Genomic DNA, 57671 nt, shown 5'->3' with positions numbered 1-57671 from the left:
CTTATTTTGCCCGCCATGCGCGTACTCATCGTCCATAACCAGCTTTGGGCACATTATAAGTCCAAATTGTTCAGCGAATTACACCGACTTTCTCCGCAGTACGGTGTTGAAATTCACGTCGTTCAAATTGCCCTTTCCGAAAAAAGCCGCGCCAACATGGGCGATGCCGAAGCCTTTCGGTACGACTACAACTACGAGGTACTTTTTAATACGTCGCTCGACAAAGTCAAACTGTGGCCGCGAACCAAAGCACTGTTGAAAAAAATCCGCAGTTATCGTCCCGATGTGTTGAATCTGACGGGCTGGTATGACCCTGCGCAGTGGGTTTTACTGTTTTATGCTAAACTGACGGGTATTAAAGTCATCATTTCTAATGAGTCCAACGTGCGCGACCACGTGCGGATGGGAGCCAAGGAGCGTTTTAAGCAATTTTTGTTGAAGCAGGCAAACGGTTTTTTCTGTTTCGGACAATCATCGGCGGCGTATTTGGAAAAATTGGGGGTAAAGCCTTCCCAAATTCTGACCCGAAAAGCGGCCGTGGTCGATAATGACGTGATTTTGGAACATTATCAAAAAGCAACTCCCGAACGTGAAAAACAAAAACACCGAAGAGGCTGGGCCACTTATAATTTCATTTTTGTAGGTCGGCTGATTCCACCCAAAAATTTAACGATGCTGCTGGAAGCATTTGCCGAAATCAGTGCCGAAACCACCGATTGGGGCTTAGTTTTGTTGGGGGAAGGAGACCAAAAATCAATGCTACAACAGCAAGCTCAAAAGATAAAAAATATTCGCTTTGAAGCTGGGGTTCCTTGGTACGAAGTGGCCGAATATTTGGCTTTAGCGGATGTGTTGGTGTTACCCAGCGATTCGGAGCCGTGGGGATTGGTGGTCAACGAAGCCATGATTTGTGGCTTGCCGGTATTGGTCTCAGCGCCTTCTGGCTGCGTGGAAGATTTGGTTCGTACGGGGCAGAACGGCTTTACCTTCGACCCGCGTCAAAAACAGGATTTAGTAGCCAAAATGCGTTATTTTGTTCAGAATGCGGCATTATTATCACGTATGGGCGACGCTTCCCGACAGATTGTAGCACCTTTTGCCCCCGAAAAAGTAGCCCATGAAATGCTTCAAGGCATTGTCAATCTTCAAAAGTAAAGCTATTTGTTGATTCGTTGATTCCAATAAATCAGCACATTGAGGGTGGCGCGGCCCGCGGCAATGATGTCTAAATCGCCGTCGCCATCCAAATCGGTGGCCAAAAGGTCTTCGCAGGCCATCATGACGCTTTCGTCCAATACAAATTCTTCCCAGTTTTCGCCGGTGGCATCTTTTGGGACAAACAACCGTACGCCTACCTTTTTGTCAGGGTTGGGATTGCGCCAGCCCACCGCTATTTGTGAGTAGCCCAATCCCAGAAAATCTCCGCAAGCCAGCGCGTGGCCTTGACTCAGGCGGTCGGTCAGGACTTTTTTATCATTGGTTTTGGGGTTCAAAACTACTAATTGGTTGCCGTGCCAAGGAGCTACCGCCGCTACAAAAGGGTCTTTGTTGGATAAATATCCTCGGCGTACTTCGCCCACTCCCAAACCTTCGCCAATCCATTGTCCAGTGGGTTTCCATTGATTTTTTTGGTACGAAACCACTTTGCCGCCTTCTTTGCTGCCAATCAGTACCTTGGTGGCGTCGGTATCTTCCCAAATTTCAAAATTATGCGTGATGTGTAAGGTTGAATCCATTAACTGATACGGCCAAGGTTGTCTTGGGTTTTTGGGGACGTCATACGCCAGTACCTTTACGCCTTTGCCTTCTCCGTTGGTATTGCCTAAACCGTGCAATGGGACCACAATCAACTGGTATTTGTTTTTACTTACCTGTGCCCAGCGCATCCGGTGCGTCGTGATTTCGTGGTGAAGCGGCACGGGTTCCCAGCGCTGGGTAGGGTCTTGCGGTCGAATCAGGTAAAAAACCGCGCCTGATTTTGTTATATCGTTCGTCTCGGCGGGGTTCCACATGGCACCAATCGCTACTTCTACCTTTCCATCGCCGTCGATGTCGCGTGCTGCGATGCATACGTTGTCTTTGGGAGTTACGTTCGAAACCATCACGTGTCGCTTCCAGGATGCTCCGTTTTTAGTGCCTTCATTTTTATACCAAACGATGTCTTTTTGGTCGGCCAATAAAATATCCAGTCGTTTGTCGCCGTCCACATCGCCAATGGCTAGCCCATAGCCAATATTGATTTGATTATCAACTACTTGTATCTTAAAGTTGGGCGTGGTTGTTTGGGCAAAAACCGAAAAGGAAGTTAATCCGCAAAGGAATAAAAAAGACTTTTTCATCATTGTTTGGATTTAGTGAAAGTGACTGGCCTAATGGTACAATCGTCTAATATTTTAAAAGGAACAGAAAAGCAGAATCTTTCCTGTAAATTTTGAAAATTTACAATACTTTTGAATCAAACCAATAATTTAACTTAATCCTTTATCAAAATGAAAAACCTGTTTGTCCTGTTGATTACGTTGGCTTGCTTCGGTATTGCTGTTGATACCGTTGCCCAAGACGATACAAAACCTAAAAAAGAGAAAAAGGCCAAGAAAGAAACTGGCGACGATAAGAAGGAGACCAAGTCAAGCAAAGGAAAAAAATCGGAGCCGAAAGACAAAGCCGACAAAAAAGAAACTGGCGACGATAAGAAGGAAGGTAAGTCGAGCAAGGGTAAAAAATCTGACCCAAAAGACAAAGCTGAAAAGAAAGAGGACAAAAAAGCCGATAAGGCCGACAAGAAAGTAGATAAAAAAGAGAAAAAAGAAACTGAAGTTGCAGACCGCAAGGCGGATAAAAAAGAAGATAAAGCCGACAAAAAAACGACTTCTACCAAAACCAAAGTAACGCCAAAAGACGACGACGGTAAAGAAGCCGACAACGGAACTCGTAAAAAAGTAGCGGGTGCTGACAAAACCATTGGTAAAGATGACAAAGGCCGTACCATCTATCAGGGACCCAAAGGCGGTCAGTATTACATCAATTCAAACGGTAATAAAACGTATTTGAAGGCCGATAATAAGTTGTAATGCGCGCTTATTTAGGCTTGTTTTAAGAATCCTGCCGAACGTCGGCGGGATTTTTTTGTCAATGAAAATTCGGTATCTTTAACAAACAATATGAATGAATGAGGATAGAAACCCAAAAAATACCGACAACACTCGCCGAATTGGAAGCTCTTGGGGAAGACGTAATATTGCGCATTCCTGCCTCATTTGAGGAATACCTCGAATGGGTCGAAAAGTGTCAGTTTACGATTGAGTACTTCAACAATGAGATTGTTATTATGGGAAATGCGAGTTATTACCACGAAAAATTAGTGATACGTATCGGTTACTTATTGACGATACTTTTGGAAAACTTAAAGGGATTTTCAGTAATAGGCAGCAATATCAAAATTCACATTGCCGATGTGCTCTCCCCAACGGATTTTAACGCCGATGTTTCAGTAGTACAGGGGAATCCTGAATTTGTGACATTGCCTTCTGGTAAAAAGTCGACTAGTACCATTACGAATCCTGTGTTGGTGGTAGAAGTAACTTCAAAAAGCACCATTTCTCACGATTTTGGGGATAAATTGTTGGCTTACAAGAAAATAGAATCTTTACAATACGCCATTTTTGTAAGTCAATATCAGCCGTTTGTGACGGTCTATGAGCGCAAAGGTATTCATCATTGGGAACTTCGCGATTATACGCGCTTAGAGGATTCGTTCTCCATCATGGGGCAGCCACTTACCTTGGCAGAGATTTATAAAGATATTCAGTTTGAGAACTAATAAAAACGCCCCGCTGAAATGTCAACGGGGCGTTTTTATTATTCAATCAAGTGCAACTTATAGTTCTATTTTCGCTTCTGTTATATTCTCAAAAACGACTTCTCCGTTTTCGCCGAGTTCCATCATAATGACAGAATCTTTGGTGATTTTACCGCTCAGAATCTGTTTCGACAACTCGTTCAGAATACGGCGCTGGAGTACTCGTTTCAGCGGTCGGGCACCAAAGGCGGGCTCGTAGCCTTCTTCCGAGAGTTTGAGCAGCGCGTCGTCGGTGGCATCGAGGGTGATACCCTGCTCGGCGAGCAAACCTTTGATATGGTTGAACTGAATCCGTACAATCTGCTTGAGGTTGTCGTGGCTCAGTGGGTCAAAGAGTACGATTTCGTCGATACGGTTCAAAAACTCGGGCCGAACGGTTTGTTTCAACAGGCTCAACACATCGTTTTTGGCTTCTTCTTTGAAGTACAGTTTCCAGCCTTTGTCGGTTTTGTTGCCTGCTTCTCTGAATTTCTCCATAATGATGTCGCTGCCGATGTTGGAGGTCATGATGATGATGGTGTTCTTGAAGTTAGCCATCCGTCCTTTGTTATCGGTCAGGCGGCCGTCGTCCAATACCTGCAACATGATGTTCCATACATCAGGGTGCGCTTTTTCGATTTCATCCAATAAAATCACGCTGTACGGCTTGCGTCTGACGGCCTCGGTCAACTGACCGCCTTCGTCGTAGCCCACGTAGCCGGGAGGCGCTCCCACCAAACGGCTGACCGAGTGGCGCTCTTGGTACTCGCTCATGTCGATACGTACCATGGCGTTGTCGTCGTTAAACAGGTAATTGGCGAGGGTTTTGGCCAACTCGGTTTTTCCTACGCCTGTTGGGCCGAGGAATAAAAAGCTACCAATGGGGCGTTTGGGGTCTTGCAATCCCGCCCGTGAGCGGCGAACAGCATCAGCAACGGCTTCGATGGCTTCTTCTTGCCCAGCTACCCGTTTTTGAAGTTCTGTTTCTAAATTAAGCAGTTTGTCGCGCTCGCTTTGCAGCATTTTGCTGACTGGAATACCCGTCCATTTGGCGACTACTTCTGCAATGTGCTCGGGCGTTACTTCTTCATTGAGCAATTGGTGGTTGGAATGGTTGTCGTCAATATCCCCTGCCAATTTTTTCTCAATTTCAGGAATTTTGCCATAGCGAAGTTCGGCTACTTTTCCGTAATCGCCAGTGCGCTCGGCCTGTTCGGCTTCCAGACGAAGTTGGTCTAGTTGCTCTTTAAGCGTACGTACTTCGCTGATTTTGCCTTTTTCCAGTTCCCACTGTGCTTTGAGGGCGTTTCGGTCTTCACTCAAATCGGCAATTTCTTTGTTGAGGCGGGTTTCTTTGTCCTTGTCGTTTTCGCGACGAATGGCTTCTCGCTCAATCTCCAACTGCATGATGCGGCGGTTGAGGTCGTCGAGTTCTTCGGGGACCGAATCCATCTCCAAACGTAGCTTGGCGGCAGCTTCGTCCATGAGGTCGATGGCTTTGTCGGGCAGAAAACGGTCAGAAATATAGCGGCTCGACAGCTCTACGGCCGCAATGACGGCATCATCCTGAATCCGTACTCCGTGGTGAAGTTCGTATTTGTCTTTGATACCGCGCAAAATACTGATAGCGTCGGCTTCGTCGGGCTCGTCGACGGTTACGACCTGAAAACGGCGTTCGAGGGCCTTATCTTTCTCGATGTACTTTTGGTACTCTTTGATGGTGGTAGCCCCAATGGTATGAAGTTCGCCCCGCGCGAGGGCTGGTTTGAGTAGATTGGCCGCATCCATGGCGCCCTCACCTCCAGCCCCCGCCCCGATGAGCGTGTGGATTTCATCAATGAACAAAATTACTTCACCTTCCGAATCGGTTACTTCTTTAATCACCGCTTTCAGGCGCTCTTCAAACTCACCTTTGTACTTGGCCCCTGCTATGAGCAGACCCATGTCAAGGGACACAATTTCTTTGGTCTTCAACTGTTCGGGCACGTCGCCTTGCACAATACGTTGGGCGAGGCCCTCCACAATGGCGGTTTTACCCACCCCGGGCTCACCGAGCAGCATGGGGTTGTTTTTGGTACGACGCGCCAAAATTTGTAATACCCGACGAATTTCGTCGTCGCGGCCAATGACGGGGTCAATTTTTCCAGCACGGGCCAATTCATTCAAATTTTTGCTATACCGCTCCAGAGAGCGATATTTAGCTTCGGCATTTTGGTCTTTCACAGGGTTATTTTTTCCTCTTAGTTCTTTAATCGCGGCCAACAGACCTTTTTCTTTAAAGCCAACCTCCTGCATGAGCCGGGCGGTGGCGTCTTTGCCAGTAGCCAACCCAAGAAAAAGCATTTCAACGCTGACAAATTCATCCTGAAATTCTTTCAGATAGGTTTGGGCTTTTTGAAAAGCGGCATTTAAGTCATTGCTTATGTATTCAGTAGCGGCCGTTCCCGCCACTTTTGGGTAGGCGTTTACGGTGGCTTGGATTTTGGTTTGCAGTAGCTGAGGGGATACGTTCAGTTTTTTCATCAAAAACTGTGAAGTGTTGGGGTCATCTTCTAAAATGGCCTGCAAAACGTGTCCTGTTTCTACCGCTTGCTGTTGGTTTCCTTGGGCAATCTGTACCGCACGCTGGATTACCTCCTGCGCTTTGATGGTATATTGATTAAAATTCATGGCGGCTTTTCTGTTAATATTTTAGTGATTGTGATTTAGATAACACCTTCTGTACAAGGAGTATGCCTGTTCTGAAAAGCGGTAATTTTGGCATATTTTTTTTGTTTTTTGGGTGGAAACGTAGACAAAATGACGTTGTTTTTGCTATTTTTGACGCTATGTCAATACCTTTAATTATTCAGACCCAAGAGGCGTTTGAAAAAGTGGTTGAGCATCTAAGCGGTTTGGAGGCGTTTGCTATTGATACCGAGTTTGATCACAACCATTATGCCTACGGTTTTACGCTTTGTCTTATTCAAATTGCTACTCCTGATACTTGCTATTTGATTGACCCATTTGCCGTCGCTGATTTAACCCCCCTCTGGCGGGTTTTGGAGAGCGAAACGTCCGAAAAGATTTTTCATGATTGCGGTGAAGATTTACGTTTGCTTCATTTGCACGGCTGTTCGCCCCGCAATATCTTCGATACCAGTGTGGCCGCCAAAATGCTGAGTTTGGAGAAAATCGGGCTTAGTAGTGTGCTATATGAGCTGCTAGGGGTCGAATCGAGCAAAACAAAACAGCAAAGTAACTGGCTTAAACGCCCGCTGTTGCCGATGCAACTAGAATACGCTGCTAACGATGTCATCCATTTGCCAGCCTTGCGCAAATTGACTGCCGAGCGTTTGCAAGCGCAAAATCGCTGGGAATGGTTTGAGCAAATGATGCGAGTAGTGGAGCAAAAAGACTATTCGCCCAAATCTAAAGAAACCTTTTTGAGTCCCAAAGAGCAGCGTGATTTTGCGCCCTTTCAGCAATACATTCTGAATGAACTCTATCGGTTTCGGGATGAACAAGCAAAACGCATCAATAAGCCTCATTACCAAGTCTTTTCCGAAAAAATAGTCTATCAGGTCATGGAGCATCCGGTTGTCTTGAATGACTGGATGAACTTGAAAGGCATTCATTACCGCATTCAGAACGAAGCCGTGGCTGAGCAATTTAGAGCAGTTTTGGCGCAAGCCGAAGCTGCCGCAAAAGCACAGTTATTATCTACCCAAAAACGGGTACCCACTGGACAGGAAATTGCGGAATGGCAACGCAAATCGACCCGCTACAATCGCCTGCGTGAACACGTATTTTTGCCCATCAAACGCTGGATTGAAGAAAGCTACGGGGCGCATTTTGCACCGTATATATTGAGCAATGAAACTATTGGTATTTTGATTGGGGGAGAAATGAAGCTTTCAGAAATAAATCCCGTATTTCAACAAAGCATTATCAGAGAAGCGGCACAGACGTTGAATATAGATATTTCGGCGTTTGAGTAGCTGATTTTGACTGGAGAAACTGGTATATTTGGCTGTAATAAGTAGCCGCCTCTCTGGCAAAAATGAACGTAGAATTGGACTAATGCCCTTGCGTCGCCTTTTTTTGTGGATTTTGATGGGAAGTGTTGCCTTCGTCGTGAGTTACTTCGTCCTGTTTCCGCATGTATTTCGTTGTTTTGCCGTTCAATATTCGGATTTTAGCCTTTCTGCCGAGCGGCTGTACGTCAGTCCAGAGCTCTCGCCCCGGGTTCAAGGTCATGCCAATGCCCTTATTCAAGAAGCTCAGAAGCGTATTGAGACTTTTTGGGGGAGTCGGGTAGGGAATCCAACGATTATTCTTTGCCAACGCGCCGACCAATACCGTCGGTATTGCAACAGCGGCGAAGGGGCGGGGTGCAGCATTGGCACTCCTTGGGGAACTTCCTACATTGTACTCAACATGGATGGTCTCAATGCCGATGTGATAGCCCATGAAATGTGCCATGATGAGCTTTTTAGTCGCTTAGGTTGGTGGAAAACTACCCGGCAGATTCCGCAGTGGTTTAATGAAGGTCTGGCGCTGATGGTCGATTATCGGTTTGTGCCCAAAACCGACAGCCTCCAACGGTACGTTGACTACAAAGACGAATATTTGTATCTTTCTCGGGGTGGGCAAGTAGCCCTTGATTTAGACGAAATTGCTTCTATGCGGGGTTTTTTCAACGGCCATGAAGGGCACGTAATGCTGGCTTATATGACATCTGGAATGGAAGTGGCGCGGTGGCTGGCAGGGGTGGGAGAAAAAAAAATTCCCACTTTGGTTCAACAAGTAGCCGAAGGCCGAGAGTTTGAGGAAGTATATGCTCAGTTAGAGCAAAGCCATGCCCCAAAATAGAGTACTATTTACTGCATTTACACTAAACACTCATTCTATCATGGATAAATTTCAACGCATTTTTGAGAACAATGAACATTGGGTTGCCGAAAAACTCAAAAAAGACCCCGAATATTTCGAAAAACTTTCGAAAGGTCAAAGCCCCGATTTTCTGTACATAGGATGTTCAGACAGTCGAGTGACCGCCGAAGATTTAATGGGCGTGCAGCCGGGAGAAGTTTTTATTCATCGAAATATTGCCAATATGGTGGTAAGCATTGATTTGAACGTGATGAGCGTGATAAATTATGCGGTCAGGCACCTCAAAGTCAAACACATCATTGTGTGTGGTCATTACTCATGTGGGGGTATTAAAGCCGCCATGCAACATGCCGATTTAGGGATTTTGAATCCTTGGTTGCGCAATGTTCGGGATGTGTACCGGACGCACAAAGAGGTACTGAATGCGATTGAAGATGAGCAGACTCGCTATGACCGATTGGTGGAGTTGAATGTGCAAGAACAGTGTATCAACGTCATTAAACTAGCGGCCGTGCAGGAAGCCTATCGCGAGCGGGGAATCACGGTCCATGGTTGGGTTTTTGATATTCATTCGGGTAAATTAATAGACCTAAAAATTGATTTTCCCACCATATTGAAAGATATTATGGAGATTTATCGGTTAGACTAAGTACCGAAAGTGACTGTTTCCTAAAATGGGGGATTCTGGTCATCACTAACTTCGCTGCTTTTTACGAAATTCGACGGGCGATAAACCTGTGTATTTTTTGAACAGTTTGGCAAAGTAGTTTGGATACTCAAACTTCAATAAATACGCAATTTCCGAAATCGAATAAGAGGTGTGCGTAAGGTATTTTTGGGCTTCGCCGATGAGGTAGCGATGAACCAACTGAATGGCCGAATGGCCTGAAACCGAACGACAGATTCGGTTAAGGTGAATGGGGGTGATGTTAAGCTCAGCGGCAAATTCAGGGATACTTTTTGGGTAGTTTGCCTCTTTGATTTTCTTCTGGAATCTCCGAAAGTGACTCATCGTCACGTTGTCTTTTTTTTGTTCTTCTCCTTGCCGAACCATGCGGTGCAGTTTTACGAATAACTGGGCAAAATAGGCATTAAGCATAGCCCTCCTTTCTGATTGCTCTTCAAACAACTCTGTCTCAATGGCACCAATCAATTCTGTGACGGCTTGAAACGATTCTTTTTCGTCAAAATGATGGATGATATGAACCTTATGGAATGATTGCCAAATGGTCGAGGATGTTTGAAAAATATCTTCTATGATGGTTTCTGAAATCGTCAGAATATGTCCAGATACATCTGGTGTATAGGCTAAGCCATGCAGGGCCGTGGGAGGAATGAGAAAAATACAAGGGGCAGTGTAGGTGTTAATTCTGGTGCTTTCCTGAAATGTAACCTGCCCGCTGTTAACGATAAATAACTGAAACAGATGGGCATGAATGTGAGGCTGAATTACCCAGTTGAAAGTTTGGCTGCGGGTGGAAATCAGTTCGAGAAAAATGTATTCTGCTGGATTGCGGCTGTTTAGGTCTCCATACAGTCCTTCGAAATTGAGAATGGGTTTATCGTTTCCCATAAAAATGTTTGATTTTTATCTGCAATATTAAAAATAATATCCAAAAACATTGGCCCTCACTGCCTAACATTGCAAACTGAAAAATCACTTTGTTTCTGTTCTCAAAATCAATGAAAAAGCACCTTTGGGATGTGGCCCATATTGCGCACGTAGAGCTGTTTACGCCCAAATTGGAGCCTAGTACACGCTTTTTTACCGACATTATGGGCATGTCTATTTCGGCCGTCAAAGGCGATTCGGTTTATCTGAGGGCGTACGACGATTATGAACATCATACCCTGAAACTGACTGCCCACAAACACGCTGGTATGAAGCACTTTGCGTGGCGGGCCAAAAGCCCCGAGGCGCTCGAACGTCGCGTGGCGTCCCTTCAAAAAAGCGGTTATGGCATGGGTTGGAACGACGGGGATATTGGCCACGGGCCTGCGTATGAATATCATTCGCCAAGTGGGCATTTGACAGAAATCTATTTTGAAACAGAAAAATATAAATCGGGCGCCGCTGATACTTCGGCCTTGAAAAATACGGCCAGTAAGTTTCCCGCTAGAGGCATCAACGTCAGACGAATAGACCATCTGAATTTGTTTGCCAAAGATGTTAGGGCTTTCCGGGATTTTCAACTGGAAAATTTAGGAGGAATTTTGACCGAGACCATCGTCGATAATCTGGAGGATTTAAACCCCAAAGCGGTTTGGTTTATGGTCAATTCTAAATCCTACGATTTGGCAGTGACCGAAGATTATTTAGGAATGAATGACCGTTTTCATCACGTTACTTATGCCGTCAACAGTCGCGAAGAGGTCTTGATTGCCGCCGATATTTGCCTTGAAAACGGCATTTTTATCGAGACAGGCCCTCACAAGCACACCATTCAGCAAACATTTTTTTTGTACGTGTATGAACCCGGCGGCAACCGGATAGAAATTGCCAATACCACCGCCCGATTGATTGTTGACCCTGATTACGAAACCGTCGTCTGGACGTTGGAAGAGCGAAAAAAAGGGCAGGCGTGGGGCTTGGCTACTGTGCCGAGTTTTCATACCAAAGGTACCCCCATGCCAGAGGAATTGGATTGATTTTTTATGACCCATTTAGTATTATGAAGAAGAAATTGTTAGTAATCGGAGCGCATTCGGGCGATTTTGTGTGGCGAGCCGCTGGCACCATCGCCAAAGCCATTGAAGAAGGGGCTGACACTTTGGTCATTGCCATGTCGTACGGAGAACGCGGCGAATCAGGCGAATTGTGGAAAGAAAATCCCAACCGCACCGAAGAAAGCGTCAAAATCATTCGGCACGAGCAAGCACAAAAAGCTGCCGATATTCTCGCAACGTCCATTCAATTTCTAGATTGGGGCGATTATCCGATGTTGATTTCTGACGAACGTATTACGCAACTGACTAAAATAATCGGCGATTTTGAGCCTACGGTGATTCTGACCCATTCCGAAAAAGACCCCTTCAATCCCGACCATCCGTTGGCTTTTCAGGCCACCCAACGAGCAAGATTGTTGTCGTCGGGAGCGGGTGTGCCGAGTGCTTTCAAAAATATTGACCCGCCCGTTTGGTATTCGTTCGAGCCACATCAGCCCGAACTTTGTGGTTTTGTGCCCGATACTTTCGTTGATATTTCGTCGGTTATGGACAAAAAATTGGCGGCTATGAGCTGTATGGGTGCGCAAACTTATTTGAGAGACTACTATGCAGAATTGGCCTCCCGTCGGGCCAATCATGCCCGCCGCATTTCGGGAAAGAAGGACATCAAATTTGCCGAAGCTCACCAGAGCCAGGTACCGAGGGTGGTTTCTTCCATTTTTTAAAAGCCGAATGTCGACTATTTTGAACTATTGATAGATTAAAAAGACTGATTCAAGGATTTTGAGAAAAAAGCCCCCTAAAGGCGCTCTATTTTAAGGTATTATTGTCCTGTCTATTTTTTTCTTTAACCTATTAATATCAGTTAAATTATGAAATCATCAAGACGTAATTTCATTCAGTCTTTGGGGGTTGGGGCCGCTAGTTTGGGGGTTGCGCATCAATCAACGGCTCATACCTACGAGCCGCCCAAATCATCAAAGCCCAACGCAGATGACCAAGTTTTGTTTGTGGGCGACAACATCGCGGTTGCCAATACCGAGTATGGCAAAGTGAGAGGCTTCATCCTTCGCGGCATCCATACTTTTTTGGGAGTACCCTATGGCGCCGATACGTCGGGCAAAAATCGTTTTATGCCGCCTCAAAAACCTGCCCCTTGGACAGAAATTCGGCCCGCTATTTGGTGGGGAAACTCGGCCCCGCAAATCATGGAAAAACGATATGCAAACACCTATGCGTCGTTTGTGGATCACTGGAACTACGACGACGTATCGGAAGATTGCTTGAAAATCAACGTCTGGACACCTGCCCTAGATGCCCAAAAACGCCCGGTAGTTGTTTGGCTACACGGCGGTGGATTTGTCAATGGAAATGGCATTGAGCAAGACGGCTATCACGGCGAAAATATCTCTCGCCTTGGCAATATCGTATTTTGTTCGCTAAATCACCGACTCGGGTCATTGGGGTATAGCTACCTAAAAGCAGCGGGTGGACATCCTGCCTCGGGTAATGTGGGTAATTTGGACATGGTAGCTGCGCTCGAATGGGTCAAAAATAACATTGCCAATTTTGGGGGCGATGCAAGCAATGTGACCATCATCGGTCAGTCGGGGGGAGGCTCTAAAGTTACAACCTTGATGAATATGCCAGCGGCTAAAGGATTATTCCATAAGGCGGTGGTGTTGAGCGGCGGTTCATTGGCGGGTGTTAATAAAGAATATGCCGAAAAATTAGGGCTGAAAATAATGGAGGAAGCGGGTCTGAAAGCTGGGGAGATAGAAAAGTTACAACAAATTCCGTGGCGCGAATACATAGACATCGCCGACAGAGCCGTTGTCAAAATGGCTGACGAAGCCAAACGTCTCAACGTGCAAAGGGGAGGTTACTCACCCGTAGCCGACGGAGAATACCTGAACGATAGCCCGTTTTTCAGCGATGCAACGCATTTCTCAAGTGATATTCCACTGATTATTTGCTCGACATTTAATGAGCAAAGCCCAAGTCGAACAGATGCGACGTTGGAGAAACTGACACTGGCGGATGTAAAAGAAAGAATCAAGCCTCGATTTGGAGAAAAATCTGGCGAAATAGCCGATGCTTATGCCCGGAGTTTTCCCAAAGCCCGTCCCATTGAGATTTGGTCTTTGATACTTTCAAACCGAAAAAATGCCGTTGCCATCGCCGACGCTAAGACGTCGCAACGGAAAGCACCGGTCTATTTGGCGTGGTTTGGCTGGCAACCACCTCTTTTTGACGGCAGAATGCGGGCTTTTCACTGCGACGATATTTGTTTTTGGTTTTATAACACCGATTTGATGCTTACCCATACGGGTGGCGGAAAACGGCCTCGGGCTTTATCGGAAAAAATGGCAAAATCATTTCTCAATTTTGTCAAAACAGGAAATCCAAACGGTGGCGGCTTGCCCCCTTGGAAATCATATACCACTCAAAATGGTGAAACGATGATTTTGGACGATACCTCTGCGTTGGTAAACGACCCCGACCGCGATGCCCGAAAATCATTGGCGTAATTTTTTGAATTCTAGGAGGTTTTCGCATCAGAAAACCTCCTAGAATTACCACTGATAAGCCATTGTAAAATATGGAGTTACTAAAAGAGCTTTCGAAATTTTCAGCCGCTACGATTTGTGAGGCCCTTGGAAACAAAGGTAATTTACCTTCGGCCATCAAGCCAATCGCCGCAAGCATGAAAGTCTGCGGCCCTGCTTATACGGTTCAGACCATGCCTCGTGACAATGTTTTGCTGCATCGGGCGTATGCATATGCTAAATCGGGAGATGTCTTAATTGCCAATTGTTCAGGTTTTTATGAAGCTGGTTACTGGGGTGATTTGATGAGTTTGGGGGCAAAAACCAAAGGAATCAACGGCCTAGTTATTGATGCCTGCGTGCGTGATGCCGACGACATTGAGGCGTTGGGCTTCCCTGTTTTTTCAAGAGGGTTATGCATTCGTGGTACGTCAAACCACGGTGAGGGAACCCTCAATGAACCCATTACAATCGGAGATGTACTGATCCATCCAGGCGATATTGTGGTGGGTGACCGTGATGGAGTCGTAGTCGTTCCGTTCAATAAACTGGAAGAAACAATCGAAAAAGCTGCCGCAAGAGAAGCCAAAGAAGAAAGAACCAGAGTCGAACTTAGAAAAGGAAGAACTTCTCTTCAGATATATGGCTGGGATGAGAAGTTTGGGTACTAGTCTGCTATTGACTGAATTAGTGCAAATTAAGTCAATGTGCTGACTGAATTAATGTAAAAATCGTCAATAAGTGGTATTTTCTTTATATTTGAGAAAAACCACGACCAAAATGATTATTCAAAGATATCTTTTAACCACGATTAAAAACGCCCTTAAACCAGGAAAAGTAAATGTTTTGATTGGAGCAAGAAGAACAGGAAAGACCTTTTTGCTTAAACAATTAATGCAAGAACTTTCCATACCGCATCTGTGGCTTAATGGTGAAGATATAAATGCTCAAAAGGTGCTTGCTGAACGAAGTGCGGCAAATTATCGAAGGCTCACGTCAGGAGTTGAATTATTAGTGATTGATGAAGCACAGGTGCTACCAGAAATCGGTAAAGTGCTCAAATTGATGGTTGATGAAATTCCAACCTTGAAAATTATTGCAAGTGGCTCATCTGCTTTTGATTTAAATGCGCAGATAGGCGAACCATTAGTTGGACGGGCGTATTGGCATGAGTTGTTTCCAATCGCGCAAACTGAACTTAAACACCATGAAAATTTATTTCAGACCATCGGAAACTTGGAAGAAAGGTTGATTTATGGCAGTTATCCAGAGCTATTTCAGTTAGAAACCATTGTTGAAAAAGAAAGATACGTCAACAGTCTGATAAATAGTTTCTTGTTGAAAGATATATTGAGCTTTGAAGGAATTAGAAACGCTAGTAAAGTCCGCGATTTACTCCAACTGATTGCTTTCCAACTGGGAAAAGAAGTCTCCTACGATGAGTTAGGCCGACAGTTGAGCATGAGCAAAAATACAGTTGAAAAGTACTTGGATTTGCTTGAAAAAACCTTTATTCTCAAAAAAGTCAGGGGGTTTAGTAGAAATCTAAGAAAAGAAATATCGAAAAATTCGAGGTGGTATTTTTGGGATAACGGTGTGCGTAATGCCTTAATTACCGACTTTAAGCCATTGAGTTTACGACAGGATGTAGGAGAACTTTGGGAAAACTATCTCATTACAGAACGTCTTAAGCGCCTCAGTTACGGGGAAGAAAATAAAGAATATCACTTTTGGCGAACCTACGATCAGCAAGAAATCGACTGGATTGAGGTTAGAAATGGGGAAATAGAAGCCTATGAATTCAAATGGCAAAAAAATACTTCTAAAATCCCAGAAGCCTTTGCCAAAGGCTATCCCGAAGCTAAGTTTCAGGTTATTTCAAAAGCCAATTATTTAGATTTCATAGAATAAATAATGAACGAGCCATTAAAAATTGCTATTTTGGGTTTGGGCGAAGCGGGTGCTCGTTTTGCCAATGATTTGGCCGAAATGGGCGTGACCGTGACGGGCTACGACCCCAATCCCGTTCGAGAATTACACCCTTCTGTGACGCTTGCTTCAAGCAATGCCGACGCCGCTAAAGACGCCGATGTGATTTTCAGCGTCAACCTATCGTCGGTATCAGAAGAAGTGGCACAGGATATTTTTCCAGTCCTTAAAAACACGCAGTTTTATCTGGAAATGAATACTTCTTCGCCCGACAAGAAAAAGAAAATTGATATGATTTTGAAGCCAACGGGTGTCCAATTCATTGATTTGGCCATCATGGCCCCTGTGCCGCCCAAAGGTATCAAAACCCCATTTTTGGCGGCGGGAGAGGAGGTTATTGCTTTTTTGGAAAAAATGAAACCGTTGAAGTTGGATTTGTCGTTCGTCGAAAATGGCAACGTAGGCGATGCCGCTACCATGAAACTGCTGCGCTCGATTGTCTACAAAGGCGTGGCGGCGGTTATCTGTGAGGCCGTAGAAGCGGGGGATGTGTTCGGAATGCCTGAGTATATCCGAAAACAAATTAGTTCAATTATTGGCGGAAACGACGACTTGATTGACCGTTTTGTAGAAGGAAGCAAAACCCACGCCTTGCGCCGAATGCACGAAATGGAAGCCGTGATTGAAATGCTGGAAGAACGAAATCTGGACCCGATTGTCACCCGTGCTACGAGAGATAACTTGGTAAAACTGATGAACTAAATGCAAACGGCCATTCCATTCATGCAGCTTCGGGGCGGAAGCTCCAAAGGACTTTTCTTCAAAGCCGAAGACCTGCCTACCGATGAAAACGAGCGAAACCGTTGTCTTCTACTCGCGATGGAAGGAACTACCGAGGGCGACCCTCGTCAGATTGACGGCTTAGGTGGAGCTACTTCTTTGACCAGCAAAGTAGCCATTGTCAGCAAATCAATAACGCCCGAAGCGGGATGCCGCCTAGCCGATTTAGACTATCTGTTTGTACAGGTAGTAGTGGGCAAAGGCAAAGTGTCGACTGCCCAAACTTGCGGAAACATTTTGGCGGGTATTGTGCCTTTTGCTATTGAATCGGGCATGATTGAGGCTACTGCCCCAGTCACTGTGGCTCGCATTAATATCGTCAATACAGGCGGAATTTGTGAAGTGGTGGTACAAACCCCCAATGGTCAAATCGAAACTCAAGGTAATGCCAAAGTAGATGGCGTACCGGGCACAGCCGCCCCTATTATTTGTAATTATTTAGAAACCGTAGGCTCAACCTGTGGGGCTTTGTTGCCCACGGGCCACGCAAAGGATTTAATTGACGGAGTAGAAACTACTTGCATAGACAATGGTATGCCCATTGTGATAATGCGAGCGAGAGATTTTGGTTTGTTGGGCAATGAAACCAAAGAAGTTCTAGAAGCCAATGAACCTCTCCGCCAACAAATTGAAGCAATCCGCTTGAAAGCGGGGCATTTGATGAATTTGGGTGATGTCAAAGACCAAACCATCCCCAAAATGTGTTTGGTGTCGCCCCCTGAAAAGGGCGGAGTTGTTAATACCCGAATGTTCATTCCCCACGTAGTTCACGAAGCTATCGGTGTTTTGGCGGCGGTTTCGGTCGCTACTGCTTGCGTGGTTCCTGATACAGTGATAAATGATAAACGAGGGGTGATGAGTTATAAATTGAATACGCCAAATGATAGACACTCTTCCCTAAGTATTGAGCATCCTTCGGGTGAATTTACGGTAAATCTTGAGTATGAACTTGTTGATAGTCAGATTGTTATTTATAAATCAGGCGTCATTCGCACGGCCCGGTTGTTGAGTAAAGGGGAATTGTTTGTGCCTTAAAAGATTTTGAAAAGCAAGTTACTTCGTCAATTATATAGAGTGACGCCACCTTTTCGGAGGTAAATATTTCCGTTTTACTTTGATTTCTGTGGGCTAAGTAGTGCAAACTGGTACATTTGAAATGTTTTTGCAAAATGTACCCAATGGCTAAAAATACAGCTTTGAAACGATTCGTGTGGGGTGTATCGCTGTTTGTGGCGGTGTTTGTCAATTTTCCCATTATTGTTCTGAACTTACCTCGACTGTCTAAGCCTATTGTACAGTTGGATGTTGTTCTTCAAGTGGTTATAAGTTTTATCTACGCCTTGGTTTTTATCCGATGGATTTACCAAGCTACTAAACGAAACGACTCTCTTACAAAACAATGGGTTGGGGCGATATTGATGCTAATTGTCTACTGTGTGGTACTAACGTCGGCAAATACATTTATCATAGGGCTACCTCTCAAAACCGCGTCAACGGTAGTGACACGGGGGGGATTGATGGCGATGATTACGTATTTTTTTAGCCGTTTTATGACCGAAACGGAGAAGAAAAATGAAATATTAGTTGAGAACGAACAACTCAAGCACGAGAGTCTGCTGGTGCAACTCACTTCGCTTAAAAACCAACTCAATCCTCATTTTTTATTCAACTCGCTCAATACCCTCAGTTGGTTGATTAATGAAGACAAAGCCAAAAGCCAACTTTATCTCCAAAAACTTTCGCAGGTGTTACGTTATTCGTTGAGTATGCAGGAGCAATCGTTGGTATCCATAAAAGAAGAACTAGCGCTGGTAGAAAGCTATATTTTTCTGCTCCAAATGCGTTTTGGGGAAAATCTGAACGTCAGCAAAAAGGTGAAAACGTTGGAAGGATTCCAAATTCCTCCCCTTTCGCTTCAGTTATTAATCGAAAATGCCATTAAGCACAACATCATCTCCACAGCCAATCCGTTGGAGGTTAGTATTGAGTTACAACTTGCTGACAAAACGATTTTGGTCCGTAACTCGCTCAATATCAAGGCTAATTCGGCAGGGACAGGCATTGGCTTGGCTAACCTTAATCAGCGTTTTAAGCTGTTGACCAATCGTGAAATTGAGATTAAACAAAATGATACCTCGTTCTGGGTGGTGTTGCCATTAATAGCCTAAGAATTTGGAGATTTTCAACCCGAAGTAAATGATAAAAATAGTGATAGTTGAAGATGAGCCCGCCGCCGCAAGCCAACTAAAATTTCTGTTGCAGGAACTTGGGATAGAGCACCAAATCAGTGCAATTATTGAAACCGTTGAGGAGGGTATAAAATGGTTTACGTCCCACGAAAGTCCTGACCTGATTTTCTCGGACATTCAACTCGCAGATGGGATTTCGTTTGAGATTTATGAGCAGATTCAACTACAAACACTTATTATTTTCACTACCGCTTTTGACGAATACGCCATTCGGGCCTTTAAGCTCAACAGTATTGACTATCTACTCAAACCGATTGATGAAGATTCGCTTCGTTTTGCACTAGAAAAACACCAAAACCAGCAGTTAGTAAAGCAAGAAATCCTCAAAGAACTCCTCAAACAACAGGCTTTTGTACCCAAAAATTACCGTAAAAGCTTTTTGATAAAATACCGAGATAAATTATTGCCCATCAAAACCAACGAATTTGCCTTTTTTTTCATTGATAATGGCTTGGTTTTTGGCCAACTCCACGACGGTAAAAAATACATTATGGATTTTAAACTCGAAGACCTCGAAAATCAACTCGACCCCATTGATTTTATAAGAGCAAATCGTCAGTATATTCTTTCAAGGAAATGTATTGTTGAAATCGAATCGCATTTCAATAGTCGGGTCAATGTAAAGGTGCAGCCTGTGGCTTCGTTTCCAGTTATTATAAGCAAAGAAAAGGTAACGCTTTTTAAAAAGTGGTTTGAAGAACACTAAAAACGACGATTCACCTCCTATTTTTTCCGATTCACTTCCAAAACATCTCATTGCCTCAACACCTAAGCACTTTTGAGCGTCATAAGTGTTGTAAGTAACCATTAAAACTACCTTATTATGAAAGTAAATAACTTTCTTTCAAGTGTTGTGCTCAGTACAACCTTTCTCATTATTGCCTGCAACAAAACTGACGACACGGGCGTTACGCCAACCACCACTGCCGCAGTTAGTGCATTGAGTTGTTCGTCGGCTACGTTTTCGGCTACCGCTACTGCAAGCGCCGCCTATACAGGTACGGCTACCATACCCTATACGGGTGGGAACGGTGCCGCCTACTCCACGGGAACCGCCATTGCGTCTACGGGCGTAACGGGCCTAACGGCGACCTTAGCCGCGGGTACTTTGGCTTCGGGGGCGGGTTCAGCTACTTTTGCCATCACGGGTACACCGTCGGCCGCAGGTACGGCGTCGTTTGCGATTTCATTAGGCGGCCAGTCGTGTACATTAGCGCTGACGGTCAATGCTGCAAGTACTTCAACGGGTGGAACAGCTTGGTCGGTAGATACCGACATTGCGAAAATTGTAGCGGCTGCCGAAGCTTTCAAAGCAACACTTTCGTCGAGTCAGGTATCTTCGGCTCAATATAGCTATACCGTGGCTCAGGCAAAACTCTGGAGCAATTTGCCTCAATCGTTGTACAAAGGACGCGTAGGTTTGGCCTCAAGCACGTTTTCTGCGGCTCAATGGACGGCATTTTATAATCTTTTGAAAGCCGCAACGGGTACGGGAGCCAATGAGGGCAACGAAGAATATGCTGGGATTGTGGACGCCGACGATTATCTCAGAGCCAATGGTGGCGACAGCGGTTATGGTTCGGGCAATTATTATATCGGCTTCCTTGGCACGCCAAGCACAACAGGACTATGGTGTTTGCAAATCGGAGGTCACCACGGTACCATCATTTATACCTACAATGGTGGCAAAATGACGGGCGGAACGCCTTCTTTCCGTTCGACCGAACCTTATCCAACTTGGGTTTCGACCAATACCAGCAAAACTGTACAGCCTTTGGTACAGGAAACGGCTGCCTTTGCCAATTTCTTGAAAAGCCTTAGTGCATCGGAATTAACGACGGCCAAACGGGCGGCAGCTCAAAATGACATCATTGTAGGGCCTCAAAAAGATGGAAGTTTCCCCACTACTAAATCAGGCGTAAAAGCAGGAAACCTCACCACTACTCAAAAAGACCTGTTATTAGCAGCCATCAAAACTTACGTGGACGATTTGGACGACAAAGCGGCGGCCGCGGTTTTGGCAAAGTATAAGTCTGAATTGGATGAAACCTACGTATCTTACTACGGCGGAACAACCATGGCCGCAAAAGGCGATTATATCTTGATTGATGGCCCAAGCGTATGGATTGAATGGTCAATGCAAGGCGGCATTATCATCAGAAACGGAGTACACCCTCACTCAGTTTGGAGAGATAGAAAGTCAGATTATGGTGGCAATTAAAATCAGATTTTGGATAGTAATAACGTTGGCAGCGTTCCAAACGCTGCCAACGTTGGCCCATCCCATGCCCAACTCTATGGTGGTACTGAATATCCACGAAAAACATATTTCGGGGGAAATAATGCTTCCACTGAGCGAGTTGCAATCTGCCATTGGAATGGGAGTCAATGATAATTCATCTCGTTTGGTGGAGCGCTTAGGCGATTCGCTTCGGATTTATCTGACACAACACATTCGCCCTAAGAGTTTTGAAGGGAAGCCCTGGGCATTAAAACTGGGCGAAATGAAGGTCATCGAGAGTACAGACCAACTCGTAGGCCAATACAAAGAATTGGTGGTAGCATTTGAAATGACCCCGCCTCTGAATTATGACCTTCGGAATTTTTATTTCGATTATGACGTGATTTTGCACCAAGTAGCCAGTCACCGTGCTTTAATTCATGTCAAACAAGACTGGGCGCAGGGACTGGTTAGAGAAGATACCACTACCCAACAAGTGGGGGTTATTGAATGGGATATTGTAAACGGGAAACTATCACCTTTCCAAGTTAGTTTGCAACAGGGAAGCCTCTGGAAAGGCTTCCAAAACATGGTGAAACTAGGCATAGAGCACATTGCTGAAGGTACCGACCATATACTTTTTGTACTTACCTTACTGTTGCCAGCTATGCTCGCCGCCGATGGGCGCCGATGGGGGAAGTTTAGTGGATTGAAGCCGAGTTTGGGTCATCTCCTCAAGATTATTACCGCCTTTACCATTGGGCATTCGCTCACATTGCTGCTGGGCTCGGTACAATGGCTCCATTTTCCGAGTAAGCCCATTGAAGTGTTGATTGCCTTTACGATTTTGGTTTCGGCTTTTCATGCTTTGCGGCCTATCTACCCAAAATGGGAGGTTCTGATTGCAGGGGGTTTTGGGTTAATTCACGGTTTGGCTTTTGCCCAAACATTGACAAATCTAGAACTGTCTGTCAAACAAATGATTTTGAGTGTTTTTGGGTTTAATGTAGGCATTGAGTTCATGCAGTTATTTATCATTTTGCTTGTTTTTCCTGTTTTGCTCTTCCTTTCTAAAACCCGTTATTATGCGATTTTTAGGCAAGTGGGTGCCGTATTGATGCTACTCATGGCGTTGGCTTGGATGATAGAACGAATACAGGAAAAGCCTAATTTTATCACAGCGTGGATTGCTGGATAAATTTGGTAAGGTTATAACACTTTAAATTTTTCGCGCTTTTTTAAGTACTTTTACTTTAGTGATAACTTTTTATAATAAGTGGTTTCAAGGGCCGTATCATTATTGTAAAAATGGAAAAAAGAGCTTTCTATCATTGGAGTTTCGGGATTGTAATAATGGCGTTGGTAGGCGCTTGTGGTGGCAATATTGAAATACCGCAGGACGTCGAAAAAGCGGCGGCGAGCTTGCCCGAAAAATTGGACTATAACTTACATGTCAAGCCCATTCTGTCAGACCGCTGTTTTGCGTGTCATGGTCCTGATAAGAATAAACAAAAAGCGGATTTGCGTTTGGATATTGCCGACGCTGCCTACGACAAAGAATGCGAAAGCGGCCTAAAAGCCATCGTGGCGGGCAATCCTTCCAAAAGCGACGTAGTGCATCGTATTTTGTCAGAAGACCCTGAATATGTGATGCCTGAGCCCGCTTCTCACCTGACGCTCTCGGTAGAAGAGAAAGCCATTCTTATCAAATGGATTGAGCAAGGGGCGGAGTATAAACCGCATTGGTCATTTGTGGCTCCTGTTAAGCCAGCGTTGCCAAAGGTTAAAAATGAAGGTTGGGTCAAAAATGATATTGACCGATTTATCCTTAAAAAATTAGAAGATAAAAAGCTGACTGGCAACGCCGAAGCACCAAAAACCACCCTGCTTCGACGCGTATATCTGGATTTAATCGGGTTGCCCCCAACGCCCGAACAAGTCGAAGCCTTTGTAAAAGATACGTCTCCCAATGCTTACGAAAAAGTCGTTAATGAATTATTGAAAAACCCACATTTTGGTGAACATCACGCCGTCGATTGGCTCGATGTGGCGCGCTATGCCGATACTCACGGTTATCAAGACGATGGTCTGCGTACTATGTGGCCTTACCGCGATTGGGTCATTAAGGCCTTCAATCGAAACCTAGCGTTTGACCGCTTTGTGACTTGGCAATTGGCAGGGGATATGTTGCCCAACCCACAAAAAGAACATCTGATAGCTACGGCCTTCAACCGCAATCATCAGCAGAGTCAGGAGGGAGGAATTGTGCCACAAGAATATTTTGTAGAATACGTAGCCGACCGCACCAATACCTTCGGAAAGGCGTTTTTGGGACTGACGGTCGAATGCGCGCGTTGTCACGACCACAAATACGACCCCATCAGTCAGAAAGATTACTATTCATTGTTTGCTTTTTTCAATAACAACAATGAATACGGTCAAATCCCCTACAACGGCGAGCCTAGCCCAAGCATCACCCTGCCTAAGCCTGCAACGGAAAGACAACTACGATTTATCAAAGAGAAACTTTCTGTCGTTGAAAAAACGCAGTTGCAAAATGCATCAGCCCTTCGTCAGCGGTTTGAAAAATGGTTAGCGAAATCTGTACAAGCACCGCTAATTGCGCCCAAAACGGCTTTGATGATTGATGTGCCGTTTGACTCCATGACGGTGCGCCCAGCGGGAGAAAAGAAAGACAAAAGACGGCCAATATTTACAAATTTAGCCAACGATACCCTCAATTTTGAAACCAACGGAGATTTGGATTTTCTGCCCGTGCGAATCAAAAGCCCACGCGGAAAAGGCGTACGTTTGGTGGGAGAGAGCTATATGCAAATGCGCGGTATCAACGGTTGGGGGCAATACAAAGAAGTGCCGACCATTTCGGGCTTTTTTGAACGAAACCAACCTTTTACCGTCAGTTTGTGGGTGGGTATCACTGATCCTAAGTTCAAAGGGCCACTCTTTAACCGCAATTTAGGGCCGTTCAACGGCTTTCGAGGCTACGAATGTGAGCGTTTGGAAGACGGGCGGCTGGCGTTTCGGTTAAGCAATGTTTGGCCCGACAATGCCATTGATTTTGAAACTGACTACGTGCTTAAAGCCAATCGTTGGGCGCATCTTACCATGACTTACGATGGTTCAAGCAAAGCCAACGGCCTGAAAGTATATGTTAATGGAAAACGAGCCACGGGCCGGGTCATGTCGGATGGACTGCGGGAAAGTATGCTTTGGGGGAAAAATCATACCAATTGGGGAGCCGGCGCACCTAATTTTTCCATCGGCCAGCGCCACGATTACAACTACAAAGGCTACGCGGTGGATGAACTCAAAGTCTTTGCCCGTGAGCTAACACCGCTGGAAGTCCACAGTGTGATTGGTCAAAAAGATTTTGTGAAAATTGCCCTTCAAACTCCAAACGATAAGCGAACCGATTTTCAAAAAGAGGGTCTTTTTGAGTATTTCGTTACCAACATAGATACAGAAAATCAGAAGCTACTGTCTGAGCGCAAGCACTTGTTGGCAGAAGAAACGGAGTTACTCAATAAAGAGATTGACGTGATGGTGATGCGCGAACGCAAATACCCTCGCAAAGCGCACATACTCAAACGCGGTGCCTATGATGCCGTTGACCAAGAAGTGACGGCGGATACGCCTGACCAATTTTTTAAGATTCCGAAAGAATTACCGCGCAACCGCCTAGGGTTAGCTCAATGGCTGACCCACGAAGAAAATCCGCTCTTTGCGCGCGTAATGGTGAATCGAATGTGGCAACGGTATTTTGGAAAGGGGCTAGTGGTGTCGGCGGAAGATTTTGGTAATCAGGGAGATTTACCCACACACCTCGAATTGTTGGATTATTTAGCGGTAAAGTTCAGAGAATCTGGCGGTCCGTCGCACGGCGGTCCGTCGCACGGATGGAATTATAAACTGCTGCAAAAGGAAATTGTCATGTCGGCCACCTATCGGCAGTCTTCAGTGGCTAAACCTGAATTATTGGAGTTAGACCCCAATAATTTATTATACGCCCGAGGTCCAAGTTACCGTATTTCGGCCGAACAAGTGCGGGATGCTGCTTTGGCAGCAAGCGGCTTATTGAGTCCTCACATCGGCGGCCCAAGTGTACACCCTTACCAACCCGATGGTATTTGGGAAGCGTTAGCTACGCGGAATGCGGTGCAATATGTTCAAAGTCATGGAGATACACTTTATCGACGAAGTATGTATACTATTTGGAAGCGCAGTTCACCGCCGCCGATGATGCTCAATTTTGATGCTTCTGAGCGCCATTTTTGCAGTGTAAAGCGCCAAAAAACCAGTACGCCTTTGCAGGCGCTGGTCACGCTTAACGATCCCCAGTTTGTAGAAGCCGCGAGAGTATTAGCGCAGCGGAGTTTACTGTTAAACCGAGGGGCTGATGGTAACGTAAAATCTATCACTCGTATTTTTATGGCCCTCACGTCCCGCCCACCGCGATCGGGTGAGTTGGCAGCCATGACGCAGTTGTACAATGAAGAATACCAGGATTTTCTGAAAAATCCTAAGCGCGCAGATGAGCTATTGAAAGTAGGTGAGTATCCTGTGGATATGTCCCTGAATAAACTGGAATTGGCAGCCATGACCATCGTGGCGAGTACCGTAATGAATTTTGATGAGTTTGTGATAAAGAGATGAAAAACGCACTGGAAGAATTCGAACAACATACCCACGACCAACTCAGTCGTCGGAATTTTTTGTCGCGTACCAGCATTGGCTTAGGGGCGGCGGCTTTTTCGTCGTTGTTGGGAACAAATCAAGCGCAGGCTGCGACTGGTCCTGGGGGAGCTTTGGGGAAACCACATTTTCCTCCTAAGGTAAAACGCGTCATTTATCTGCACCAAAGCGGCGCGCCTTCGCAGTTGGAACTGTTTGATTATAAGCCAAAACTGGAACAAATGTGGGGCAAGGACCTGCCCGAGTCTGTTCGGAAAGGCCAACGCCTCACGGGCATGACGGCGGGGCAAAGTAGCTTTCCGTTGGCGGCATCGTATTATAAATTTGCCCAACACGGCCAAAGCAAAATGTGGGTTAGTGAGTTGTTGCCTTATATTTCTAAAGTCACCGATGAGGCCACTTTTATCCGTTCCATGCATACTGAGGCCATCAACCACGACCCCGCCATTACGTTTTTTCAAACGGGGAGTCAGCAGGGCGGAAGGCCTTCTTTTGGCTCCTGGGTAAGTTATGGCTTGGGTTCAGACAACCAGAATCTGCCTTCGTTTGTGGTATTGTTGTCCAAAGGGCGCGGTGGCGATCAGCCATTATACGCTAAATTGTGGTCAAACGGTTTTCTGCCTTCTGTGCATCAGGGCGTCGTGTTTCGCTCAGGGCCAGACCCAGTCTTTTACCTTAACAATCCCGCAGGTATCGACCGCATGAGCCGCCGACGGATGTTGGATTATTTGGCAAAAATGCATCAGGAACAATACAAACAGATTCTTGACCCCGAAATCAACAGCCGCATGGCGCAGTACGAAATGGCCTATCGGATGCAAACGGCTGTGCCCGAAACGATGGATATATCCAAAGAGCCCGACTATATTTTTGATATGTACGGTCCCGAAGCCAAAAAAGCGGGGACGTTTGCTGCTAACTGCCTGTTGGCGCGAAAACTGGCCGAGAAAGGCGTGAAATTCATTCAGCTCTATCATCAGGGATGGGACCAACACGGCAATCTCCCTAATGACATTAAAACCATGGCTAAGTCGGTCGACCAACCTTCGGCAGCGTTGGTGATGGACTTGAAACAGCGTGGTTTGTTGGATGATACCCTCATTATTTGGGGCGGCGAGTTTGGTCGAGGCTCTTATTCGCAGGGGAAACTCACCAAAGAAAACTACGGCCGCGATCACCACCCGCGTTGCTTTACCATTTGGATGGCGGGAGCTGGGGTGAAAAAGGGCTACATTCATGGAGAAACCGACGATTTTAGTTATAATATTGTACGTGACCCAGTCCACGTACATGATTTTCAGGCCACGGTCATGCACTTGTTGGGGATTGACCATGAGCAGCTTACGTTCAAGTCGCAAGGCCGACGCTACCGCCTGACCGATGTACACGGAAAAGTTGTGAAACCTATTTTGGCGTAACTTTCTCACGCTCAAATGTCAAAAAGCACAGGGGTGATTCTTGTGCTTTTTTTAACATTTTTTTAGACGTTTAGGAGTCAATAATTTTTTCAAACGGGCGTTGTTAGAGTGAACTATCCACTCTAATCTTACTCGCCATGAAACACAGCTTTACATTAGGCCTTTTGTTACTTGCTACTGCGGCCTTTGCCCAAACCGAAAAAGGAAATTCTTTTATTTCCGGCAATATTTCAACGGGGTATTCTTCAAATATCTACCCTAAGAATACTTCTAATACATCCGGTACCTTTTCACTTTCCTCGGGAATTTCCTACGGAAAGTTTATTAAAGATGATGTTCTATGGCGTATCGGAGTATCTGAAACCTTTAGTAGGAACTACTGGAAAAATAATAATTCAAAACTTTCTAACCCTTATGGCTCACTTTCACTTAATTCGAGCGGGCTTTATTTTTTTGGGAAAGAGCGTTGGCGAGGGTTTGTAGGAGGGGGGCTTAGTATTTCTGGAAGCTTTTTTAACATTAAGCAAAGCGTTGATGGTAAACAGGAGCTGATATCTAAAGAACGAAATTTTTCAATTCAACCTCTTTTTGAAGCCGGTGCACTTTATTTTTTTAATAAACATTTAGCTATCCAACTATCAACTACCTCCAATACCTTTCCTCTCAACAGCTATGGTTTTTCTACGGGATTACTTTACTGGATTAAGCCTACTTCATTTGAGGCTGAGACCAAAGAGCTGTCTATTTTAAATAAAGGGGGATGGACTTTGGGTGCAGGTTTTGATGTGGATACGCGTCGATTAAGAAATAATCTTTCTAACCAATCCTCGAATCCAATGCAAACTGGTGAAAGTGAGACGAATATATCTCTGCAGGTAGGAAAGTTTATCAAGAATAAAACGATGATTGGAATAAGAATGGGATATAGTAAAAATTATTCTGAAGTCACTTCTACGCCCCAAATTCTCACTAAAAGAAGTATGTATCGAGTAGGTATTTTTAGGAAGCAATATCTTTTTGCTACGCGTCTTACCCCTTATTGGGAAGTTGAGCTCAACTATATACGCAATAATCAAGAACAAAAAGATGCTTCTAATTTTTCAACTACTCACTTTAATACCTTCGAACTCCGACCCAATATAGGGTTGGCCTATTTGATCAGTAACCATTTTTTAGTGGAAACCCAGTTGGCTGACCTATTGGTCAGTTATGGTACCCAGGCCAATTCAGAGTATAAAAACTGGAGCGCAAACCTAAGCGGCGGCCTTCGACCCAATCTACGTTTATCCTACGTATTCTAACAAAAAACAGAGCAGGCACCCGTGAGTGCCTGCTCTGTTTTTACTATTATATTTGCGGGCTATCGCTTATTTTTTAAACAACGAATCTACAAATTGAGCGCGGTCAAATACCTGTAAATCATCCATTTTTTCGCCTACTCCGATGTATTTGACAGGGATTTTGAACTCGTCCGAAATTCCGATTACTACGCCACCTTTGGCCGTGCCGTCTAGTTTGGTAATGGCTAAGGCCGTTACGTCGGTGGCTTTGGTAAACTCACGGGCCTGAATAACGGCATTTTGGCCCGTACTTCCATCCAACACCAACAGTACCTCATGCGGTGCTTCGGGCAGAAACTTCTGCATGACGCGTTTGATTTTTGACAGCTCGTTCATCAAGTTGACCTTGGTATGCAAACGACCTGCGGTGTCAATGATGACTACATCGGCGTTCATTTCCACGCCTTTTTTTACAGCATCGTGCGCCACGGCGGCAGGGTCGGTGTTCATGCCGTGGTCAATGACCAATACTCCAGCGCGCTGACCCCAAGTTTTGAGTTGGTCCACAGCGGCCGCCCGAAAGGTATCTCCCGCGCCTAAAACTACTTTTTTCCCGCGTTTTGTAAACTGATGGGCGAGCTTACCGATGGTGGTGGTTTTGCCCGCGCCGTTTACCCCTACGACCATAATGACGTATGGTTTTGGCAAGTTTTCGGTCTCAAAACTGTCTTTAAAATCCAGCGATTTATTTTCTGTCAGTAAAGTGGCGATTTCGTCGCGCAGGATACTGTCAAGTTCTGAGGTGCCAGTGTATTTGTCGCGCGCTACGCGCTCTTCAATTCGCTTTATAATCTTGACCGTTGTACCCACGCCCACGTCAGAACTGATTAGAATATCTTCCAATTCATCGAGTACGTCTTCATCAACGGTAGATTTCCCTACAATTGCCCGGCTGATTTTTCCAAAGATACTTTCCTTAGATTTTTCCAGTCCTTTATCAAGCGATTCTTTTTTCTCTTTAGAGAAGAAATCAAATAAACCCATAGTACGTAGCGGCCCGTGCGGCAGTTTATAGTTTACGGCCAACAACGCTCGGCAGAATAAATAAATTCGGAGGGTTGCTGGAGAACACACAAATAGAAAACGCACAAATATAAAAACAAAAAAAGTCCCTTATCGGGACTTTATCAAATATCGTTATGGTAACAGAGGTTGCGGATTAGTTTTTCAACGCAGCCTGTACTTCGTCGGTAGGAACGATAACCTCCTTAAATGTGTAAGCGCCAGTCTTTGGTGATTTAATTGCTTGAATCACTTTGGCGTAAGTCTTACCACCTTCTTTTTTCAGGGTTGCAACTACTTTCTTTGCCATTGTTGTATAAGTTAAAATTGTTAATTGTTAACGGTCAGTCAGTTAACAGCACTTGTTGACTATTAACGATGAACAAATAACGAATTATTTAATTTCTTTATGAACCGTTACTTTTTTCAAATACGGATTGTATTTCTTGAACTCCATACGTCCTGGAGTATTTTTGCGGTTCTTAGTTGTGATGTAACGTGACATCCCTGGAACGCCCGATTCTTTCTGCGCTGTGCATTCCAAAATTACTTGTATTCTGTTACCTTTCTTTGCCATTGCTTTACGTCAAATTTGAAAACGGAGTGCAAAGTTACAGATAGTCAAGCAGAAGACAAAATAATTTCTTAAAATTTCAGCAAAAATATTTATCTACCTTTGCGCTGAAAATCATTCATTATGCGTATCAACCCGCGTATCACCGCTTTATTGCTGGCTTTGGCTATTTCAGGCATCACAGTGGCCTTCCTTTCGTTTGTCAGCGGCACCACGCTGAGCATGCTTTTTGTGTCGGGAGTTGCTGGTTTTTTTGGGGCATTTTTTCTGATTTTATACGCTATTGAGATTTTGGTGTACCGCGAAGTCACCAAAATGCATGAAACCATTCAGCGCCTTAAATTGAAGGACTTTAGTTTTCCCCGTAAAAACATTGTCAGTGACCCCAATCCCCTCAAAAAACTGAATCAGGAGATTTTTGTCTATGTGGCCCGCAAACAGCAGGAAATAGATGAATTGAAGAAAATGGAGGTTTTTAGACGGGAGTTTCTGGCTGATGTTTCGCACGAGCTGAAAACCCCCATTTTTGCCGCCCAGGGGTTCATTCATACCTTATTGGACGGGGCCATGGATGATGAGAAAGTGCGGGATAAATTTCTGCAAAAAGCTGCTAAAAGTTTAGACGGACTAGATGCCTTGGTCAAAGATTTGGTGGCGCTTTCACAAATGGAAACGGGCGAAATCAGAATGCGCAAAGACCGCGTTGATTTGCGGCTAATTACCCTAGAAGTGTGCGAGCAGCTCGAAAACAAGGCCAATCAGCGGAATACAGTTCTTAAAATAAAACCCGACCGAATGCTGCACGTGTGGGTAAAAGCAGACCCGCAGCGGATAAGCCAGGTAATGACAAACCTCATCGAAAATGCCATTAAATACGGAAATGACAATGGCAAGGTAATTGTACATTTTGAGGAAGATAAAAAACATTATCTCGTAACCGTGCGTGACAATGGCCCGGGGATTCCGCCCGAACATTTGTCGCGGATTTTTGAGCGATTTTATCGGGTAGACAAAAGTCGCTCAAAAGAAAAAGGAGGAACTGGTCTGGGATTAGCCATCGTAAAGCATATAATTAACGCTCACGGTTCAAAAATTACGGTTACGAGTAAGATAGATAAAGGAACCACGTTTACGTTTAAATTAGACAAAGCGGATTGATTCAAAGACACTATTTATCCTATTCATAAACATGGTCTCTAGATGTATGACTTATTTTACGGATTAGGCTGATTGAACTTTTTTGACTTATTTTACGCCCTTAATTCAAGAAAAATAGAAATTTTCCAATATTAATCACACTTCAAAAAGACGATTCTTCTATGAACATTGCACTTGTCACCGGTTCGGCCGGATTGATTGGGAGCGAATCTGTCGCTTTTTTTGCTGATAAATTTGACCTCGTGATTGGGGTAGATAACAATTTACGTCAATATTTCTTTGGGCAAGACGGAAACACCGAATGGAATCGAACTCGTCTCCAAGATGGTTTTGCCAACTATAAACACTACAGCGCTGATATTCGGGAAGTGAGCCAATTGGAGCCTATTTTTAAAGAATACGGCACCGATATTAAGCTTATCGTACACGCAGCGGCGCAACCTAGCCACGACTGGGCGGCCCGTGAGCCGTTTACTGACTTTGGGGTAAATGCCGTAGGTACCCTCAATATGCTCGAAATGACACGTTTGCATAGTCCTGATGCTGTGTTCATATTTACATCTACCAATAAAGTTTATGGCGATAATCCTAACTATCTACCATTGGTAGAATTGGAAACCCGCTGGGAAATTTCGGAAGACCACGTTTATTACAAAAACGGGATTGATGAACACCACAGCCTTGACCATACCAAGCACTCTATTTTTGGCGCGTCCAAAGTAGCGGCGGATATTATGTGTCAGGAATATGGCCGTTATTTTGGCATGAAAGTAGGAGTATTCCGTGGTGGCTGTTTGACGGGCCCGAACCACTCAGGAGCGCAATTGCACGGATTTTTGGCTTACCTTATGAAGTGTACTATTACGGGCAATCCTTACACCATCTTTGGATACAAAGGAAAGCAAGTGCGCGACAACATTCACAGCTACGACTTGGTAAATATGTTCTGGCATTTTTATCAAAACCCACGCCCAGGTGAAGCCTACAATGCAGGTGGCGGGCGTCATGCCAACTGCTCTATGTTGGAGGCCATCGCAATTTGTGAGCAAATTGCAGGTAAGAAATTGACCTATCATTATTCAGAAACCAACCGTATTGGTGACCATATTTGGTACGTGAGTGACTTAACCAAATTTAAGAGTCATTATCCAGGTTGGGATTGGAGTTATAACCTTGAGCAGACATTGGTTCAAATTCACGATGGTATTGCTGCTCGTTTGGCAATGCCTGCGTAATTGTTATCGGGTAACTACAGCTTATGCTCGATAGATAACTGATAACGAAAGAAATGACCCCAAAATACGTCATACTCATACCACAATACAACGATTGGGAGGCGCTAAACCTGCTCATCGAGCGCATTAATCAAGACGTAGCGACCGACACACTGGCCGCTACGTCTTTGGTTATAGTGGATGACTGTTCGAGTCAGGAAATGGAAAAAATAGCGCCTTTTGCTGGACAAAAAGTCCAAATCGTGCGGCTGTACCGTAATCTAGGCCATCAGCGGGCCATTACTATCGGGTTGTCGTACATTGCCAAAGAGCTACCCTGCGAGAAGGTCATTGTCATGGATGCCGATGGCGAAGACGCGCCCAAAGATATTAATGCCTTAGTAAAGGCTTCTGAAAAATGGCCCGACAAAGTCATTTTTGCCCAGCGGACTAAGCGGCAGGAAAGTTTTCTTTTTAGGTTCTTTTACGGCATTTATAAGTTCATTTTCAGGCAATTGACTGGAAAAGTGATTACGTTTGGTAATTTTTCACTTATCCCCCAGCGTCGCCTACAAAACTTGGTGCGCGTATCCGAAATCTGGAATAATTTTCCGGGTGGTATCATTCGTTCCCGGATTCCGTACGAAGCAATACCCACCGAGCGCGGAAAACGCTTGGCTGGCGAAAGCAAAATGAATTTTGTGTCGCTGGTGTTGCACGGATTAAGTACGGTATCAGTTTTGATTGATGTAGCGGCGGTCCGGATATTGATATTTTCCATTGGAATGTCACTGGTTGCGCTGTTCATTATTTTTGTGGTATTATTTTTGAAATGGATGGATCATGCTACTCCCGGCTGGGCGTCTACGCTGAGTTCGGCGTTGTTGATTGTGGTGTTGCAATCTTTTCTAATTTCATTGTTTTTAGTTTTTATGGTACTGCAATACCGTACCCAACAGCAATTTATCCCCGTACTTCAATACCGTGATTTTATTGAAAAAGTGGAAGAATTGTAAACGAATTAATACGAGTCATAACTTGGTAAAAAACAGTAAGTGATAAGCTTCGATGATTTCCCTGTAGTTTATTTTGCACTGGGCTATGCATTGGCCGCTGGAGTCGTATTGCTTTTTTTTCTTCGAAAGAATATCCCCTTTTTTCCTACATTACTACTGATTTTAAGTGCTGTTTTGGTGGTATTGATGCGTCTGCCGATTCTGCTTTTCAATCAGGAAATCAATCCAGATGAGAGTCAAATTATTGCCCATGCCATTACCCTAAGCCAGTATCCAACTTATTGGGAATCAGTGGATGGAACGACCATTGGCCCTATCAATAACTATATGCTTTTGATTCCTGCCTTTTTGGGGCTGGGTTTTGATTATACGGCTATTCGATTGTTGGGTTTGGTCTGGGTTATTGGGAGCTTGTGGTTTTTTTATCAAAGTGTCAAAAACTTTTTTGATGCACCCACGGCTCAGTTGAGCCTTCTTCCCCCCTTGTTTTTTCTTGCGTTTACCCAAGACCCCGATTTTGTACACTATTCGAGTGAACAATTGCCGCTTTTTTTGCTGAATGTTGCGTTGTGGAGCGTTTCCAAAATAAATGCGGCTCGCTCAAACAGTTTTGTAGGCATTTTTTTGCTGGGAGTAGTACTGGGATTGAACCCTTTTGCCAAGATACAGGTAGTGCCGCAGGTGGCTGTGATAGGCCTTTGGGCGGTGATAAGCCTTTATCAGCATAAACACTTTTTGAAGTCTGTGCTAGTCTTGGTGGCGGGTGGTTTGGCTGTGCCCGTTTTTATTGTTGCATTGGCTGGATTATTGGGGGTGTTGGATGATTTGTGGGATTATTACGTGCTCGGAAACCTCATCTACGCGGGCGGTAGCTCATTGGTGGATGCCATTTTTCGATTGCCCTCTTTTTTTGCGAAAAGTACCGACTTCTTATTATATCTAGGGAGTTTGGGACTCATTAGCGTGCTTAGTTTTTTTCAAAAAGACAAACGGCTTTCTGCCTCCACTCAACTAGGAGCGTTTGTTGTATTGTGGTTGGTAGCGGCGCTTTATGCGGCTACAAAAACGGGCAATGACTTTGTCCATTATCTTAATCTCTGTATTTACCCATTGGCGCTTTTAGGAGCCTTATTCATTTATAAGAGCCAAAAAAATGGTTCACTTGTGCCAGTAGCCGCTTTGGCGGTATTGATTCCATTTCTTGTGAGTTTTGGTTTGAAAGCTATTCAGCATCGTCCACTCAATGTGTATGTTTCAGGAAATGACTATCGAGTGCCCGTGAGTGCTGTTTCTAAGCTAATTCTTAAATACGCTCAACCCACAGACCGTTTGGTGGTTTGGGGTTGGATGTGTCGCTACCACGTCGAAACCCAAATGCCGCAGGGGACGGCCGAGAATCACTCCGAACGGTCTATTTATCCGCACCCATTGCGCCAAAAATATTACCAGCGTTATTTGAATGACCTGAAAAAAAACCATCCCAAAGTGTTTGTGGATGCCGTTGGAAACAGTTTATGGCTCAATGATCGCCCCACGCAGGCGCATGAGGCATTTGCTGAATTAAACGATTTTATAAGGAAGAACTATCGTTTCGTAGGGGAGGTAGAAAGTACACGCGTCTACTTACGGAATACCGAACAATAAATTTGAAAATGTTAACCGCTGACTTATGCGCTAACTTTATGAAAGTTACGCTAATTTTGAATTTTGAATAGTAATACATAATGACACATAATCAATTCCTCGAATTGCTGGTTTCCCCAAAAACAGGAGAACCGCTGAAAGTAGCCGACAATGGCTTATCTCTTACCGCTCCCGATGGCACTGTTTATCCAGTATTGGATTCGGGAATTGTAGACATGGTTCATCCTCGCGAATTGTTTGAAGACGATGCCCGCGAGCAGTACCTGTACGACCAAGCCTATCAGCGCTATGACCGTGGTGTATCGTGGGTGTTTGAAACCCTCAATCACTCCGACGAAGCCGCTACGCGTGAGTTTATGATTGGGTTGATGGGGCTTAAACCTGGGCAAACAGTGCTGGAAGTAGGAGCGGGAACGGGCAAAGATTCGGCTTTGATTATCGACCAAATTAGCCCCGGTGGAACGGCGGTGTTGTCAGATTTGTCGCCCAATATGTTGCGTCTGGCTACGCAAAAACTGCAACCAAAAGACGTAGATGTTCATTTTTTTCTAGGAAATGGCTCTTATTTGCCTTTTGCCGACGGAACCTTTGACTCGGTATTTCACTTTGGCGGTATCAACACTTTCTCCGAGCGCAAAAAAGCGTTTGCTGAACTTACGCGCGTGGTGAAAGTAGGAGGGAAGGTGGTTATCGGAGATGAAAGCATGGCTCCGTGGCTGCGTAAAGAACCCACGTATGAGATTCTTTGGAAAGCCAACCCACTCTTCCGGGCAGAAATACCCTACGAAGATTTGCCAGCGACCGTTGAAAATTTCAAGCTTCACTACATTTTTGGAAATTGCTTCTACGTGATGGAATACACCGTAGCAGCCAAAGCGCCTGAAATTGACGTTGAGTTGCCGATTCCTGGCAAAGATTTTATTGATAACTGGCGTATTCGTGCGGAAGGAAGTTCAAAATAAATGTTTTGTCACCCTGAAAGGGCCTAGTGCCTACGGTTGTTAGTTAGATTTTAGGCGCTTTCAGCACGACAAATACCGATAAACTATGTGGCAAAAAAAAGGAGTAATTTATAAACCTGATGGCTCGTTGGCGCACAGTCGCTCGCACGCACAGGTACCGTTTGCATATAAGCACCCCGATTTTTTACGGGTTTATTTTTCCTCACGCGATGATAATGGGTATTCTCGTCCAACCTTTATTGATGTTGATTACGACGACCCTACCAAGATATTATACATCCACGACCGCCCTGTACTGGAGCTTGGTGGTCCGGGAGAATACGATGAAACGGGAGCGATGCCCGCGTGGTTTGTCGATATGCCCAACGGTGATATTTGGTTATATTACACGGGTTGGAACCGTACTTGGAACTCCTACCGGCTTTCAATGGGGTTGGCCGTAAGTCATGACGGAGGGCTTTCTTTTACCAAAATGTTCAGAGGACCTATCATGGACCGCAGCATTGAGAATCCGCTGTGGGCAGCTCAACCGTCAGTCATTCGTGAAGACGATGGCACGTGGCGGATGTGGTACATTTCGGGACACAAATGTGAGTACATACACGGATATCCAGAACCTTATTACCGGGGGCAGTCAGCAACGTCGACCGATGGTATTCACTGGAAAATCAGTGATGTGCCTACGCTAGATTTTGACGATTTTTTACACGCGGTAGGCCGTCCGAGCGTTTTTAAAGAAGACGGAATCTATAAAATGTACTACTCGTACCGTCATACCCGCGATTATCGTATTGATCGCAATCAAAGTTATCGCCTCGGATACGCCGAATCGGTTGATGGAGAGCATTGGGAACGGAAGGATAATTTGGTTGGTATTCATAAATCTGAAAATCCAGAAGATTTTGATTATCAGATGATTGATTATGCAAATTACTATACCCATAATGGCAAGAAGTACTTGCTTTACAATGGTAATGGCTTTGGTGCGGCGGGGTTTGGGTATGCGGTATGGGAAGACTAAACGATTGGAACGATTGTTGTAATTTTACCTTTTGATTTTTGACCAATGTCATTCTTTCAAAAGGAGTTGTGTGTTAGAATTGGGTGTTAAACCAAACAAATAAGTAAAATGGCAACATTAGCAGAACAGTTTCGCCAAGAGGGTTTTTTACTCCTTCGTAATTTCTTAGACAAGAGCGTGGTAGAAAATATTTACCGTGAGGCTCGTGAAATATTTGCCGTTCAAATCAAGCGTGTAACGGGCCGTGTGGTTGATATTGACAATCGTGATGAGTTTGAAAGTGCAATGTTTGAGTTTTTTGAAAAAGACTTTCCCGCTTTTCGTAATACAGGAGTGACGGTTCAACACAGCTTGTCGCTTCACCGTTTTGCGGTCAGCGAAAAAATCAGTGATTTGCTGAAAGAAGTGGGGATTGAGCAACCCGTTATCGGAGCACGTCCAGCCATGCAATTCAACAGTCGTTTTTTGTCAAAAGATGGTAGCAAACACTGGAAACTCGACGCCCACCAAGACTGGAGAACGGGCCAAGGCTCGCTAGATAGCACTGTTATTTGGTTTCCGATGGTGGATGCTGGCGCCGATTTGGGTGCTTTACAGGTGATTCCCCGCAGTCATAAAACGGGGTTGTTGGAATCAAGCACCTCGGGCTATCAGGGAGGAATTACGGCCGATTTGAAAGACGAAGACTTTGTACAGACCGAGTTTCAGGTAGGAGATTTGCTAATTTTCTCGGCTTTTCTGGTACACCAGTCTGGAAATAATATTACCCGCAACATTCGTTGGTCGGTACAACTACGTTTCAATAATTTAGCTGAGCCTACTTTTATTGAAAGAGGATACCCGATGGCTTATATTTACAAACCAGAAGCCGAATTGGTCACGCCCAACTTCCCGTCAGTGGAACAATTAGAAACGGTTTTTGCGTCTTCACCAGCCCCGGCAGTACAATGAAAGTAAGCGTCACGATTCTTACGTACAACCAAAAGAATTTCATCGGTAAGGCCATCGACAGCGCCCTTGCTCAGCAAACTGATTTCGATTTTGAAATTTTAGTGGGCGACGATTGCTCAACGGATGGTGCGCAAGAAGTGATTCAAGCATATCAGGACAAATATCCGAATAAAGTAAAGGCTGTTTTGCACTCCAAAAATTTGGGTCAAAATGGCCTTTTCAATACCATAGAAACCCTCAAATTGGCCAAAGGGCGCTACATTGCTCCCATGGATGGCGACGATTACTGGACCGACACCTCGAAGCTCCAAAAGCAGGTGGATTTTATGGAAGCCCATCCCGATTTTTCGGCCTGTTTTCACAATGCGTTGATTACCTACGAAGATGGAAGCTCGTCTCATGTGTTGAATCCGCCCGACCAAAAAGCCGTTATTACCGTGGAAGACCTCGTGGGGGAGGATGAGATTTGGTTTATGGCTACCTCCGCCGTGATGTTTAAAAACGGGCTTATGCACTATCCTGAATGGTTTTTGCAATCAACCAGTGGGGATATTCCACGCTACGTGATTTTGGCAAAACAGGGGCCAATCGGTTATGTGCCGGGTGTTATGTCCGTATATCGTAAAAACCGAGGCGGTGCTAGTTTTAGGGACCATTATCAGGATGCTCGATTTTTATACAATCGTATTCGGATGTATGAAGGAATCAACAAAGAACTTGGACATCAATACGATGCGTTGCTCAAACGAAACATTGCCCGCTATTATCGTATGTTGTTGGATGCTCGCCAATACCAGAAGCGGTATTTCCAACGGGCTGGATTGGCGTTAAAATACCTGTACTTAGGAAAACCCAATAAAGAAACCACAAAAGAGACCATTCGCGACTATATTTTGCCCAAGTGGCTGTTGCAGGTGTATAGCTTTTTTGCGCTGTTGCCCCACCGTTTGAAAGAATCATCTCGATGAAAGTTAGCGTCTGCGTTCCCACTTACAACCACGAAAAATATATTGCTCAGATGCTTGATGGTGCGCTCATGCAGCAAACCGACTTTGCGTTTGAGATTGTCGTCGGCGACGATGCCTCGACCGATTCAGCCCCCGCTATTATTGAAGAATACGCCCAGCGTTTTCCCGATAAAATTCGGGCCTATCTTCATCCCCAAAATTTAGGTCCTAAAGAGCCCAAAGAATTTGGAGGCCGCAATAACGTTCTTTTTTTGTTAAAAGCCTGTCAGGGTCAATATGTGGCGCTTTGCGAAGGAGATGACTACTGGACCGACCCGTTTAAACTTCAAAAACAGGTTGATTTTTTGGAAGCTCATCCTGACTTTGCCATTTGCCACCACGATTTGGAGGTAATTTATGAGGATGGCTCCGAAAGCCATTCATTTAACCCTAAAACACAAAAGTTGATTTCGGGGATTGAAGATTTATTGGAAGACCGTTGGTTTGTAGGTACTGCCAGTCTGATGTATCGCAATTTTTTTCAGGAAGAAGAGTTTGCTGATTGGCACCACCGGGCCGCCGCTGGCGATTGGGCGTTAGTGATTCAATTGGCGGCGCGGGGCGGTATCGGGTATATTCCAGAAGTGATGGGTAACTATCGAAAACACCGAGGGGGTTTAAGTAACGTCCATGCTGTAACTAACGCTTATTTTCTGCGTAATCGCCGCCAAATGTTTGCCGATGTCAATGAATGGCTGTCATATAAATACAATGATACCGTGCAGCAAACGCTCCGAAAATACGACCAGTTAATAGAAGAAATTGGAAATTAAAGCAAAACCAACCAATTTTGCCTTCACCGTCATTAATTTAACAACTACCTAATCGTACCGGCAGCCCGGTCATTCCGCCACTAAATGAAGCTTAGCGTTGTCATTCCCGCCTATAACGAACAGGAATCTTTACCGCAAACGTTGCAGACTCTCTACGCAGCTTTGTCTAAACATAATGTACCCCATGAGATTTGGGTGACAAATGATAACTCTAAAGACAATACGTTGGAGGTTTTGGCAAATTTGTCAAAAGAAATCCCTACGTTGGTTTACGAAACGAACCCTGGCCCAAATGGGTTTGGTTATGCGGTGCGCTATGGCCTAGAACGCTTTTCGGGCGATTGTGTGGCGGTCTTCATGGCCGACTTATCGGACGACCCCGAAGATTTGGTGAAGTTTTATAAAAAAATGGTGGAGGGGAATTATGACGCCGTGTTTGGAACCCGCTGGGGCAAAGGAGGTAAAGTGTACGATTATCCAATGGTAAAAAAAGTTATCAATCGGATGGCAAATTTTATCATTCGGGTCATAATGGGGGTGAAGTACAACGATACAACCAATGCCTTTAAGCTTTATAAAAGAGAAACGATGGAAGGACTGAAACCCTTTCTTTCGGCTCACTTTAACCTGACGGTTGAACTACCGCTCAAAACGATTGTACGAGGCTACTCATTTGCCATCGTCCCCAATAGCTGGACAAACCGAAAATACGGGGAGTCAAAGCTGAAAATCAAAGAAATGGGCAGCCGCTATTTCTTTATTTTGATGTACTGCTTCATCGAAAAGACGTTTTCGCGCGGGGATTATCGCAAAAAAACGCAGAAATAATTTTCTTTCTTAGTTTGTTTCCACCCGAATAACTGCTGGTACTGTATCAGTAGTTCCAGTGCCGCATGTATTGTTTACCATCACAACTTTATACTCGGTTGTTGTGCGGGGATTTACCGTGAGTTGATACGGATTGATAAAGGTTCCGTTGATGGTGGTGCCGTCAGAAAGCACAAAGGACCAAGGTGGTAGCCCATTTTTGAACGATACGCGCAGGCGTGCCGCACCTCCAGGACGAATCACAGCTCCGCCCGTCACGAGGGCTTGGGCGGCGTTGGGCATCATCACTTGAAGCGTGGTTGGGGTTCCTTCAATGAGTGGGTCGGTAGAAATAACCCGTACCTGTTGTGTTGAAAGTGTGTCTTTCAGGTAGGGTGGTAGAATCTTGGCTCGTAGTGAACTGGTGCCACCGATGGTAGGTAAATACACCCAACGCCCGCTGGTATCTTTGATTTGTACCAAGAATTTATTGGCGTTGTTGAAACGACCCGTGGTACTGAAAGGAACCGTAATTTCGGTGCCCGAACAAATCGTTTTATCTGATAAATTCCCAGTGGCAATCGTTGGCGGGGGTATTTTTACGTTAACAAACGCCGTCCCCGACAAATCGCCCACGCCGCAAAATCCACCAGCTGAGGTGATTGTGTAGGCTGTGGGGTTGAGCGGTGATACTTTTACGGTATAGGGGGTGGTCCGAATGTCGTTTTGGTAGGTTCCATCCGAAAGCAAAACAAACCAAGGACCACCACCGCTGAAATCTAGGGTTAAGTTGGTGGATTCTCCTTCGGCGATTTGAAGCGTGTCACGACGTAAAACGGTTTTGGCAGGGGCCGAAATGGCTACGTCGACGGTGTCGCTCATGATGGTCGGAAAGGTCGAAACAACGCGCAGTTTATAAATCCCTGGCTCTAAGCCTGCGGGTGTTTTAGCCATGATGGGACTTTGCGGAATCAACTCCGAAATATTCTTAAAATTCTGCCCAGTGGTATCGCTCAATTGAACGATAAAACTGTTGCCAGCCTCGTATTTTCCTGTTGCACTGAAATTAATTTGAAAAGGTGTAGCGGTACAAAGTCTAAAACCGACGCGAGGAATGGCCTTGAGGGCAATAACGGGGAGCGTATCCTGACTTACCTGAACCACAACTTCGCCTGAGGTGGTTCCGCTTCCGCAGGTATTATTGACGCTTGTTACTTTAAAAGAACTCGTTTGCTCGGGAGCCACTTGCGCCGTAAACGGATTCACTAACGTATTAGTGACCGTAGTGCCGTCAGAAACGGTAAACGACCAAGGTGCAGCGCCCGTGAGCATCACGCGGTAGGAGGCGGCTTGTCCTGGGCCAATTTTGGTATTTGTACTGCCGTCTATCAGCTCCATACGGGCGTGAGGCAAGGGCAAAATCGTTAACCTTGTGGGCTTACTAATAATTTCAGGATTGGTAGATATAACTCTAACCAATACACTTCCTGAGCGGTTAGTGGGCAAAGTGACTGCAACAGGCCCTTCTTTGGCTGGCTCAGAAAGGTTGACAAACTTACCCGAAGCATTGGTTATCTGAACAATGAATTTATTGTCTTCTTTAAAAGTCCCAGCGGTTGTAAAAGGAATCAGAACGGGGCTGCCCGGACAAACCGATAGGTAGGAGAGGTCGCCGATACGAACCTCGGTTTTAATCACCGTATCTGGCTTGAAAGTAGTATCACGCTGCAAGCCCATGAGCGTGGGCTTAAGCGTGTCTTTGCGAATCGTATCTGCACGCAAAGCGTTTTGAGTGGACTTCAATTGGCCGATATTTTCACTTCCTGACCACAGCCCCAGACTCGTCCAAGTCACCACGAAACAACTAATAATGAATTTATGATACATACCTCTTCCGATTGACCCGCAAAGTTAAGACAATCTCTTATAAATTTCCCACTGCCTGATGGATGTGTGCTGCTTGTTTGGGTTCAAATACCACGCACGGGAATCCAAACAAACATTTATCTTTAATCATTTGCGCGACTTCGACGGGGACTTTATCTTCCCAGCCTGGTTCGCCGCGTTTGATAAGGTCTAACACACTGTCGGTCGAGATTCGGAGATTATCTTCGTCGAAATCACGAATGTCTTCGATTTTATCGTTGCAAAGTAGAAAGTTAAAAAGGGGGTGTAGATTGGTGGGCAACGCAAAGTTTTGACAGGTCGAAAGTTTTCCATCTTTGAAAGTTGGATAAACAAAGAGTTTAACGTTTCGGCTGAATAAAGTCGAAAACGACTCCAAGATTCCGCCCGGCAGTTTTTGGTAGTAACTTTCTTCAAAAATGTATTCCAAATTAGGAATCCCCAACACCAGTCCGATTTTGAGGCGGGTTGTTTTTGCCAGAAAAGCTACCAAACGATGATATTCGTAGTAGTTTGAAATCAACACAGTTTGTCCCAACGAAATCAGAATATCCACGCGGTCCAGAAAGTCTTTTTCGTTGATGTCCTGATCGCCTCCGCGCAGGTTGTGGAGCGTAAGTTCGGCCACCATGACCACCTTTTTCTCATCCACGTCGGGTTCTGCCTTGAACTGCTTGAGGCCGTTGCGCAGCATATCTACGTGTACGTTGGTGATGGGCCGCAGGCGTCCGCGCAAGAGCAGGATATTTTTCTTGTAAAGTGCTTCCGACGGTTGTAAAACGTGGCCGTCAGGGCCAAACATGGCTACTTCGGTAAACCCGTGTTTGACGAGGTAAAGACTCATGAGTCGATTGTCAACTTTTTGAAAATCAGGCCCCTGAACGCGAATCATGTCAATTTGGATACGGTCAGGGCTGAGGTCGTCCATCAAAGAAATCAAAAGGGTTTCGGGTGATTTATGGTAAAAAAAACAGCCATAAATCAAGTTGACGCCGATGATTCCCAAGGCCTGCTGTTGCAGAATACTGTCGTTATCAAGCATTTTAATGTGGATAACCACATCGTTGTAGGGAGCGCGGGGAGTAAGCTGAAATCGCAGACCAAGCCAGCCGTGACCTTCATTGCTTTTTTGGTAATTGAGGGCAACAACGGTATTGGCAAAGGCAAAAAATAAACTGTCGGCACCGCGTTTTTCGGCGAGTCGTTGCTCCACAAGGTCGTACTCGTGTTGAATCATTTTCATCAACCGCGATTCAACCACGTAGCGGCCACTTGGCTCAGGGCCGTAAATTTCATCACTGAATTTCATGTCATAGGCCGACATGGTTTTAGCAATGGTTCCTGAAGCGCCGCCTGCCTTGAAAAAATTTGCCGCAGTATCCTGCCCTGCGCCGATTTCGGCAAAAGAGCCATAAATACGTCGGTCTAAATTGATGCGAAGGGCTTTTTGTTTGGTACCGAGGTTTTTATCGTATTTATTATTCATGAAAAAGTCGTTTGTTGATACCGGTGGGTTTAAAGTTTCCAAGTTTTTTTGTGACAAAAGCCTGAAAATGTAAGTAGCCGTGCCGTATTTACAAAAATACAACAAACTCCTTAATCCGCACCGTACAAACAGACATAAACTACTCTTTGGGTGATGTAAAATAGGCGATAATGGAATAAACTAACCCCACCAAAATGACCCTGAAAATCCGCTTAATCAATACCTCACTTACCTAAGGTGAACGGGCATCCACTTCGGGAGCTTTAAAAGCTAAGAAAGGTTGCAGTTTTTGGGGGAATTTAACACTTATCCACCCAAATTGTGGATAAAGTCCTAATTTTGTAAAAAAATAAGCAATGCAGATCGACAAAGCCACCCTTCATAAGATTGCCAACCTGGCGCGTTTGGAAATTGCGCCCGAAGAAGAAGCCCCTTTACTCCAAAGTTTGGAAAATGTACTGTCATGGATGGAGCACCTCAACGAACTGGATACAGACAATGTAGCCCCCCTGACGCACATCTCTTCCGAGATCAATGTTATGCGTGAAGATACGGTTGGCGATCATCTGCCCCGTGAGCAGGGCCTCTACAATGCTCCCTCACAGGATGGAACCTATTTCAGAGTGCCTAAAGTGATCGAATAAATAGAAATTGGGAAATCAGCAACACTAAAACTGGTCATTATGAAACAAATAACGTTGAGTGTCCCCGATCGTGAATACACTTTTTTTATCAAGGTGATCAAAGCATTCAGTTTTGTAAAAATTGAAAAAACAAAAACCGTAAAAGAGTGTGTGCCAACGCCTGAACAATTGGAATGGGTCGAGGGACTGAAATCGGCATTGGAAGAAGTAGAAGAACATCAGCAGGGAAAAAAACAACTTCAATCTGCACGGGACTTTTTAAGGGAACTTAAAGAAGAGCAGATATGAACATCATTATCTCAGAAAGATGTAAAAAGGAACTTAGACAACTATCCAAAAAGTATCGCTCTGTAATCAATGATTTTGAAGCATTAGATAGAATCATTGGAACAAAACCCGTTCCAAGGTTCGCCGCTTGGTAAAAATTGCTACAAGGTTAGGATGAGCATTGCTTCCAAAAATCAGGGAAAGTCAGGCGGGGCCCGCGTTATTACCTGTGTCAAAATTATTAATGATGTTGTGTATCTTCTTTCAGTATATGACAAAAGTGAGAAGGATGCCATTGACGAAAAAGAATTGGATAGCTTAATCAAAATGGCGGGAATTTGAGTTTGATAGATATCAGCACTTATTTTTACGCTACGCCATGCCCGAACTTCCCGAAGTTGAAACCTATCGACGCTATTTTGAAGCCACCTGTCTTCACCAGCCCATCGAAGCCATCGATGTAGAAGACCGAAAACTCCTCACCACCGATTACGCTACGCTTACCGAAACGCTTATTGGCCAGACCTTTGTCAGTACCAAACGTGTCGGAAAAAATCTCTTTATTTATACCAACGGCGGCTCGACGCTCCACATGCACTTTGGCATGACGGGCGATTTGGAGTATTATCATTCGTCGCTCGACCGGCCGCGCCATGCGCGGATTCTGTTTATTTTTAAGTCAGGATTCAATTTGGGGTTTATCTGTCCGCGCAAATTTGAGCGTATCGGCTTGGTAGAAGGCGTAGATGCTTATCTCAAAAAGAAGAAAATCGCACCCGACGCGCTTGACATAAGTTTAGAGGAGTTGACGTACAACATCAGAAAACGCAAGAGTTTTATCAAACCCGTTTTGCTTGACCAAAGTACGGTGGCGGGCATTGGTAACTGGATTGTGGATGAGGTACTGTTTCAGGCGAAAATTCATCCTGAAATGTTGAGTAACCAATTGAATGACAGTGAAATCGGACGTATTTTCAGCGCTACGCGGTATGTGCTCGAAACGGCTATTGAGCACGAAGCCAACTACGGACGTTTCCCCCAACATTTTCTGATTCACTCCCGAGAATGGGATGTATCTCCTTATGAAGATGCTGGGCGTCACAAACGCTGCCCGTGCGATAAAGTAGAAACTGAACATATGCAAGTAGGAGGGCGCACCACGTATTATTGCCCTGAGTGTCAGGTTTTAAGATAAATCGGGAGAAATGTCCAGTATAACTCGATATTTTTTTGAAATAGCTTGGTAATTTTTCTCGAAACCGCTATTTTTGCACTCCATTTTTGGAAAAAACTGTTTTAATCGAAAATAACATGTACGCAATCGTAGAAATCGCGGGACAGCAATTTAAAGTTGAAGAGGGCCAACAAATCTTTACCAATCGTTTGGAAGGAGATGTGGACGCTGCGCTCGTATTTGAAAAAGTATTGTTGGTGGATAACGAAGGAACCATCAGCATTGGCGCACCGACGGTAACCGGTGCCAGTGTAAAAGCCACAATCGTTGAGCACCTTAAAGGTGAAAAAGTGATTGTTTTCAAGAAAAAACGTCGCAAAGGCTACGTGAAGAAAAACGGTCACCGTCAGTCATTAACGAAAGTGAAAATTGACGCAATCGTCGGCTAATTACTTAATTAATCGCATCTTAAAATTTTAAAATACCCAAAGAAATGGCACACAAGAAAGGTGTAGGTAGTTCGAAAAACGGTCGTGAATCGGAAAGTAAACGCCTTGGCGTTAAAATCTACGGTGGCCAGCCTGCTACAGCCGGTAACATCATCGTGCGTCAGCGTGGTACTAAATACCACCCAGGCCGCAACGTAGGTGTTGGCCGTGACTATACGTTGTTTGCATTGGCAAACGGTACAGTGAAATTCTCTCGCGGACGTGACAACAAGTCATTCGTTCACATTGAATTGCCTGAACTAGCCGAAGCATAAGCATTATTTACAGAAGAAACTTGGCATAAACCCGTCTGAATTTATTCGGACGGGTTTTTTGCTGAAAAACAATTTTTCTGCTCACCGAAAACTGTTTACGGCCAACTGCTATTATATGCAACTCCGCGTCGCTCCCGAAAATCCGTTGGAATGGCTGGCCCTGAAAACCAATCAGGTGCCCATTCCGCTGTTGCACGTTCAGATGTATTTTATCATGGCCAAAGCCGTGATGGAAGCGGCGGACGCGGGCGTGTTTGATGCCATTCATCAGGGAAAAAATACGTCGGAGACCATTGCCAAAGCCTGCCATTTACATCCGAGACCTACTGCACAATTGCTGACATTGTTGGTGTCGATGGAGTATCTGTCATTTGATAATGACCAATTTCGCTTAACGTCGATGGCCCAAAAATGGATTGTATCAGAAAGTCCTCATTCGGTACATGCCATTGCGGTTTATAATAATCGTGTAGCTTGGGATTGGGTAAGCAATTTAGGGAATTATCTTCGCACCGGACAAGGAATGGAGTCGCATGAGGTATTTGACGAAAAACAATGGCAGTTGTATCAGGATGCTATGCAATCGGTGGCCAAGTCGGAGGTAAGGGAGTTTGAAAAAAGAGTGCCCATTTCCAAAAAAGCAACGCGTTTGCTGGATATTGGCGGGGCCAACGGTCAATATGCCGCTGCTCTCTGTCGTAAATTGCCTAATCTGGAAGCGGTCATTCTGGATTTGCCCGAAGCTATTGAGAAGTCATCGCTTCCAACTGATGTTCAGAGTCAAATTACGTATCAGGCAGGAAACGCGTTGATGGATGATTTTGGGGAAAACCAGTACGATGCCGTTCTTTTGTCAAATGTGGCCCACCATTTTACGGAGGCGCAAAATCAAGAACTAACCGCTCGGGTAGCGCGTAGTTTGCGCAAAGACGGCATTTTTATTGTCAATGAATTTATTCGTCCTGCGTTGGATAGTACGCCCGAATTAGTGGGCAGTTCAAGTAGCCTATTTTTTGGGCTGACCAGCACGTCGGGAAATTGGACAGTGCAAGAAATTCAGGCGTGGCAAAGGGCCGCAGGATTGAAAATATATAAAACGATTCGATATTTTACCATCCCCGGAATGGCGATGGTGATTGCAAAAAAAAGTTAATAAAATGGCATTTGAAAGAAACGAATATCCTAAAAAAAGGACAATTCATACCACAAAACCCGTGGATAAAACGCGGGAGAAAGAACTGGTTTTCGGTACTCAGCCGGTGATTGAAGCACTAAAGGCAGGACAGGAAATTGACAAAATAATCGTGTTTCGGGAGCAAAGTTTTGCCGACATTCTGGAAATGGCCATTGAGCGGGGTATTCCCGTTCAGCGCGTTCCGATGGAAAAGTTGAACCAGATTACGCGTAAAAATCATCAGGGTGTTATTGCCTTTGTATCGGCTATCCGTTATGTATCGCTGCATAATATATTGGCAGGCATTTTTGAAAAAGGCGAAGTGCCATTGTTATTAATGCTAGACCGAATTACGGATGTGCGCAATTTCGGAGCCATTGCCCGTTCAGCAGAGTGCATGGGCGTTCATGCAATTGTCGTTCCGATGCGTGGGGCGGCTCAAATCAATAGCGACGCCATCAAAACTTCCTCGGGCGCGCTGAGTCACTTGCCTGTTTGTCGTGAAAATAATTTGATGGACACCGTACAGTACTTGCAGGACAGCGGGGTGCAGGTCATTGCCTGTACCGAAAAAGCCGCCCAGATTTTGACCAATGTTGATTTCACAACGCCCACGGCCATCATCATGGGCTCGGAAGAAGACGGGGTTTCGCCTGAACTGATTCGCCGGTCGAATATGAATATCAAAATTCCGATGAAAGGTAAAGTTGCGTCGCTGAATGTATCGGTAGCGGCGGGAATGGTGATTTATGAAGCTGCGCGGCAGCGGATGCAAGAGATTGTTTAAAATAAAAACAGTTCACAGCCAGAGGTTCTCCTCACTGTGAACTGTTTTCTAAAAGCCCAGTCCGTTTATTCAAAATAATTCAACGGACGGTGCCCTTCGCGTTCTAGAATCTGGTCGCGTTTGAATATATCTAAGTCTGATTCAATCATTTCTTTCACCAAAGCAGGCAAATCATATTTAGGAATCCAGCCTAATTTTGTATTTGCCTTGGTGGGGTCGCCAATGAGCAATTCTACTTCGGTAGGACGGAAATAACGCGGGTCAATTCCTACCACTTCTTTTCCAATCGGCAGTTGATAATCGGGGTTGTTGCATTTAGAAACAATTGCTTTTTCGTCAACGCCTTCGCCCACAAACTCAAGTTCAATGCCTACTTCATCAAATGCCATACGCACAAAATCGCGGATGCGGGTTGTGACTCCAGTGGCAATTACAAAATCCTCGGGCGTATCCTGCTGGAGCATCAGCCACATGGCTTCTACATAATCTTTGGCGTGGCCCCAGTCGCGTTGCGCGTCTAGATTGCCCAAAAATACTTTTTCCTGTAAGCCCAAGGCAATCCGCGCCACGGCACGGGTGATTTTACGGGTCACAAACGTCTCTCCGCGCAAAGGCGATTCGTGGTTGAACAAAATCCCGTTGACGGCGTACATGTTGTAAGCTTCGCGGTAATTGACCGTTATCCAATATCCGTACAACTTGGCAACGGCATACGGAGAACGTGGGTAAAAAGGGGTGGTTTCTGACTGTGGAACGGCTTGTACTAAGCCATATAGCTCAGAAGTAGAAGCCTGATAGATACGCGTTTTTTGCGTCATACCCAACAAACGAACGGCCTCCAAAATACGCATAGTACCCAACCCATCCACTTGTGCGGTATATTCTGGTTCTTCAAAACTGACGCGGACATGTGACTGTGCCCCAAGGTTATAAATCTCATCGGGCTGAATTTCCTGAATCAAGCGAATGATATTGGTAGAATCAGAGAGGTCGCCGTAGTGAAGAAAAAGACGAACGTCGGTTTCGTGCGGGTCGGCATAAAGGTGGTCAATCCGCTGGGTATTAAACAAAGAACTCCGGCGCTTGATACCGTGTACTTCGTATCCCTTTTGTAGTAAAAATTCGGCCAGATAAGCACCATCTTGACCCGTAATCCCTGTAATTAGTGCGCGTTTTCTCATATAGAATTATTGAACAACGAAACAGCAAACTTAGCTATTTTACCATTAAACTTTTCTTTAAATCAATCTTTTCAGCCAAAATGACCGCACTCTCGTAACGGCTGCGTACCTGTTGCAGATAACGTTCTGCTTCCAAACGCGTCATAAAATCGCCGATTCTGACGCGATAAGTGGGTTGACTGTAGACCAAGTAGGGGTTTAATTCTGGGAAAGTTTGATAGGTAAACAAGCGCGCATCGTCGGCTTCTTTGCGCGTATTACCTACGTAAATTTGAATACGATACCCCGAAGCGAAACGAATGGCGCGATTTTTGGAAGCGATGGTGTCCACTACGGCATCCAATTTACGATTTACGTGCAGCGGTTGGTCCGACAAAACCCGTTTTACTTCGGGTTTTTTGGCCGTTTCGACAGGGGCTGATTCTTTGTATTTTGGCCTTACTGCAGACAAATCCTCGTCGTAATTGCTGTAAGCATCAACGGTGGTGGAGCGTACAGGTTTGGAAGATGCACAACCCATGAAAACAGACCCCGAAATGAGCAGTAAGACAAAAAATTTCAAGTTCATTGGAAGCGAAGGAAAAATGAATGTTTAGGTCCAAAATCGCCCAGAATTGCGCTGGTGTGATTGGAAAACAAAGTTATAGATTCTGGATGATTCTTTCATTTTTTCTCTAATAAGAGCGTCACTTTGTTGAAATCGGCCGCAGCATTGATAATCTTCTGGAAAATTTCGTACGTTTCAAGCGGTTGTAAAACCTGTTTGTAGTACTCATCAATCGTGACGGTCAATAAATTTCCTTCCATTTTATAATCAGACACAAAACCCATGATAGGCTCGGCCTTACCATCGGTAATAGAACGCTTTAGGCTTTCTAAGCCGCTTACTTTATAACCTTCTGGAATCCGAATCTTCATCACACGTTTGTACGAGTGAGCATTGCCCATATCAATCGAAAACTGACGGGCGCCTTCGTTGTACATTTCAACCTGTGGCCCAATCAACTCGCCTACTTTAAATAAATACTTTTTGCCAGCGCGCTCCAAAACGCTTTTAAGTACCATATCGGTAGATAAAATAAACGGTTTAAATACTTCGTCGCTGTTGAGATTGGTATTTTTGATTTGGACGTTGGAGTAGGTTACATCAGGCTTGAGTGTCGATTTGATGATTTCATTGGTCAGGTTTTTGCGCTCTTCTTCGGCTTTTACAAAATGATAGTAAGGGCGCAATTGTGCCGCCTGATGCCCCGTCATTTGGCGAGTTACTTTCCCCTGAACCTGATCCATAGCGGGAGAAAAAGATACCTCCATGGCCAAGTCGTCGTGGTTGTCGGCGATTGTGGAAAAAGGAATGAGCCGAATTTCTCCTTCGGGAATTGTTTCGGTGCCCGCTTTTTTCTTTTTGATAAAGAGCGCGTAGTTCCCTTCCATAAATTGGTCAATCATGCCGTACCGCAAAATAGGACTGCCAGGATCAAGAAACTTTTTTGTGGTGGGGAAATAGAGTAAATATTCATCCAAAAAACTCCAAGAGTCAAATTCTTTGTCAAAAACCGCACTGGCACGACTGGTTCCTACGACAATCTCGTACGGAATATTGAGCGACTCCAAGGCCGTGATGTACAGGCGCATCATGCCTGCTTTGGATGCGTATTGCTTTTGTAAAATAGCGGAGGCCGTTTCGGCATCTTCCTCTTCTTTGACTGCAATGTTGGTTTTGGCGTAATTTTCAAATTTCTTAATCGCAATTTCTGGCGCAAGTCCTTTGATTTTTTCCTTGACCAATACCGCATCTACGGCCTTTTTAGACTCTTCGAGGCCCGTTCTTAAATAATCAAAAAACGTTTCGGCGGCACTTTGCCACGTATACAGTCGTTCTTCGCCTCGGCTGAGGTTGTACGATAATTTATAATCAGCTCGTACCAAATTGGCCTTTATGTTGGCGTATTTTTCTTCGTGAATGGGTTTTAGATTATTAACCAAAACGGTGGTGGTTCGTTTTTCATTCAAGGTGTCCGTCCCAATGGCAGCGGGTGCATTGTATACTTTGGCCTCAAATTGTAGGTAAGAAGGCGTAATGATTTTCAACTCAGAGCTACGAACGGGAATGTCGCTTTGCAGGATTTCGGAACCAAAAAGCGTGCTGTTACGTCTGAACAGGCTGATGTATTCCAATTCTCCGCCCGCTTCTATGCCTTCAACGGCCAGAATTTTATATACACGGCCCTGTTCTTCCAATTCTTTTACGGCTTCCAGCCCGACTTCCTTGATGGTGCCGTTTTTGCTGATACTTCGGGCTTTCAGATAAAGGAGGTCATTGGTATTGGGAACAGGAAGGATGATTTTGTTGTACATTTCAATGGCTTTGGAGTCATTGATACGAATCCGCTTATAAATTCCCTGAATGCAGGAAAACTGCCCCAGCGAATCAAACGTATATTCGATAAAAAGTTGATTTTTGAGCACTACGCCCGACTCACTTTGTTCGGCTTCGGTGAGGGTAGCAAGCGTGGGGTCAACTTTTTGATTGGCAATGATTTTCTTAAAGGCAACGTCTTGGGCGTATGATGTGGCGGTGATCAGGATAAGGGCTATCCAAAAGAAATGTTTCATAAATGCGTATGAACTGCTCAATTGTTCTATTTTTTTATCAATCTTACTATCTTTCTTTCAACTATCCAACCCAAACGAATGATTTGCTCAGTTATTGTTTTTGTTAAAAACCCGATTTTAGGTAAAGTGAAGACGCGGGTGGCGGCTAGTGTAGGCAATGAAAAAGCCGTAGAGGTATACGTCGAGTTGCTTAAACATACCAAAAATGTCATGAAGGAATGGGTAAGTGAGGCCGTTGGGTCTACCCAAAAACTGGTTTGTGTTTACTACGGGGATTTTATCAACCACGATGACCTGTGGAATGAACCTTTTTTTGAGAAAAAATTACAATGTCAAAGCAGTGATTTAGGCGACCGAATGAAAGCGGCATTTGCAACGGAATTGAAAACCGCTGACCGTATCGTTATTGTAGGAAGTGATTGTTTGGCCATTCGGCCTGAGCATTTATCAAAGGCATTTGCCGCATTGGAAACCCATGAGGTGGTCATTGGCCCTGCCGACGACGGAGGATATTACTTATTGGGAATGAAAAACTTGCATCGAAATTTGTTTGAAAACAAATCATGGAGTCAGCCCACGCTCTTACAAGAAACCATTGCCGATTTAGTGCAAACAAGTCCACATAACCCTGATTCTGCGAGGTATTATTTGTTAGAAACGCTGTCAGATATTGATACGTGGGAAGACTATGTAGCGGCCAAAAACCAGTGAATCAGCTTGGACAAATGAATATTTTTGTAGGCTGAAAACCCGTTTTATCTTCTCGGTTAGCTCTTTTAATTTTATTGTTAAAAAAGTGTCTTCTACACCGAAAAATCAGTTTTTGGCGAAATTTGTCGTAATAATTCCTATTTTTACCCGCTTTAAAAGCAAGCTAAACCCTAAACAACACTTCAAATGAACAATTCCCTTTTTCGAAAAAAATCATTAGAGCAAATTCTGAAAAATGCCGAAGCCGAGAGTCATGCTAGCGGCGGGATGTCAAAAATCCTTGGGGTTCGTGATTTGGTATCGATGGGAATTGCGGCGGTTATCGGAGCAGGGATTTTTTCAACGATTGGCGCTGCCGCCTATGATGGAGGGCCGGGCGTTATTTTCTTATTTGTGATTACGGCCATTACTTGTGGATTTACGGCCCTGTGTTACGCCGAATTTGCCTCCCGAGTACCCGTATCAGGAAGTGCCTATACCTATTCTTACGTCACCTTTGGCGAAGTGGTCGCTTGGATTATCGGCTGGGCGTTGATTCTAGAATATGCCATCGGCAATATCGTGGTCGCAATATCGTGGAGTAGCTATTTCGATAATATTTTACAGGGAATTGGCATTATTTTGCCGCGTTGGATGGTGACCGACACCACAACAGCCCTTAAACTTTATGAAGCAGCACAGGCAGCAGGTAAGCCGCTCGAAAATCTGGCTTGGACGGCCGCTCCTATGTTGGGAGATACAAGACTGATCTTTAATTTACCCGCTTTTGTTATCGTGATTTTGGTTACGATTCTGGCTTACATCGGCATCAAAGAAAGTAAGAAAAGCGCCAACGCAATGGTAGGTTTAAAGCTCCTTGTGTTGCTGGTAGTGGTAGTAGTTGGGGTGTTTTTTATCAATACCGACAACTGGACCCCATTCTTCCCCAACGAATTTGGGGGCGTGTTGAAAGGCGTATCGGCGGTGTTTTTTGCTTACATCGGTTTTGATGCCATTTCAACCACTGCGGAAGAGTGCGCCAATCCGCAGCGCGATTTACCCCGAGGAATGATTTATTCGTTGATTATTTGTACCGTGATTTACATCGTTATTGCGTTGGTTATTACGGGCATGGTCAATTATTCGGAGTTTCAGGGCGTAGCCGACCCATTGGCGTATGTATTTGATAAGATTGGTCAGCCGAAAGTAGGTTATTTTGTTTCAGTTAGTGCCGTTGTGGCGGCTACGAGTGTATTGTTGGTATTTCAGATTGGTCAGCCGCGGATTTGGATGAGCATGAGCCGCGACGGGCTGTTGCCTAAGGCCTTCAGTAAAATCCACCCCAAATACAGTACGCCCTCTTTTGCAACGATTATAACCGGTTTTTTGGTAGCGATTCCCGCGCTGTTTATGGATGCTTCTTTGGTGACCGATTTGACCAGTATCGGTACGTTGTTTGCGTTTGTGCTGGTGTGTGGTGGAGTCTTGGTGCTGCCAAGAGAAAGCCGTACGGTCAAAAAATCCTTTAGTTTACCTTACATCAATGGTCAATTTATTGTGCCTGTTTTATGGATTGTATTTGCCTTTCTTACGCGAGAAAGAATCTTTGGTGGTTTTTCGCATTTTGGCAATGAACAACATCAAGAATACCTGTTTTTGATTTTTGTATTTCTCTCTTTTGCCTTTTCTGTTTTTAGTTTTCTGCGTAAATGGTCCTTGATTCCAGTGTTGGGAGTGCTTTGTTGCAGCTACTTGATGATTGAAATTCCCGTCAATTCATGGTTTGTATTTTTTGCATGGATGGCTGCTGGACTAGTCATTTATTTCGGCTATGGATACCGTAAAAGCAAAATAGCGTAGCGAAAATCAAAAAATAAATATCCCTTAAAAACCAATAATTAGAGGTTTTTGGTAACAAAAGGAGGTGTTTTTTGTTTTTATGGAACAAATTTGGACGTACCGAAGTTATAAGAGGTACAACCAAGTATTTTTAATTTCGGAGCTTTCCGGAAAAAAATATAATGGTAGAGGTTTAGGTAGTATACAATCCATCATCCTTCCTGAGGGTGATGGATTTTTAGTTTATTAAAACCCTGCCACTGTAAAACGGTCGACCACTTCGTCGGGATGCACTTCCAACACATTGGCGAGAACCAACAATACGAGGGTTCTGGAAGCTAAATTTCGGGGAATGTTTGCAATGGTGGCAAATACATCGACCGTGACGCTTTGGTGCTGGTCTAAATGCTGCATGAGTTTACGCTCTTTTTCACCGTATCTGAACTGAACATTGCGGTCGTCGCTTTTACGGCGTAAAATCTCCCGCATTTCCCAACTGGCTTGAATAGACTTATCCGCAACGCGTACATAGGCCTTACGAACCTGATTGGTGTTTTTTTGGGGAACGTATTTTTTGCGGATAAAGGTCGTATTCACGCGTGGGTGTTCGGCTTCTTGCAACACGTAGTGCGGGCGCCCCTTGCTGGGATACACCGTAAACACCAGCACGTCGCGCTCTTCGCCGACGGGAATGCGGTCAATGGAGTATTCGATGCCAGGGGAGCAGTATTTTTCGATGGCCCGTGTCAGAAGGTACTCGTCTTCATCGACGTACTTGAGGCCTTTGATAGTGCGGTCATCGCCGATACCGATGAGGAGGCGCCCGCCGTCAGTATTGGCAAAAGCCACCACTTCTCGGACGATTTTTTCGGGGTGATTGGTTTTGAGTTTAAACTCTACCCGTTTGCCTTCACCCTGTCTGACCAATTCTTTGAGTGCCTTATAGTCCATTGGACAGGTCTTAAAATTGGAGGGACGCTTTAGACTGCCTGAGCAGTTGATAAAGCTACCAGTTTCTCCTGAAACGCCAAAGAAATCAAGATTATTTTTTTGTTGTGACGAATAATCGCTCATTTTTTTAAATATTGCGCTAATTAGAGAACAAAAAAACAATTGATATGATTCTTCACAGTGTTACTGTAAACATAGATAAGACCCTGGAGTTGGAATGGCTACAATGGATGAAAAACGTTCATATCCCCGAAATTATGGCTACCGGATTGCCGATGGGCAATAAGATATTAAAACTGTTGACTGAAATAGACAACGAAGGAACGACCTTTTCGTGTCAGTACTATTTTCAGACCATGGAAGATTATTTTACCTACGATAAACTTCACGCAAAAGAATTTCAGGATAAACATCACGTACGTTTTCTGAATAGATACGTTTCTTTCCGAACGTTGCTGGAGGAAGTATAATTTTAATTGGGGCAGTAGCGATGGGGAAGGCATTCAAGTTAATGAAAGAAGGTGGCCAAAAATCTTCTAACGTACTGAAAAAATGGCTTCGTTCTTCCTGTTTTTGGCTATTGATAACCCCTTTTTTGCTTTTTTTACTGTTGGATGTTGCGATTCCTTTTAAGGTTTCGCCGCGTTACTCAACGCTTATTGCTGCTTCAGACGGGACGATTCTGCACGCCTTTCTGAATGATGATGACAAATGGAGACTGTATACGGAGTTGGAGGAGATTACGCCAGTACTTCGACAAACTATTCTCCAAAAAGAAGACCGTTATTTTTATTATCATCCTGGATTTAACCCCGTTGCCTTAGGACGTGCTTTCCTTAAAAACACAGCGACAGGGCGACGAAGCTCGGGGGCTTCTACAATTACGATGCAAGTGGTGCGTTTGCTGGAGCCTCGCCAACGCACGTATTTGAGTAAAGCAATCGAACTTTTCAGGGCGGTACAGCTGGAACTGCACTATTCCAAGGACGAAATCCTACAACTCTACCTCAATCTGATTCCGTATGGTGGCAATATTGAAGGCATGAAATCGGCGTCATTGCTGTATTTTGGGAAACTGCCGCAGTTGCTGAGCTTGGCCGAAATCACAACGTTGACCATCATTCCTAATCGTCCTTCCAGTTTGCGATTGGGCCAAAAAAATGCTTTTATTGTTCAGGAACGAAACAAATGGCTCCGTCGATTTGAAAAAGCCGCCTTGTTTGATAAACAAGTCATTGACGATGCCGTCAACGAACCCTTGACTGCCTATCGTCGTGAGGCACCCAAGTTGGCTCCTCATTTGGCATTTCGTTTGAAAAAAGAACATCAAAATACGCCCATTATCCGAACCACCATTTTGCCGACCCGACAGGCACAGGTAGAGCAAATGACCCGAAATTATGTCAATCGACTGCAAAGTATGGAT

Annotated in this window: 55 protein-coding genes (3 of these 55 running past the window's edge); 43 read left to right on the top strand and 12 right to left on the bottom strand. The window is 44.8% G+C overall.

Annotation, left to right across the window (positions count from 1 at the left end):
• Window positions 1-38, top strand: partial view of an SGNH/GDSL hydrolase family protein gene (locus tag NCI00_RS15130; RefSeq protein WP_253528880.1) — the final stretch only. 967 nt of this gene lie to the left of the window's left edge; 38 of the gene's 1005 nt are visible here — the last part of the coding sequence; the start codon falls outside the window, past its left edge; the stop codon is at window positions 36-38.
• Window positions 1-1155: the 3' portion of a glycosyltransferase family 4 protein gene (locus NCI00_RS15125; protein WP_253528879.1), read on the top strand. The gene continues 6 nt to the left of window position 1, outside the view; the window shows 1155 of its 1161 coding nt (coding positions 7-1161); its start codon lies beyond the left edge, outside the window; the stop codon is at window positions 1153-1155. The genes NCI00_RS15130 and NCI00_RS15125 overlap by 44 nt, the downstream gene beginning before the upstream one ends.
• Window positions 1156-1157: 2 nt before the next feature.
• On the opposite strand, the gene NCI00_RS15120 is transcribed toward NCI00_RS15125, so the two are convergent.
• Window positions 1158-2342: a VCBS repeat-containing protein gene (locus NCI00_RS15120; RefSeq protein ID WP_253528878.1), complete on the bottom strand. Its 1185-nt coding sequence runs from the start codon at window positions 2340-2342 to the stop codon at window positions 1158-1160.
• A gap of 147 nt (window positions 2343-2489) precedes the next feature.
• Here NCI00_RS15120 and NCI00_RS15115 point away from each other — a divergent pair, with 147 nt between their 5' ends.
• Together NCI00_RS15115 and NCI00_RS15110 are read left to right on the top strand one after the other, a co-directional pair.
• The gene (locus NCI00_RS15115) at window positions 2490-3071 is read left to right on the top strand and encodes a hypothetical protein (RefSeq protein WP_253528877.1); all 582 of its coding nucleotides are present in this window, start codon (window positions 2490-2492) and stop codon (window positions 3069-3071) included.
• 98 nt (window positions 3072-3169) lie between these two features.
• The gene (locus NCI00_RS15110) at window positions 3170-3820 is read left to right on the top strand and encodes a Uma2 family endonuclease (RefSeq protein WP_253528876.1); all 651 of its coding nucleotides are present in this window, start codon (window positions 3170-3172) and stop codon (window positions 3818-3820) included.
• Between the two features lie 57 nt (window positions 3821-3877).
• On the opposite strand, the gene clpB is transcribed toward NCI00_RS15110, so the two are convergent.
• Window positions 3878-6508 carry an ATP-dependent chaperone ClpB gene (gene clpB, locus NCI00_RS15105; RefSeq protein WP_253528875.1) on the bottom strand — a complete coding sequence of 877 codons (2631 nt, stop codon included), beginning with the start codon at window positions 6506-6508 and terminating at the stop codon, window positions 3878-3880.
• Window positions 6509-6666: 158 nt separating this feature from the next.
• Between clpB and NCI00_RS15100 the strand changes: the two genes are divergently transcribed.
• From NCI00_RS15100 to NCI00_RS15090, 3 genes are all read left to right on the top strand, one after another.
• Window positions 6667-7818, top strand: a complete 1152-nt coding sequence (locus tag NCI00_RS15100; RefSeq protein WP_253528874.1) for a ribonuclease D — start codon at window positions 6667-6669, stop codon at window positions 7816-7818.
• Window positions 7819-7900: 82 nt separating this feature from the next.
• The gene (locus NCI00_RS15095) at window positions 7901-8692 is read left to right on the top strand and encodes a hypothetical protein (RefSeq protein WP_253528872.1); all 792 of its coding nucleotides are present in this window, start codon (window positions 7901-7903) and stop codon (window positions 8690-8692) included.
• Window positions 8693-8732: 40 nt separating this feature from the next.
• Complete coding sequence (locus tag NCI00_RS15090; RefSeq protein WP_253528870.1) at window positions 8733-9362, top strand: carbonic anhydrase; 630 nt, start codon at window positions 8733-8735, stop codon at window positions 9360-9362.
• Window positions 9363-9407: 45 nt separating this feature from the next.
• Here NCI00_RS15090 and NCI00_RS29455 read toward each other — a convergent pair whose 3' ends face one another.
• Window positions 9408-10286, bottom strand: coding sequence for an AraC family transcriptional regulator (locus NCI00_RS29455; protein ID WP_289623397.1), 879 nt, complete (start codon window positions 10284-10286; stop codon window positions 9408-9410).
• Window positions 10287-10396: 110 nt separating this feature from the next.
• Here NCI00_RS29455 and NCI00_RS15080 point away from each other — a divergent pair, with 110 nt between their 5' ends.
• The 14 genes from NCI00_RS15080 (at window position 10397) to NCI00_RS15015 (ending at window position 28600) form a co-directional block, all read left to right on the top strand.
• Entirely contained in the window at window positions 10397-11362 is a 966-nt protein-coding gene (locus NCI00_RS15080; protein ID WP_253528868.1) for a VOC family protein, read from the top strand.
• A 23-nt stretch (window positions 11363-11385) separates the two neighbouring features.
• Window positions 11386-12105, top strand: a complete 720-nt coding sequence (locus tag NCI00_RS15075) for a PIG-L deacetylase family protein (protein WP_253528865.1) — start codon at window positions 11386-11388, stop codon at window positions 12103-12105.
• Window positions 12106-12252: 147 nt separating this feature from the next.
• Window positions 12253-13911, top strand: a complete 1659-nt coding sequence (locus tag NCI00_RS15070; protein ID WP_253528862.1) for a carboxylesterase/lipase family protein — start codon at window positions 12253-12255, stop codon at window positions 13909-13911.
• A gap of 71 nt (window positions 13912-13982) precedes the next feature.
• Window positions 13983-14600 carry a 4-carboxy-4-hydroxy-2-oxoadipate aldolase/oxaloacetate decarboxylase gene (locus NCI00_RS15065; protein WP_253528859.1) on the top strand — a complete coding sequence of 206 codons (618 nt, stop codon included), beginning with the start codon at window positions 13983-13985 and terminating at the stop codon, window positions 14598-14600.
• Between the two features lie 109 nt (window positions 14601-14709).
• The gene (locus NCI00_RS15060; RefSeq protein WP_253528855.1) at window positions 14710-15840 is read left to right on the top strand and encodes an ATP-binding protein; all 1131 of its coding nucleotides are present in this window, start codon (window positions 14710-14712) and stop codon (window positions 15838-15840) included.
• A gap of 3 nt (window positions 15841-15843) precedes the next feature.
• Window positions 15844-16620, top strand: a complete 777-nt coding sequence (locus NCI00_RS15055) for an NAD(P)-binding domain-containing protein (RefSeq protein ID WP_253528853.1) — start codon at window positions 15844-15846, stop codon at window positions 16618-16620.
• The gene (locus NCI00_RS15050; RefSeq protein WP_253528850.1) at window positions 16621-17733 is read left to right on the top strand and encodes a 4-oxalomesaconate tautomerase; all 1113 of its coding nucleotides are present in this window, start codon (window positions 16621-16623) and stop codon (window positions 17731-17733) included.
• A 143-nt stretch (window positions 17734-17876) separates the two neighbouring features.
• Window positions 17877-18866: a sensor histidine kinase gene (locus NCI00_RS15045; RefSeq protein ID WP_253528848.1), complete on the top strand. Its 990-nt coding sequence runs from the start codon at window positions 17877-17879 to the stop codon at window positions 18864-18866.
• Between the two features lie 28 nt (window positions 18867-18894).
• A complete protein-coding gene (locus tag NCI00_RS15040) occupies window positions 18895-19653 on the top strand; it encodes a LytR/AlgR family response regulator transcription factor (protein ID WP_253528846.1) in 759 nt (252 codons plus the stop codon).
• Between the two features lie 117 nt (window positions 19654-19770).
• Window positions 19771-21168 carry a DUF3500 domain-containing protein gene (locus NCI00_RS15035; protein WP_253528843.1) on the top strand — a complete coding sequence of 466 codons (1398 nt, stop codon included), beginning with the start codon at window positions 19771-19773 and terminating at the stop codon, window positions 21166-21168.
• 25 nt (window positions 21169-21193) lie between these two features.
• Window positions 21194-22366 carry a HupE/UreJ family protein gene (locus tag NCI00_RS15030; protein ID WP_253528840.1) on the top strand — a complete coding sequence of 391 codons (1173 nt, stop codon included), beginning with the start codon at window positions 21194-21196 and terminating at the stop codon, window positions 22364-22366.
• A gap of 110 nt (window positions 22367-22476) precedes the next feature.
• Complete coding sequence (locus NCI00_RS15025) at window positions 22477-25842, top strand: DUF1553 domain-containing protein (RefSeq protein WP_253528837.1); 3366 nt, start codon at window positions 22477-22479, stop codon at window positions 25840-25842.
• Window positions 25839-27299: a DUF1501 domain-containing protein gene (locus tag NCI00_RS15020; RefSeq protein WP_253528834.1), complete on the top strand. Its 1461-nt coding sequence runs from the start codon at window positions 25839-25841 to the stop codon at window positions 27297-27299. Before NCI00_RS15025 ends, NCI00_RS15020 begins: the two co-directional genes overlap by 4 nt.
• A 137-nt stretch (window positions 27300-27436) precedes the next feature.
• Entirely contained in the window at window positions 27437-28600 is a 1164-nt protein-coding gene (locus NCI00_RS15015; protein ID WP_253528831.1) for a hypothetical protein, read from the top strand.
• Between the two features lie 66 nt (window positions 28601-28666).
• Here the strand turns inward: NCI00_RS15015 and ftsY are convergent, their stop codons facing one another.
• The 3 genes from ftsY to rpmG form a co-directional block, all read right to left on the bottom strand.
• A complete protein-coding gene (ftsY, locus tag NCI00_RS15010) occupies window positions 28667-29623 on the bottom strand; it encodes a signal recognition particle-docking protein FtsY (protein ID WP_253528940.1) in 957 nt (318 codons plus the stop codon).
• Window positions 29624-29798: 175 nt separating this feature from the next.
• Complete coding sequence (locus tag NCI00_RS15005) at window positions 29799-29951, bottom strand: DUF4295 domain-containing protein (RefSeq protein ID WP_013927273.1); 153 nt, start codon at window positions 29949-29951, stop codon at window positions 29799-29801.
• An 84-nt stretch (window positions 29952-30035) separates the two neighbouring features.
• Window positions 30036-30218 (bottom strand): 50S ribosomal protein L33, encoded by a 183-nt coding sequence (gene rpmG / locus NCI00_RS15000; protein ID WP_114068027.1) that lies wholly within the window; start codon window positions 30216-30218, stop codon window positions 30036-30038.
• 120 nt (window positions 30219-30338) lie between these two features.
• Between rpmG and NCI00_RS14995 the strand changes: the two genes are divergently transcribed.
• From NCI00_RS14995 to NCI00_RS14950, 10 genes are all read left to right on the top strand, one after another.
• On the top strand, window positions 30339-31373 hold the full coding sequence (locus NCI00_RS14995) for a sensor histidine kinase (protein ID WP_253528828.1): 1035 nt from the start codon (window positions 30339-30341) through the stop codon (window positions 31371-31373).
• Between the two features lie 161 nt (window positions 31374-31534).
• Window positions 31535-32608, top strand: a complete 1074-nt coding sequence (locus tag NCI00_RS14990) for an NAD-dependent epimerase/dehydratase family protein (protein ID WP_253528825.1) — start codon at window positions 31535-31537, stop codon at window positions 32606-32608.
• 53 nt (window positions 32609-32661) lie between these two features.
• Window positions 32662-33603, top strand: a complete 942-nt coding sequence (locus NCI00_RS14985; RefSeq protein ID WP_253528823.1) for a glycosyltransferase — start codon at window positions 32662-32664, stop codon at window positions 33601-33603.
• A gap of 39 nt (window positions 33604-33642) precedes the next feature.
• Window positions 33643-35247 carry a hypothetical protein gene (locus NCI00_RS14980; RefSeq protein ID WP_253528821.1) on the top strand — a complete coding sequence of 535 codons (1605 nt, stop codon included), beginning with the start codon at window positions 33643-33645 and terminating at the stop codon, window positions 35245-35247.
• 80 nt (window positions 35248-35327) lie between these two features.
• Window positions 35328-36209: a class I SAM-dependent methyltransferase gene (locus NCI00_RS14975; RefSeq protein ID WP_253528818.1), complete on the top strand. Its 882-nt coding sequence runs from the start codon at window positions 35328-35330 to the stop codon at window positions 36207-36209.
• An 85-nt stretch (window positions 36210-36294) separates the two neighbouring features.
• Window positions 36295-37230: a hypothetical protein gene (locus NCI00_RS14970; RefSeq protein WP_166556436.1), complete on the top strand. Its 936-nt coding sequence runs from the start codon at window positions 36295-36297 to the stop codon at window positions 37228-37230.
• A gap of 108 nt (window positions 37231-37338) precedes the next feature.
• Window positions 37339-38181 (top strand): phytanoyl-CoA dioxygenase family protein, encoded by an 843-nt coding sequence (locus NCI00_RS14965; protein WP_253528815.1) that lies wholly within the window; start codon window positions 37339-37341, stop codon window positions 38179-38181.
• Entirely contained in the window at window positions 38178-39149 is a 972-nt protein-coding gene (locus tag NCI00_RS14960) for a glycosyltransferase family 2 protein (RefSeq protein ID WP_253528812.1), read from the top strand. Before NCI00_RS14965 ends, NCI00_RS14960 begins: the two co-directional genes overlap by 4 nt.
• Complete coding sequence (locus NCI00_RS14955; RefSeq protein WP_253528809.1) at window positions 39146-39961, top strand: glycosyltransferase; 816 nt, start codon at window positions 39146-39148, stop codon at window positions 39959-39961. The genes NCI00_RS14960 and NCI00_RS14955 overlap by 4 nt, the downstream gene beginning before the upstream one ends.
• Before the next feature lie 84 nt (window positions 39962-40045).
• A complete protein-coding gene (locus NCI00_RS14950; RefSeq protein WP_253528807.1) occupies window positions 40046-40789 on the top strand; it encodes a glycosyltransferase family 2 protein in 744 nt (247 codons plus the stop codon).
• Between the two features lie 9 nt (window positions 40790-40798).
• Here the strand turns inward: NCI00_RS14950 and NCI00_RS14945 are convergent, their stop codons facing one another.
• On the bottom strand, window positions 40799-42655 hold the full coding sequence (locus NCI00_RS14945; RefSeq protein ID WP_253528805.1) for a hypothetical protein: 1857 nt from the start codon (window positions 42653-42655) through the stop codon (window positions 40799-40801).
• Between the two features lie 37 nt (window positions 42656-42692).
• Window positions 42693-44159, bottom strand: coding sequence for a TonB-dependent receptor (locus NCI00_RS14940; protein ID WP_253528804.1), 1467 nt, complete (start codon window positions 44157-44159; stop codon window positions 42693-42695).
• Window positions 44160-44515: 356 nt separating this feature from the next.
• Here NCI00_RS14940 and gatC point away from each other — a divergent pair, with 356 nt between their 5' ends.
• From gatC to rlmB, 8 genes are all read left to right on the top strand, one after another.
• Window positions 44516-44803 carry an Asp-tRNA(Asn)/Glu-tRNA(Gln) amidotransferase subunit GatC gene (gene gatC, locus NCI00_RS14935; protein ID WP_253528803.1) on the top strand — a complete coding sequence of 96 codons (288 nt, stop codon included), beginning with the start codon at window positions 44516-44518 and terminating at the stop codon, window positions 44801-44803.
• A gap of 39 nt (window positions 44804-44842) precedes the next feature.
• Entirely contained in the window at window positions 44843-45091 is a 249-nt protein-coding gene (locus tag NCI00_RS14930; protein WP_253528802.1) for a hypothetical protein, read from the top strand.
• A gap of 153 nt (window positions 45092-45244) precedes the next feature.
• Window positions 45245-45412, top strand: a complete 168-nt coding sequence (locus tag NCI00_RS29500; RefSeq protein WP_310586776.1) for a type II toxin-antitoxin system RelE/ParE family toxin — start codon at window positions 45245-45247, stop codon at window positions 45410-45412.
• Window positions 45413-45449: 37 nt separating this feature from the next.
• The gene (locus NCI00_RS14920) at window positions 45450-46265 is read left to right on the top strand and encodes an Fpg/Nei family DNA glycosylase (protein WP_253528801.1); all 816 of its coding nucleotides are present in this window, start codon (window positions 45450-45452) and stop codon (window positions 46263-46265) included.
• Window positions 46266-46381: 116 nt separating this feature from the next.
• Window positions 46382-46693, top strand: coding sequence for a 50S ribosomal protein L21 (rplU, locus tag NCI00_RS14915; protein ID WP_114070322.1), 312 nt, complete (start codon window positions 46382-46384; stop codon window positions 46691-46693).
• A 44-nt stretch (window positions 46694-46737) separates the two neighbouring features.
• Window positions 46738-47007 carry a 50S ribosomal protein L27 gene (rpmA, locus tag NCI00_RS14910; RefSeq protein WP_114068013.1) on the top strand — a complete coding sequence of 90 codons (270 nt, stop codon included), beginning with the start codon at window positions 46738-46740 and terminating at the stop codon, window positions 47005-47007.
• A gap of 115 nt (window positions 47008-47122) precedes the next feature.
• Window positions 47123-48160 (top strand): methyltransferase, encoded by a 1038-nt coding sequence (locus tag NCI00_RS14905; RefSeq protein ID WP_253528799.1) that lies wholly within the window; start codon window positions 47123-47125, stop codon window positions 48158-48160.
• A 4-nt stretch (window positions 48161-48164) separates the two neighbouring features.
• Window positions 48165-48968, top strand: coding sequence for a 23S rRNA (guanosine(2251)-2'-O)-methyltransferase RlmB (gene rlmB, locus NCI00_RS14900; RefSeq protein WP_206023169.1), 804 nt, complete (start codon window positions 48165-48167; stop codon window positions 48966-48968).
• A 65-nt stretch (window positions 48969-49033) separates the two neighbouring features.
• On the opposite strand, the gene gmd is transcribed toward rlmB, so the two are convergent.
• The 3 genes from gmd to NCI00_RS14885 all read right to left on the bottom strand — a co-directional run bounded on the left by gmd (window position 49034) and on the right by NCI00_RS14885 (window position 52765).
• Complete coding sequence (gmd, locus tag NCI00_RS14895; protein WP_166556449.1) at window positions 49034-50149, bottom strand: GDP-mannose 4,6-dehydratase; 1116 nt, start codon at window positions 50147-50149, stop codon at window positions 49034-49036.
• Window positions 50150-50183: 34 nt separating this feature from the next.
• On the bottom strand, window positions 50184-50717 hold the full coding sequence (locus NCI00_RS14890) for an SPOR domain-containing protein (protein WP_114462394.1): 534 nt from the start codon (window positions 50715-50717) through the stop codon (window positions 50184-50186).
• A gap of 95 nt (window positions 50718-50812) precedes the next feature.
• Complete coding sequence (locus NCI00_RS14885; protein ID WP_253528797.1) at window positions 50813-52765, bottom strand: DUF3857 domain-containing protein; 1953 nt, start codon at window positions 52763-52765, stop codon at window positions 50813-50815.
• Window positions 52766-52843: 78 nt separating this feature from the next.
• Between NCI00_RS14885 and NCI00_RS14880 the strand changes: the two genes are divergently transcribed.
• Entirely contained in the window at window positions 52844-53476 is a 633-nt protein-coding gene (locus NCI00_RS14880; RefSeq protein ID WP_253528796.1) for a TIGR04282 family arsenosugar biosynthesis glycosyltransferase, read from the top strand.
• A 186-nt stretch (window positions 53477-53662) separates the two neighbouring features.
• Window positions 53663-55315, top strand: a complete 1653-nt coding sequence (locus NCI00_RS14875) for an amino acid permease (RefSeq protein WP_253528794.1) — start codon at window positions 53663-53665, stop codon at window positions 55313-55315.
• A 225-nt stretch (window positions 55316-55540) separates the two neighbouring features.
• Here the strand turns inward: NCI00_RS14875 and NCI00_RS14870 are convergent, their stop codons facing one another.
• The gene (locus NCI00_RS14870) at window positions 55541-56245 is read right to left on the bottom strand and encodes an AlbA family DNA-binding domain-containing protein (protein ID WP_253528939.1); all 705 of its coding nucleotides are present in this window, start codon (window positions 56243-56245) and stop codon (window positions 55541-55543) included.
• A gap of 167 nt (window positions 56246-56412) precedes the next feature.
• Between NCI00_RS14870 and NCI00_RS14865 the strand changes: the two genes are divergently transcribed.
• Both NCI00_RS14865 and pbpC read left to right on the top strand, forming a co-directional pair.
• A complete protein-coding gene (locus NCI00_RS14865; RefSeq protein WP_166556453.1) occupies window positions 56413-56715 on the top strand; it encodes a DUF4286 family protein in 303 nt (100 codons plus the stop codon).
• 20 nt (window positions 56716-56735) lie between these two features.
• On the top strand, window positions 56736-57671 hold the 5' portion of the coding sequence (gene pbpC, locus NCI00_RS14860) for a penicillin-binding protein 1C (RefSeq protein WP_253528792.1). The gene runs 1407 nt beyond the window's last position; 936 of the gene's 2343 nt are visible here — the first part of the coding sequence; the start codon lies at window positions 56736-56738; the stop codon falls past the right edge of the window.

Source organism: Runella salmonicolor, assembly GCF_024158025.1.
Taxonomy (GTDB): Bacteria; Bacteroidota; Bacteroidia; order Cytophagales; family Spirosomataceae; genus Runella; species Runella salmonicolor.
The sequence above is the reverse complement of the archived record's forward strand: the minus strand, read 5'-3'. Positions and strand labels throughout refer to the sequence as shown.

Coding starts and splice junctions, on each gene's coding strand:
- NCI00_RS15120 (WP_253528878.1), bottom strand. CDS start 2,342: ATGATGAAAAAGTCTTTTTTATTCCTTTGCGGATTAACTTCCTTTTCG.
- NCI00_RS15115 (WP_253528877.1), top strand. CDS start 2,490: ATGAAAAACCTGTTTGTCCTGTTGATTACGTTGGCTTGCTTCGGTATT.
- NCI00_RS15110 (WP_253528876.1), top strand. CDS start 3,170: ATGAGGATAGAAACCCAAAAAATACCGACAACACTCGCCGAATTGGAA.
- clpB (WP_253528875.1), bottom strand. CDS start 6,508: ATGAATTTTAATCAATATACCATCAAAGCGCAGGAGGTAATCCAGCGT.
- NCI00_RS15100 (WP_253528874.1), top strand. CDS start 6,667: ATGTCAATACCTTTAATTATTCAGACCCAAGAGGCGTTTGAAAAAGTG.
- NCI00_RS15095 (WP_253528872.1), top strand. CDS start 7,901: ATGCCCTTGCGTCGCCTTTTTTTGTGGATTTTGATGGGAAGTGTTGCC.
- NCI00_RS15090 (WP_253528870.1), top strand. CDS start 8,733: ATGGATAAATTTCAACGCATTTTTGAGAACAATGAACATTGGGTTGCC.
- NCI00_RS29455 (WP_289623397.1), bottom strand. CDS start 10,286: ATGGGAAACGATAAACCCATTCTCAATTTCGAAGGACTGTATGGAGAC.
- NCI00_RS15080 (WP_253528868.1), top strand. CDS start 10,397: ATGAAAAAGCACCTTTGGGATGTGGCCCATATTGCGCACGTAGAGCTG.
- NCI00_RS15075 (WP_253528865.1), top strand. CDS start 11,386: ATGAAGAAGAAATTGTTAGTAATCGGAGCGCATTCGGGCGATTTTGTG.
- NCI00_RS15070 (WP_253528862.1), top strand. CDS start 12,253: ATGAAATCATCAAGACGTAATTTCATTCAGTCTTTGGGGGTTGGGGCC.
- NCI00_RS15065 (WP_253528859.1), top strand. CDS start 13,983: ATGGAGTTACTAAAAGAGCTTTCGAAATTTTCAGCCGCTACGATTTGT.
- NCI00_RS15060 (WP_253528855.1), top strand. CDS start 14,710: ATGATTATTCAAAGATATCTTTTAACCACGATTAAAAACGCCCTTAAA.
- NCI00_RS15055 (WP_253528853.1), top strand. CDS start 15,844: ATGAACGAGCCATTAAAAATTGCTATTTTGGGTTTGGGCGAAGCGGGT.
- NCI00_RS15050 (WP_253528850.1), top strand. CDS start 16,621: ATGCAAACGGCCATTCCATTCATGCAGCTTCGGGGCGGAAGCTCCAAA.
- NCI00_RS15045 (WP_253528848.1), top strand. CDS start 17,877: ATGGCTAAAAATACAGCTTTGAAACGATTCGTGTGGGGTGTATCGCTG.
- NCI00_RS15040 (WP_253528846.1), top strand. CDS start 18,895: ATGATAAAAATAGTGATAGTTGAAGATGAGCCCGCCGCCGCAAGCCAA.
- NCI00_RS15035 (WP_253528843.1), top strand. CDS start 19,771: ATGAAAGTAAATAACTTTCTTTCAAGTGTTGTGCTCAGTACAACCTTT.
- NCI00_RS15025 (WP_253528837.1), top strand. CDS start 22,477: ATGGAAAAAAGAGCTTTCTATCATTGGAGTTTCGGGATTGTAATAATG.
- NCI00_RS15020 (WP_253528834.1), top strand. CDS start 25,839: ATGAAAAACGCACTGGAAGAATTCGAACAACATACCCACGACCAACTC.
- NCI00_RS15015 (WP_253528831.1), top strand. CDS start 27,437: ATGAAACACAGCTTTACATTAGGCCTTTTGTTACTTGCTACTGCGGCC.
- ftsY (WP_253528940.1), bottom strand. CDS start 29,623: ATGGGTTTATTTGATTTCTTCTCTAAAGAGAAAAAAGAATCGCTTGAT.
- NCI00_RS15005 (WP_013927273.1), bottom strand. CDS start 29,951: ATGGCAAAGAAAGTAGTTGCAACCCTGAAAAAAGAAGGTGGTAAGACT.
- rpmG (WP_114068027.1), bottom strand. CDS start 30,218: ATGGCAAAGAAAGGTAACAGAATACAAGTAATTTTGGAATGCACAGCG.
- NCI00_RS14995 (WP_253528828.1), top strand. CDS start 30,339: ATGCGTATCAACCCGCGTATCACCGCTTTATTGCTGGCTTTGGCTATT.
- NCI00_RS14990 (WP_253528825.1), top strand. CDS start 31,535: ATGAACATTGCACTTGTCACCGGTTCGGCCGGATTGATTGGGAGCGAA.
- NCI00_RS14985 (WP_253528823.1), top strand. CDS start 32,662: ATGACCCCAAAATACGTCATACTCATACCACAATACAACGATTGGGAG.
- NCI00_RS14975 (WP_253528818.1), top strand. CDS start 35,328: ATGACACATAATCAATTCCTCGAATTGCTGGTTTCCCCAAAAACAGGA.
- NCI00_RS14970 (WP_166556436.1), top strand. CDS start 36,295: ATGTGGCAAAAAAAAGGAGTAATTTATAAACCTGATGGCTCGTTGGCG.
- NCI00_RS14965 (WP_253528815.1), top strand. CDS start 37,339: ATGGCAACATTAGCAGAACAGTTTCGCCAAGAGGGTTTTTTACTCCTT.
- NCI00_RS14960 (WP_253528812.1), top strand. CDS start 38,178: ATGAAAGTAAGCGTCACGATTCTTACGTACAACCAAAAGAATTTCATC.
- NCI00_RS14955 (WP_253528809.1), top strand. CDS start 39,146: ATGAAAGTTAGCGTCTGCGTTCCCACTTACAACCACGAAAAATATATT.
- NCI00_RS14950 (WP_253528807.1), top strand. CDS start 40,046: ATGAAGCTTAGCGTTGTCATTCCCGCCTATAACGAACAGGAATCTTTA.
- NCI00_RS14945 (WP_253528805.1), bottom strand. CDS start 42,655: ATGTATCATAAATTCATTATTAGTTGTTTCGTGGTGACTTGGACGAGT.
- NCI00_RS14940 (WP_253528804.1), bottom strand. CDS start 44,159: ATGAATAATAAATACGATAAAAACCTCGGTACCAAACAAAAAGCCCTT.
- gatC (WP_253528803.1), top strand. CDS start 44,516: ATGCAGATCGACAAAGCCACCCTTCATAAGATTGCCAACCTGGCGCGT.
- NCI00_RS14930 (WP_253528802.1), top strand. CDS start 44,843: ATGAAACAAATAACGTTGAGTGTCCCCGATCGTGAATACACTTTTTTT.
- NCI00_RS29500 (WP_310586776.1), top strand. CDS start 45,245: ATGAGCATTGCTTCCAAAAATCAGGGAAAGTCAGGCGGGGCCCGCGTT.
- NCI00_RS14920 (WP_253528801.1), top strand. CDS start 45,450: ATGCCCGAACTTCCCGAAGTTGAAACCTATCGACGCTATTTTGAAGCC.
- rplU (WP_114070322.1), top strand. CDS start 46,382: ATGTACGCAATCGTAGAAATCGCGGGACAGCAATTTAAAGTTGAAGAG.
- rpmA (WP_114068013.1), top strand. CDS start 46,738: ATGGCACACAAGAAAGGTGTAGGTAGTTCGAAAAACGGTCGTGAATCG.
- NCI00_RS14905 (WP_253528799.1), top strand. CDS start 47,123: ATGCAACTCCGCGTCGCTCCCGAAAATCCGTTGGAATGGCTGGCCCTG.
- rlmB (WP_206023169.1), top strand. CDS start 48,165: ATGGCATTTGAAAGAAACGAATATCCTAAAAAAAGGACAATTCATACC.
- gmd (WP_166556449.1), bottom strand. CDS start 50,149: ATGAGAAAACGCGCACTAATTACAGGGATTACGGGTCAAGATGGTGCT.
- NCI00_RS14890 (WP_114462394.1), bottom strand. CDS start 50,717: ATGAACTTGAAATTTTTTGTCTTACTGCTCATTTCGGGGTCTGTTTTC.
- NCI00_RS14885 (WP_253528797.1), bottom strand. CDS start 52,765: ATGAAACATTTCTTTTGGATAGCCCTTATCCTGATCACCGCCACATCA.
- NCI00_RS14880 (WP_253528796.1), top strand. CDS start 52,844: ATGATTTGCTCAGTTATTGTTTTTGTTAAAAACCCGATTTTAGGTAAA.
- NCI00_RS14875 (WP_253528794.1), top strand. CDS start 53,663: ATGAACAATTCCCTTTTTCGAAAAAAATCATTAGAGCAAATTCTGAAA.
- NCI00_RS14870 (WP_253528939.1), bottom strand. CDS start 56,245: ATGGACTATAAGGCACTCAAAGAATTGGTCAGACAGGGTGAAGGCAAA.
- NCI00_RS14865 (WP_166556453.1), top strand. CDS start 56,413: ATGATTCTTCACAGTGTTACTGTAAACATAGATAAGACCCTGGAGTTG.